The following is a 57671-nucleotide window of genomic DNA, read 5'->3' on the forward strand; positions in this document are numbered from 1 at the left end:
GGGTCGCATGGCTCGCCTTTTCTTTTATGATGATACACAACATCGGTCTATCACAGGATTGCGATAGCCTGATCTACCATACCCACCCGATTCCCTTTAAGCCCAGAATTTATAATGCCTCTTACATTTCTGAACCACCAATTATCGATGGCGTCATCGACGACGAAGTTTGGTTCGACGCTGACCTTTCAAGTGATTTTATAGATATAGAAGGAGAACTAAGGCCCTTACCTGACCTGAAAACCAACGTCAAAATGCTTTGGGATTCTACTTTTCTTTACGTCGCAGCCATCCTGGAAGAATCACATGTATGGGCTACGCTTCAAAATAAGGATGACATTATTTTTCATGACGATGACTTTGAGGTTTTCATTGATGCTGATGGTGACGGACACAATTATCACGAGATTGAAATCAATGCCTTCAATACAGTGTGGGATTTATGGATGCTTTACCCTTACTACATTGATCGAAGAAAGAACTATATTATGGAATGGGAAGCCAAACAAATGCAGACGGCTGTTCATGTGCAGGGAAGCATCAATGATGCATCTGATCTAGATGATTATTGGTCTGTGGAAATGGCCATTCCTATTGAACTGATAGGTACGCTCACAGATTATTGGAGAATAAATTTCTCAAGAGTAGATTGGGTCATGAACGTAGAAGATGGCCAGTATGTCAAGCAGAAGAATCATCGCGAAAGAAATTGGGTTTGGTCACCCACTGGTGTTATAAACATGCATAAACCGGAAACCTGGGGCTATCTGTTTTTTACTGATGCTGAGAAGCTACCTGAAGTGGAGCACTTTAAATGGCAAATGTGGCAAATGTATCATGCGATTAAGAATTTTAAAAAAAGAACCGGTGATTACCCAGGTACACTGCAATGCTTTCAAGGAGGAGAGCAATTTGAATATATGGCTTCACCTGTAGGCTTTGATTTGCTAGGGAAACATAAAAAAGAAACATGGTTACTCAACGAAATGGGAAGGATTTCTCAAGTAAAATGATATGAAGAAAAGAGACTTTTTAAAATCGGTTTCGACCATATTAGGTGGAATGAGCTTTGGTTTGCACTTTCGGTTTATTGAAAAAAAATTACCAAAGTATTGGATTTGGTTGAGGCCTGATTTCAAAACAAAGGAGGATGAATGGCATACCATCTTTGCAAAACTTAAAGCTGCTGGTATTGAAGCGGTACTTCCGCAGATTTATTCAAGCCATGAGGCCCTTTTTGAAATTGAAGGGTATACCGTAAAAGAACGATGGCTGGAGAAGATTATTCCGATTGCCCACGATCATGGCATACAGATTCACGCATGGATGTGGACAATGCCTTGCAACGATCCTCAGATTATTGAAAAACATCCGGAATGGTATGTGGTGAATCGGAAGGGTGAGCCAGCCTATAATCAACCGGCTTATGTGCCCTACTATAAGTTCTTGTGCCCAAGAAGGAATGAGGTAAGACAGTTTGTACAGCATCGAGTGAAAACATTGGCACAAATTCCAGAACTGGATGGCATCCACCTCGATTACGTCCGGATGCCTGATGTGATATTGGCAAAAGGTCTTCAACCTAAATACAACATTATCCAAGATCAGGAGTATCCTGAATATGATTATTGCTATTGTGACTATTGTAGGTCTGAATACCAAAAGCTCAGTGGGGTAGACCCTATGGACTTAGATGATCCTCAAAATGACAAAGATTGGTATGAGTTTAGATATAAAGCGGTTAATGATATGGTGAACCAATATCTGGTACCTGCTGCCAAGTCTGGAAATAAAGCGATCACAGCTGCAGTATTTCCTAATTGGCAAAGTGTTCGTCAACAATGGCATCAATGGAATTTAGACGGATTCCTACCGATGCTGTACCAGGGATTCTATAATGAGGATATTCTATGGATCGGTGAAGAAGTAGCAAAAGCCAAGCAAAGACTGGGAAATGATAAGCCTGTTTTTGCCGGAATATTTCTTCCACACATGAAAGATGACGACTTGCTCCAAGCATACCAGCATGCTGTTGAAAAAGGAGCAAATGGATTTTCAATTTTTGCCTATGGTAATTTGAATCCAAAGGACTATGAACTGATAAAGAAGATGACTAAATGAACAGGTTTATAAAACGATGGGTATCTCCTCAATCTTTCGATCTGAATAATAAGTGGCATTTTCTTTCATCACCACATCCAAGGGCAAAAACTGATGTGACACAGGGCTGATTTTTCTGATCAGGAAATTGAAAATATTAATAATTGCTAAATATCCTTGTTTGTAAGGATTTTGATTGATCAAAAAATCAATTTTTTCGTCAATAAGCAGCTGCACATTTTCATCAATGAGGTCAAAACCTACGACTTTTAGGTCCTGTCTCTTAATTTCATCCAATGCTTTAACAACTCTAAATCCTCGAGATGTAGTTACAAATATGCCCTTGATTTCAGGGTGTTCTTCCAATTGTGCCTTAAAAAATTGACGGAGTCCGCTTTGATGATAAGGATTGGCAAAGTGGCTTGTTACTACTTCTATACTTTTAGAGGGTAAGGCACTGAAAAAATCTTTAAAACCTTGCTCTTTGTCAATCAAGTGTTGAGAATTATAGACCAATTCTTCCAGATGGGTAATCATAACTTTTTGTCCATCCTCCACTCCGAATGCAAGGAGTTTGGCCCCTAATTTTCCCGAGTGGTAGGAATCCTGACCGATGTAGCAAATTTGATGCTCGAATTCTGTATTAAGTAAGGTATTGATTTGAACGAAGGGTGTATTATTGAGCTCCAGACATTCCAAGAAAGACAAACTTTGCTCCGTAAATATTGGAGTAATAATAACCGCCTCGTATTGACCTTCCAGAATCAAATTGCATTGATGGTGGAAATCCTTTAAATCGTTTTCGTAAAATTGAAAAAAGTCCACAATGATGCCATAGTCTTTAACTGCTTTCAAAGCATTTAAGATCCCTTCTTTTGGTTGAGACCAAAATTGGTCATGATCATCTCTGGGCAGAAGTGCGGCTATTTTCCAATTCTTATTATAGGCTAGGATGCTTGCTAAAACATTTGGGCTATAGTCCAGAGATTGAAGCGCTTCTTTTACTTTGGCACGAGCTTTCGCTGAGACATTTCCCCTCTCATGCAAAACCCGATCAACCGTACCAGGAGAAACTCCAGCCTTTTGTGCAATGTCTTTTATTCTAATTCTCTGAGTCATAGCAAAGCTCAAATATAACTGGAAGTTACTAAAAATTTGTGTGCGCACACAGTATTTGGCAAATTATTCTTATTTTCGTACGGTAGCTTAATTTTACTATTTTTATGTGCGTGCAACCATGCACTGTGAAAATCAAAAAATGAAGTAATAAACGATGAAAATTCATAGGCACAATAACGTTTTTTCTCACACCACACTGTCTGAATATTGCTTCGGTACTTTGTTCATTACACTCATTTTTGCCCTATTATCAAGTTCTTGCAGTGAAGAGCGAAGTTTGAATAGAAAGGTATCTACATTTTCTGAGCGTATTCCAGACAAAATTGATTTTAATTTTCATGTGAGGCCGATATTATCTGATCGCTGTTATACCTGCCATGGACCTGATGAAGCTAAAAGGGAAGCAGGTTTGAGACTAGATACAGAGCAAGGTGCATTAACAGCCCTTGGCAAAGAACTGAACCGATTTGCCATCGTTCCGGGATCACCTGACAGTAGTACATTGGTCCACAGAATATATGCGGAGAGTACCGATGATATCATGCCACCCCCGGAATCTAATTTGACCTTGTCTCCCATTGAAAAAGAGATTTTGAAAAAATGGATTGAACAAGGTGCAGAGTGGAAGCAACATTGGGCATTTCTACCACCAGAGAATAAGGTGCCGGTGGTTAGTGATGAATTGAATTTTGTAAGAAATGACATTGATAAGTTTGTTCTGAAAAAACTGAAAGAAAATGGTTTGAGTCCAAGTCCTAGGGCTAAAGATCACTACTTACTAAGAAGAATCGCTTTTGATCTGACAGGTTTGCCTCCTACTCTTAAAGAAGTAGAAAAGTTTGAAGGTAAAGTGGATGAATATATCACGTACACGCTGAATAAGGATGCCTATGCTGAAAGAATGGCTGCAGAGTGGTTGGACCTGGCTCGGTATTCTGACACGCATGGGTACCAGGATGACCTGGAGCGTGTGATGTGGCCATGGCGAGATTGGGTCTTGCATGCTTATAAAAATAACATGCCTTATGATCAATTCGTTACCTGGCAGTTGGCCGGTGATCTCATGGAAAATCCGACACGCGAACAATTGGTTGCAACTGGTTTCAATCGCAACCATAAGATTACTCAGGAGGGTGGGGTAATTCCTGAGGAATATAGAGTAGAGTACGTTTCTGACAGAACGCAAACATTTGGTACTGCGTTTTTGGGATTATCCGTGGAGTGCGCGAAATGCCATGATCACAAATACGATCCCATATCTCAAAAGGACTACTACTCATTATATGCTTTCTTTAATTCTGTTCCTGAAAAAGGATTGATACAACCTTACGGTGCGACTCCAGAACCTTTCATTGAAATTACAGATGAAGAAATAGAGAAGACACTGACATTTATTAACAATAGAGATACAGCTACACTTATTCAGTTGATGGTCATGGAAGATATGGAGAAGCCGAGGGAAACTTATGTTTTAAATAGAGGCGAATATGATAACCCCACTGAAAGAGTGCACCCCCGTACCCCAGAAACAGTGATGGAATTTGGTGACCGTTTCCCTAAGAATAGGTTGGGTCTGGCTCAGTGGTTATTTGATCCAGCCAATCCAGTGACCGCCAGAGTAGCGGTCAATAGGTTATGGCAAATGGTTTTCGGCGAAGGAATCGTTTCTACTTCATATGATTTTGGAAATCAGGGGGCATTGCCTTCGCATCCTGAATTATTGGATCATCTGGCGATCAAATTTAAAGACTTCGGATGGGACCAAAAGAAATTGTTGACCTACATCTTGTCCTCCGGCACTTATCAACAATCTTCGAAATTAAATGAAGATTTATTGAGAATTGATCCTGAAAACCGTCTTTTAGCGCGATCACCACGAAAGAGAATGACAGCTGAAATGTTGAGAGATAATGCACTGGCAGTCTCTGGATTGTTAAATGAAGATTTAGGAGGACCAAGTGTTAAACCATATCAACCAGAAGGTTTATGGGCTGAAAAAACCGGCGGTGGAGGTGGATCAACAGCTAAGTATGTTCAGGATAAAGGCGAGGATGTGTATAGGAGGAGCATCTACACTTTTTGGAAGAGAACGGTGCCACCACCAAGTATGATGACTTTTGATGGAGCTTCTAGAGACTTTTGCGTTGTCAAGCGACAATCTACGACGACACCGTTGCAAGCCCTGGTCATGCTGAATGATCCTCAAATTATTGAAGCATCGAAAGTACTTGCCTTGAATTTGTATCATGAAACTAAAGAAGTGGAGACACAGATTACCAGTGCTTTTTATAAGATTACCAGCAGAAAACCCAGTAGCGATGAATTATCTCAACTGAAGGATTTGTACTTCGAAAATCAAGAGGACTTTAAGACTGGCAATAAGACCCAGGAACTACTTTCAGTGGGCCAATTTGATATCGCCGATGATCAAGCAACTCCTGAGTTAGCAAGTCTGACCTCTGTTATATTGACTATTTTTAATCTGGATGAATCAATTAGTCTATCATGAGTGAAAAGAAAATCATAAGTGAAAGAGCTTATTCCATGAATAGGCGCAATTTCTTGTCAAAGACGAGCATTGGGTTAGGAGTAGCATCTTTGTCCTCATTATTGGGTATGAGTTTTTTAAAAGCCGGGGAAAATGAGGTCATCAAATCGGCGATCAATAATGGTATTCCTCACTTTGCACCAAAAGCAAAGCGAGTTATCTACTTATTTCAAAGTGGTGGTCCATCTCAATATGAATTATTTGACCATAAGCCCTTATTACGAAAAATGCAGGGACAGGACTTACCTGAATCTGTCAGAAACGGTCAAAGACTGACGGGAATGACCGCATTTCAGGAAAGTTTTCCATTGGCAGGCTCCCAATTTGATTTCAAAAAATATGGCAAGGCGGGTATTGAAATGAGCAGTATCCTTCCCTACACTTCAAAAATTGCTGATGATATCTGTGTTATTCGATCAATGTACACAGAAGCCATCAATCATGATCCGGCCATAACCTTTTTTCAAACTGGATCTCAACAGCCGGGCCGACCCAGCATTGGATCTTGGTTGAGTTATGGCCTTGGAAGTGAAAATGAAAACCTGCCCAATTTTGTCGTGCTACTTTCCAGAGGAACAGGAAGAGTCGCAGGACAACCCTTGTATTCAAGGTTGTGGGGTAATGGTTTTTTACATTCTCTGCATCAAGGCGTTCAGTTCAGATCCGGTAAAGATCCTGTACTATATCTCAACGACCCTGATGGAATGTCTCGTGAGGGGAAAAGAAGAATTTTAGACAAGCTCGCAGAACTAAATCATCAGCAATACGAAGATTTTGGAGACCCGGAGATCACCAGCAGGATCGCGCAATATGAAATGGCTTACAAAATGCAAACCTCCGTTCCCGATGTGATGAATGTTGAGAACGAGAGTGATGCGACCTATAAGATGTATGGACCTAATTCTACTGTTCCCGGAACCTTTGCAGCCAATGCATTGCTGGCTCGAAGACTCATTGAAAAAGATGTGCGCTTCGTACAGCTCTATCATATGGGTTGGGATCAACATTTCAACTTACCTGAAGCCATAAAAAAGCAAGCTGAGGATGTGGATCAGGCTTCAGCAGCATTGGTCATGGATCTCAAGCAAAGGGGCCTTCTGGATGAAACGCTGGTCATCTGGGGTGGCGAATTTGGACGAACCAATTATTCGCAAGGTAAGATTACAGATAATTCGTATGGAAGGGATCATCATCCACGAAGTTTTTCTATTTGGATGGCAGGCGGAGGAATAAAACCAGGTATGGTTTACGGTGAGACAGATGAGTTCGGGTATAATATTATTAAAGATCCCGTTCATGTTCATGACTTTCAGGCCACCATGCTACATCTATTAGGGATAGATCATGAGAGACTGACTTACAAATATCAGGGAAGAAGATTTAGATTGACAGATGTTCATGGACATGTCGTCAATGATTTATTGGCATAGAAGTGAATAGAACGATAAGGTTTACGTTAACCACTTCACAATTAAATGATAAATGCAACGAAGAAATTTTATTAAGACTTCAGTGGCTTACAGCGCAGGTGCTTATACACTGATGAATTCAGGATTGTTAAATGGAAAATTAGGTATGTATAAGGACATGGTACTTGGCCACGGAGATTTTCAATATAAGATAGACATGCACTGGGGCGCACTGAATGCTCAACAGGTTCCGGTGAAAAATTGTCATGAAATGGTTCAGGACAGCCAGGGGCGCATTATTTTGCTGACGGATCACACTCAAAACAATGTCATCATATATGACAAGTCTGGTAAATTGATTGAGACCTGGGGTACGGAATATCCGGGAGCGCACGGACTTACGATCAATAATGAAGGAGGCGAGGACTTCTTATATATCTGTGATAACAATTTGCACTGCCTTATCAAAACTGATTTAAAAGGCAGGGAAATATTCAGGTTACCCTATCCGAAGGAAACGGGACTCTATGAAGACGAATCCAAATATGTTCCTACCGAATCAGCGATCGCTGCAAATGGAGATATCTATGTAACCGATGGTTATGGATCTCAGTACATTATTCAGTATGATGCGAAAGGAAATATCATCAGAACATTTGGTGGAAGAGGGGAAGGTGAAGAATATTTTGATAACTGTCATGGTATTGCTGTAGATACAAGGAATGGAAAAGAGGAGCTTATGATAACCGCTCGACAGCAAAATAAATTCAAACGATTCTCTATGGATGGAAAATTGTTGGAAGTAATTAATTTGCCGGGGGCCTTTGTTTGCAGGCCAGTCATTCATGGTGATGAACTTTATGTTGCAACCATATGGTCTGAAGACAAGCGTGCCAATTCAGGGTTCGTCAGTATACTCAATAAAGAGAATAAGTTGGTTTCTGCACCTTGTGGTTCTTTGCCTACTTACACTGACGGCAAGTTACAACCGATGAAACAGGAAAAACCGATTTTCCAGCATCCACATGATGTATGTGTAGATGATGATGAGAACATTTATGTAGCTCAATGGAATTCTGGCAACGTTTATCCCATAAAATTACTTAGGGTCTAGTAATGATTGAACTTTTAGGTAGACTTCATCCTCTTGTACTGCATTTACCTATTGGAATACTTGCACTGGCCTATATATTAGAAGTCTATGCACGTTTTTCGAAGGATTCAATCCATAAAGTACAGTCCGTCATCTTACTATTCTCAGGGATATCTGCAACTGTTGCCATCCTTACAGGATTATTATTGATTCGGAGTGGTGACTACAGTGGAGCATTAGTAAATAATCACAAGTGGGTAGCTATTGCCCTGGGAGTAGTGACCTGGACCCTATACTTTCTACAACTTTCATCTCTGAAACACACTTACCACTTCATGATGGTAAGTTCTGCTGTATTGCTTGGTGTGACTGGTCATCTGGGAGGAACAATCACCCATGGAGAAGATTTCTTGTTTAAAAAAAGTGGGCCCGAGGTAAGACCAGACATAGAAGCAGCAGTTTTATATAAAGATATCATTCACCCTATTTTTGAAGACAAATGTATTTCATGTCATAATCCGTCTAAACTAAAGGGAGAATTGGACATGAGTGAAGTGACTGCGCTATTAATGGGGGGTGAAGATGGAAAAGTTATTTTACCAGAGAACCCACTTGAAAGCCCGCTATGGAAACACATTAATTTACCGCTCTCTGACGATGAGCACATGCCTCCAGATGGTAAAGATCAATTAACGCAAGAAGACCTTGAACTGATTCATTGGTGGTTAAAATCAGGCGCTAAATTTGATCGTTTGGCCAAAGAAACAGAGGGTTTTGCAAACTATGAATCTCAATTAGAAAAGTATCTGGCACCACCAGAGGTCGATATTTTTGCAAAGGTAGAACAGCCGGACTCTAGTGCACTGCTAAAACTACAGAGTAAGGGGTACTCACTATACCCGACTCATAACGGAAGTTCCGCTGTTTATGTCAATTTATCAGGTAAAGATGACCTTACCAAAAGAGATATAAAGGCTTTTTACAAAATAAAACAGAATGTCGCTCACCTCAATCTTGCAAATTCGGGCATAAACAATGAAATGTTGAATTTGCTGAGTAAGTTTAAGCATATTCGTAAGCTTGAGTTACAAAATACATCGATCGGTACAGAAGGGCTGAAAAAATTAAAGGACTTTAAGTATCTGGAGATCCTTAATTTATATAATACGAAGGTTGATTCCGGAGCTATAGATAAGTTGACTCATTTTCCTCAACTTAGAACGGTTTATGTGGGAAAAACAGACATGAATCCAGAACAGCTGGACCAATTGTACCATTTGTTGCCCAGACTAGAAGTAATCGGGGATGTAGGCACAGACCTCTTTAAAGATGCCGCTCTTCGATCACCGGTGATCGAAGCTGATAGCGAAATATTTCAGGATAGCGTGGAAATTTCACTTGTACTTAATTTTAAGGATGTCGACATCAAGTATATCATCAATGACGGGGACACTGTGGATTATACGGGCCCCTTTGTTATTTATGAAACTTCTGAGATCAAAACATTGGCACAAAAAGAAGGCTGGAAAAGCAGCGAAGTCAATTCAAAGAATTTTATTAAAAAGGGTTTGGATATTGCGAATATCAACCTAAAAAATAGGCCACACGAACGATATAGTTCATTCGCAAAGAAGGTTTTAATTGATGAGAAAGTGGGAAGTGATTTATTTAGTGATGGGGCATGGGTCGGCTATGAAGGAGAACATGCCAGCATGGTTCTTGAACTGCAAGAAGCTACTGAGGTTTCCAATGTTACTGTAGGCGTATTGGAAGCAACCGGCAGTTATATTTTCTATCCCAAGGCCTATGAAATAAGCATTTCTGAGGATGGAAAGAATTTCAAGAAAATGGTCTCGCAAGATTATGCAATCGCGAAAGGACCTTCGCAAGCAGGGAGAAAAAATATGACCTTTAATTTTGCTCCTTCTAAGGCCAAAAGTATAAGGCTGGACATAAAATCACATTTGGTCAATCCCGAATGGCATGCTGCACCAGGAGCAAAGAACTGGATATTTATAGATGAAATAATAATAAACTAAACTTGATGAAAGTAAACGAAAAAATGCTCAAAAGGAATGAAAATATTCCGACCAGGATTTTTGATAGTGCTAGCGAGGCATCGCGAAAAGTCGCTGAAGAAATCGGTGAGCTGATCAAAGCAAAACAAGCTAAGAACGAAAATTGTGTTTTGGGGCTTGCAACCGGTTCTACGCCCGTCGGTGTGTATAATGAACTAATTAATTTACATCAGGAAGAGGGATTAAGTTTTAAAAACGTCATCACTTTTAACCTGGATGAATATTATCCCATGAATCCCGACGAGCTACAAAGTTACGTGCTTTTCATGGACGAGCACCTTTTTAACCATATTGACATCCCGCGTGACCAGATCAATGTACCAGATGGGACCATACCTCGAGAAGAGGTTTATGAGTATTGTGTTGCCTATGAAAAGAAAATACAAGATGCAGGTGGTTTAGATCTTCAGATTTTAGGGATCGGGCGAACAGGACATATAGGATTTAATGAGCCGGGATCAGGTGAAGAATCAGAGACCAGACTCATCACCCTGGACCATATGACGATCATGGATGCAGCGAGTGATTTCTTCGGTGAAGAAAATGTTCCTACTAAAGCCATCACGATGGGAGTTGGAACTATAATGAAGGCAGATAGGGTGGTACTTATGGCATGGGGTGAGGGTAAAGCGCCTATTATTAAAAAAGCTTTGGAGGGGCAGGTTACGGATAAGATTCCAGCCACTTATCTTCAGAACCATCCCAATGCGGAATTTATTTTAGATGAAGGTTCTAGTGCTGAACTAACCAGGGTGAAGACACCATGGTTGGTAAGTTTTATCGATTGGAATGATGAAGATGAAATCAAACGAGCGGTTTGCTGGCTGAGTCAGAAGTTGAAGAAACCCATCCTGAAATTGACCAACAGAGACTATTCAGACAATGGAATGGCAGATTTAATCACTACTTACGACTCCTCCTATAATATAAACATCAAAATTTTCAATGCACTTCAAAATACCATTACTGGTTGGCCGGGAGGTAAGCCAAATGCTGATGATTCCAGACGACCTGAGCGTCGAGAACCTGCTCGTAAAAGGGTGATTTTATTTAGTCCGCATCCTGATGATGATGTCATTTCTATGGGAGGAACCTTTTCAAGGCTTGCTGAACAAGGTCATGATGTTCACGTAGCCTACCAGACATCAGGGAACATAGCAGTTTTCGATGATGATGTGGTACGTTTTGCAGACTTCGTCAATGACTTCCACTCCTTTTTTGATATGCCACAACAAGAGGTACAGCAGTTGTTCGATGGTGTAAGAGAGGATATTCAAAATAAGAAGCCAGGTATACCTGATTCAGAGCGAGTAAAAAAGATCAAAGGTCTGATCAGAAGAGGAGAAGCTAAAGCTGGAGCGCGTTATGTGGGAATCCCGGATTCAAATATACATTTTCTGGACATGCCATTTTATGAAACCGGTACTGTCAAGAAGAAAGATCTGTCTAAAGAGGATATCGACATTATCAAGGAGTTGTTTAGGAATATTAGACCTCACCAGGTTTTTGCCGCTGGAGACTTATCAGATCCACATGGAACGCATCGAACTTGTCTGAATGCTATTTTACAAGCGGTTGATGAGTGCAAGGGGGAACCTTGTCTGAGCGATATGTATCTATGGCTGTACAGAGGCGCATGGCAGGAATGGGAGATTCACGATATAGATATGGCCGTACCATTAAGCCCTGATGAATTATTGAAAAAAAGAAGGGCTATTTTCAAACATCAGTCTCAGAAAGACAGAGCGATGTTTCCCGGAAATGATGCGAGAGAATTCTGGCAAAGGTCTGAAGATAGAAACAAGAATACGGCAAGAATTTACGACGAATTGGGTTTGGCAGAATACGAGGCTATCGAAGCCTTCAAAAGATATTATTATTGATCATTGAAGCCATTTGGTCTCGCTTTCTTTCCTGATGAGAAATATAGTAACCTATACCCAAGTGAAAACTTCGAAACATGTGCAGGGTATCGGCAAATAGTTTAGAATTCATCTGATCATTTAGTGGAATAGCTGGGTCTTCGTGAGTGGCATATATTTGATTGATGCTTAGCGCCTCAAATGGCATTTTGATGGTAGCGATAATCCTGTTATTAATGTTGTAGGTAAATCTAGGTATAATGTTCATGGCCATTTCATAACTGGTGAAGTAAGCCGGATGCCTGTCTATTTCAGTGGGAGTATAGCGGTTCCAGGTATATCTTGGATCCAGCGAACCAGCAATGCCCAATAATAATTTAGGATGGTTAGGGACCTTCCAGTCTCTTCCGTACTCTAACCTGAAATGGAAATCACCTTGTCTTAGTAGATATGGAACGGGCATTCGATCTACCAATCCTAAGTAAGTACTTCTGGGAATACCGTTAAAATGTTTAAAAGCTATCATGATCTCAAACGATTTCCCTTTTTCGTTTTCACTTCTATAGGTCAATCCTATCTGAGGCGATTTTGGAGCGATTAATTGTACGCTTGGATCTGTCGGAAGGTCAAAGATCTTGTGGAAGGCGTAATTATTATTGGATTCTGTTATATTAAAAAGGACTGCTTGATTTTTTTGAGCTTGGGTCGTCAAGATGCCCATTAGCAAACAAGTGATGAAATAGATTTTCTGCATGTTTTTCGTCGGATATAAAAATAAAACGCCTTGAAACTGTGGTTATTACACAACTGGTTTAATTATTGCTTTTTTTTAAAGAGATGAGAGGGAATAAACCATCCAAGAAGAAAGTTGCATTTCCGGTATCCAAACAGTTTGATACCTATCTTAAAAGTTACAATCGATTTTTAAAGTTGCCTATACAATATGATGATATGGATAGGTCTATAGGAGGCTTTGAACTTATGGATATGGATGGCAATGACACCCTATGGAAGACACTTATATATGATGAAGCAGAGCGCCAGGAATTACATGATCATCTGTGTGAAATATACGCTTTGCTCAAAACGGATGGGGACTTAAAAGTCATAGAACACCTCAAGGTCGATCGCATTGATTTTTGTATTTTCGGTAATACACATCCCTATAGAGTGCGTATAATCAACAGATTGAATGATAATTATGATCATTTTTATATCAAGAAAATAGACGCTTCCAGGATTTATGGATTAGAATTAGAGGACCTGCTATCACCCAATAGGATTAGTTTTTTATATGATCGAGATACCTTGATTGAGGAGCATATCGCGGGAATTCCGGGCGACGACTTTATGAAGCGGAATACCAAAGTGAGCAACTTTGATCAGATCAGAATTGCTAAGGAATTTATTAAGTTCAATGAACGATGCTTTGTCAGATTACTAGGAGACATGCGTTCCTATAACTATATTGTAGATATTACTCCGGATATTGATGGGAATCAATATCGGATCAGAGCCATTGATTTTGATCAACAATCATATGAAGGGAGAAAAAACTTCTACTTACCTCAATATTTCAAGGAGAATAATGCGATTATAAAACTGGGACTCAATCATTTAGGTACAGAAACGGTCACCCAATATCAGTTTGAAGAACGATCGCTTATTACAAGGAGGGCTAAAACCTCAAGTGTAAGACTGAATAAGCTATTAAAATGTATGATCGCTGACAAACTGTCTTTTGACTATAAAATAGACCAGCTCAAATTCGAGCTGGCCTCGCATCATAAGACGCATATTTTTGATCACTGCGATTCCATGGGGGAATTGGTTCTGGCAAACCTGAAGTTGGTCCTTCAGAAAGAATTCAAGCAGAGTATCTTAAAGTTGTGACTATCTTCTATTTTTTAGAAAACCACCAAGCATCTTCATGCCCATTCCCGCTACATCATCCATGACACTTCCGTCACCATCTGCATCCAGGACTTGTTGAAAAATACTTAATTCCTCTCTTTGTGGCTTTGCTTCCTGAACGGACCGATTTAAAAAGTCAAAAATATTGTTTTGATTAACCTCGTTTTGTGATCGCGCTTTTCCCAGACTTCCCATTACTATAGGTGCCAACATTTTCAATAGCGTAGCTGATTTTAAAAAGTCTAATCCAGATCCTTTGCTTAGTGCTGCCACGATTCCGTTCGTATTATTTCCGAGTAGGTGGTCTAAAATACCCAGGCCATTGACTGTTCTAGAATTTGTAGGTTGTGAACGACCTACCACCAATCCGAGGACATCGTTAAGAATACTTCCGTCATGATCCCTGTCAAGTGCTCCTAGCAAACTAGAGGCTTGAGATTCATTTTTAGTGTTTTTAGAGAGTGCTCCCACGATGGCTGATACAGCTCCTTGCGCTGCGGCGGCGGTAGTGTCTTCATCAGCCCTGATTTGCTTGCTAAGTGCAGAGATTACTTCAGGAGTCATTTGTTTCTGAATGATGTTAAAAAGATTATCCATGTTTGTAATTATTTGTTAAATGTACAGTTCATTTTGAAAAAACATATTGTCAAACTGTAATTTCGATATATTATTTGTTAAAATAGGTAGCGAAAAGTATAAAACTGATTTTTTTTACAAATTCAATGTTAACTTCTACATAAAAACATTGACATAAATAAAAAACAAAGAGCAATGAGATTTACTTACACACTAATTATGATTTTTTCAATTCAAATTTTAATGGGTCAAACAGACCCTGTGGGAAAAGTCATTCGCAAAGCAGAACGAAAAGTTGCGGACAGGATCGTAGAGAAGACCGCTGAAGGCATTTTTAATAAAATTTTTGGATCAGATAGCACAAAAACCACGAAAGACAAATCGGTCAAGACTGATTCTACGGTTACTGCTGATAGTGAACCCTTCGGTGGGCTGTTTTCGGCCAAGAAAGTGGATAGAGAATATCATTTTGACCTTACTTTGGATATGGTCATTAAAACAGAAGACAAAAAAGGAAAAGGAGATCCTATTAATATGAAGATGCATTATAGTCAGGACAGTGCCTATATAGGCACAGAAATGGAGTCTGCTATAAATATTATGGATTTTACGAACATGAAAAATTACACGATTGTGGGTGGAAATGTCACTTCACTTGATTTACAGAAGGTCATGGATAAGGCTAATCGACAACAAGACAAGAAAGAGGAGGAGGTAGATTACACTTTCGAAAAAACAGGAAGGAAGGAAAATATAGCAGGCTATCTTTGTGAGGAATACAAAGTGGAATCAGATGATATGATTGGTAATTATTGGTTAGCGAACGATGTTGGTATTGATGTGGAAACCTATCAAAAGTCTTTTGCAACGAACCCTAATATCAATTTCCCTAGTGACGCCAGGGGAGTCATTCTTAAAATGAGAATGGAGGATAAAAAAGACAAGACAGTAACTACCATGGAAACCAATGAAGTGATAAAACAGGAAATCATTTACGATTTAAGTAAGTATAAAGTCACTGACCTTTCGCGATTTGGATTTTAGTAGTAGTTGTCATGTGAAGAACGATTTAAGTTTACTTGTTTTTAGTATTTTCACAGAGAGAAACTAATTTTTAAATCTTAATAACTATTAAATATGAGATCAATAGGGACGATAGTAAGTTTGCTTATCGTACTGACCACTGCCTATGCACAGGACAGTAAATGGCCTAGTCTGGATGCCAGCACAATGGATGCAGAGTATTACCCGGCAGAAGTAGCCTGGAGAAACTACTTGTCTGAGGACAAACGAAACATTACACCGAAAATGAAGGTGGTCTATTCCAGGCCAATGATGAAGGATAGAAAGATCTTTGGGAACCTGGTTCCTTATGGGGAAGAATGGAGACTAGGTGCAAATGAAGCTACTATGATTACCTTTTACCAACCTGTCGATTTTGGTGGCCAAACGGTAAATCAGGGTACTTATTCTCTTTTTGTAGTTCCAGAAGCAGGTCAATGGACTTTTCATTTGAGTTCTGAAATGGGCATTTGGGGCAGCGCAAATCGTGACAAATCCAAAACTGTAGCTTCAGCCACTGTGAAAACGGAGGACGTTGAAGAGCCCAGGGAAGCGCTTGCCATGGCCTTTCAGGAAGTAGATGACCTCACTGCCAACCTTATTGTAGAATGGGAGAAAACCAGAGCTGTATTACCGATTGCGTTTAATCCGGTCATCCTGCAAGGAATAGATGCCAGTCCTATGGATATGGCACATTACCCAAGAAATAGTGCTTTTAACAACTATGCTGAGAGCGAAGATAAAAAGGCCGATCCGATCATTCAGGTCATCTACAGCAGACCACAGAAGAATGATCGGGATATATTTGGTGGTTTGTTGAAGGAAGGTGAAGTTTGGAGAATCGGTGCTAATGAGGCCACGGAAGTTGTTTTCTACAAAGATGTGAAGATAGGAGAAAAGGAACTGAGAAGGGGAAGATACGCTATGTTTGCTGAACTGAATGGTGACACATGGGATGTGATTTTTAGCAAAGACTATCCTATATGGGGAGCAGCAAACAGGGATGAAAGTAAAGATGTGGCATCCGTTACAGTACCGGTATATCAAGAAGATGAAGTGGTGGAAGCTTTAGCGATCATATTTGAAGAAAAAAGCGAAACTTCAGCTGATATGATTATTGGTTGGGATAAAACCAGGGCAACAGTACCTGTTTCCTGGGAGAAATAAGGAATTGAATTACTGTAAAGTAAGGTAGGCCTTGACATCTCGTGTGTTGAGGCTTATTTTTTTTAGCCTTTGATTCATTAAAGTTATTGTAACTGATTGGAATCTTTATTTTTGCATAAAAACTAGAACCAATGAGCGAGAAGTCAATATCAATGAAAGCGGCAGATAATATTAGAATTTTATCTGCGGCAATGGTGGAGCAGGCCGATTCCGGACATCCTGGTGGTCCCATGGGTGGTGCGGATTTTATGCATGTCTTGTTCAGTGAATTCTTGCAATTTGATCCGAGTGACATGACCTGGTTCGGCAGAGACAGATTCTATTTGGATGCCGGACACATGTCTGCAATGCTATACTCCACAATGGCCCTGTTTGGTAAGTACTCCATGGACGATTTGAAGGATTTTCGTCAATGGAAGAGCGTAACACCGGGACATCCTGAGGTAGATTTTGAAAGAGGTATTGAAAATACTTCCGGACCATTAGGCTTAGGTCATGCCTTCGGTATAGGTTCTGCAGTTGCTGAAAGGTTTTTAGCTGAACGTTTCGGTGAAATCGTAGAGCACAAAACCTACATATATATTTCTGATGGTGGTGTTCAGGAGGAAATATCTCAGGGTGCAGGTCGAATCGCAGGGTTTCTGGGATTGGGGAATATCATTATGTTTTACGATGCGAATGAGATCCAACTTTCCACTGAGGTTGATGAAGTGACTAAGGAAGATACTGCAAAGAAATATGAAGCATGGGGCTGGCACGTGCTGACGATAGACGGAAATGATCACGATCAAATCAGAAAAGCATTAAGGGAGTGTAACGATGAAACCGGCAAGCCCAGTTTAATCATTGGTCAGACCACCATGGGCAAGGGAGTGAGGTCAGAGGATGGAGAATTATACGAAGGCGAGGTAGAACTACATGGTAAGCCTTTAGGAAAATCAAAGGCTTCCTATCAAAAAACGATTGAGGGTTTAGGAGGAGATGTCAATGATCCATTTACCATTTTTGAAGATGTAGCAAATCATTATGATCAAGTATCTCAATCCCTGAAAGAGAAGGCTGACCAAAAAAAGAGAGCCAACAAGAACTGGGCTTCGGACAATCCGGATCTTTACCAGAAATTAGAACGATTTATTAATAGGAGTCTTCCTGATATAGATTGGCGTAATATTGAGCAGAAATCCAATATTGCGACTCGAAATGCTTCGTCTGCAGTCTTATCTTACTTTGCTGACCACATTGAAAATATGATCGTTGCTTCAGCAGATTTATCAAATAGTGATAAAACCGACGGATTTTTAAAGAAAACTACTGCTTTCAAGAAAGGCGATTTTTCCGGTGCTTTTCTTCAAGCAGGTGTTTCTGAATTATCCATGGCAGCACTTGCGACCGGCATGGCTTTGCATGGTGGTGTTATACCAGTATGTGCAACGTTTTTTGCTTTTTCAGACTATATGAAACCGGCCATTAGGGTTGCTGCTTTAATGGAACAACCGGTCCATTTTATTTGGACACACGATGCCTTTAGAGTGGGGGAAGATGGACCTACTCATCAGCCTATTGAACAAGAAGCACAAATAAGGCTATTGGAAAAATTAAAAAATCATTCAGGTAACAATGCATTTGTAGCATTGCGACCAGCTGATGCTGTGGAAACAACTGTGTGTTGGAAGATTGCTCTTGAGACAACGAATGCTCCTTCTGGGCTGATTCTTTCACGACAGGATATTCAGGATCTGCCAGGTGAAAATAGATTTGATGAAGCATTGGGTGCTGAAAAGGGGGCTTACATCGTGGAGGACTGTGAAGTTACGCCCGATGTAATTCTGTTGGCCAATGGTTCAGAGGTTTCTACTTTGTTTGAAGGTGCGCAGTTGCTCAGAGATAGAAAAGAACTGAACGTAAAAATCGTAAGTGTTCCAAGTGAAGGTATTTTTAGGAATCAGTCTAAGGAATACAGGGAAAAAGTCTTGAATCCAGGTGTTCCAAAATTTGGAATGACCGCCGGACTTGCTGTTAATCTTGAGGGTTTGGTAGGAGATTCTGGTAAAGTATGGGGGCTTGAGCACTTTGGGTATTCTGCGCCATATACCGTCCTTGATGAAAAGTTTGGATATACTGGAGAGAACGTTTTTAAATGCGTTACCGAGTTATTAGATATCTAGTATCACCTTTGCTGATTTGCTTTTGAGCTAGTCTTTTGCAATACAGAAGACATACAGTCACTATGTCTATTATTATCATTATTAATTTTGATAATAACTTTCACATATATGAATATTTCTTATATTACTTATCTATATTTGTAAATATAGAGCTCTCACGCTTTTAGGTACATGTCTTTGCACATACTTTATTGCAAAATAGCAAGAAAGTGTAAACAATTCGTGATACGTCTGTGATGGCTAATATTTACTTTTAATCAAAGCATTAACATTTAAATCAATAATATGAATAAACTATTACCAATTTATTTACTCTTGACCATGTTCTTTACGTTGCCACTAACACTGGTAGCGGATGATGCTTTTGATGGCGGAGTAATTTCACTCATGAACGGAACTACAGAAACAGAAATTTGCGTAGGAGATGGCATTGCAGACCCAATTATGGTGATGCTAATGGATGCAGAAGGGCCATATATGACGTGGGTTGTGACAGATACCACCGGCAAAATTGTTGCCATTCAAGAAAGCAATACATTTGATTTCGAAGGTGCCGGCGCAGGAACCTGTGTCATTTGGCATATGAGCTACAAAGACATCGTTGGAGATTTCAAGGTCGGCATGAACAAGGATAATGTCCAAGGATGGCTTGACTATTCAAATCCAATTACAGTTGTTAGACGGCCTATTGCAGCGGCAACGATATCAGTAAATGGAACTGATCAAATAGATATTTGCATAGATGGTATACCTGATCCATTTGAAGTTACTTACACCGGAGGAGTGGGTAGGTACAGTAAATATCTGGTTACCGATGAAGACTTAAACATTCTTGCCATCACCTCTGACAATGAATTTGACCTGGAAGGTGCTGGAGAAGGTGTGTGTCTGATATGGCGACTCACCTTCAATAATATCTTTGGAAATGTGGTAGGCCTCAATGCAGGAAACTTGGGTGGATGTTTTATGTTATCAAATCCCATAACCGTTACCCGTACTGCTGTAGAAGGTGGAACACTGGAATTGGAAGATGGTGGAACTGAATTGGCCATTTGTGCTGGAGACGGAGTTGAGAATCCGTTTACTCCAATACTTACTGAAGGAAGCGGTGACAGCAGTGCCTGGATCATCACGGATCAAAATTTGAATATATTAGGTGTCCCAGGTGGTCCTACCTTCGATCTTGAGGGAGCGGGAGATGGCGTTTGTCTTCTTTGGAATGTTTCTTACAATGGAGATATCGATGGCCTGACTGTGGGTGCCAATGCTGCTGATATTTCTGGTTGTTATGCCTTATCTAATGCCATTACTGTAACCAGAGATGGTGTTTCAGGAGGTACCATCTCTTTAATAGAAGGAGGAGATTCTTTGACCATTTGTACCGGAGATGGTACGGTGGACTTATTTACTTTGGAAATTTCGGATGCCACCGGAGAAAACCAGAGTTGGGTAATTACCGATGAAGATTTAAACATTTTGGGCTTACCAAATGGGCCGACATTTAACCTTGAAGATGCTGGTGCAGGCGTTTGTCTGGTATGGAATTTATCATTCAACGGTGATATTGAGGGAGCAGAGGTAGGCATGAATGCGGGAAATCTTCAGGGTTGTTTTAGTTTATCAAATCCCGTCACAGTGGTTAGAAATGCAGTTGCACCTGCAAGTATTCAGACCACATTGGGACTTACAGAGTTTTCCATTTGTGCAGGTGATGGAGCTGCAGATATCTTTACAGTAGAAATTTCGGGTGGTGAAGGAGAAAGTAGCGCATGGATCATCACAGATCAGGATTTAAATATATTGGGTACCCCTCAAGGTCCTACTTTTAACCTGGAGGATGCAGGAAATGGAACTTGCTTGCTATGGTATGCCACTTTTTCGGGTATGTTATCTGGTGTCGAGGTAGGATCCAATGCTGCAGATATTTCAGGATGTTATGTACTTTCTAACCCGATTACGATAGAAAGAGAAGGTGTGGAAGCTGGCACAATTTCCCTTGAAGATGGAGGAGATGAAATTGAGATCTGCGCAGGAGATGGCGTGTCAGATGCTTTCACTATTAGTTTAGAAGGAGCTACAGGTGAAAACAGTGCCTGGGTAATCACAGATGAAAATTTGAATATATTAGGAGTTCAGGACAGTGATACATTCGATTTGGAAGGTGCAGGAGAAGGCGTCTGTTTGATATGGAATGTCTCATTCAATGGAGATCTGGAGGGTGCAGAGACAGGTCAAAATGCAGGTGATCTTAGTGGTTGCCTGGCCTTATCCAATTCCATCCGGGTGGTAAGAAATGCAGTGTCATCAGCTTCAATATCACTTGAGGGTGGCGATACAGAATTAACCATTTGTGCAGGCGATGGGAATGCAGACCCTTTTACTCCAGTTGTTGAAGGAGGAAATGGTAATAAGGCGGCTTGGGTGATCACGGATGAAGAGTTAAATATTCTTGGCATACCGGATGGCCCAGCAATCGATCTGGAAGGAGCTGGTGCTGGTACTTGCCTGGTTTGGTATGTAACTTATAATGATACGATATCTGGATTGGAAATGGGTTCGAATGCTGCTGAACTTTCAGGATGTTTTGCACTTTCAAATGCCATAACTGTAGTCAGAAATGCTGTTGAGGGCTCAGTGATTGAAATAGAAGGAGGCGGTGACTCATTAACCATCTGTGCTGGTGATGGAATTTCAGATGCATTTTCTGCAACAGTTGAAGGAGGCTCAGGAGAATCCTCAGCATGGGTCATAACAGATGGGGACTTAAATATACTGGGATTGCCTGCTGGACCAACTTTTGATCTTGAAGATGCAGGTGATGGTGTATGTCTGTTATGGCATATTAATATCAATGGAGAATTGATCGGTGCTGAAGTCGGAATGAATGTAGCTAATTTAGAAGGTTGCTTTGCTCTTTCGAATCCTATTACAGTGATAAGAGAGGGAGTGGCACCGGCGAATATTATGATCGAAGGTGGCGGAGAAGAAATTTCTATCTGTGCCGGAGATGGCATCTCAGATATGTTTACCGCTGTTGTAGAGGGAGGAGAAGGTGAACTTACAGCGTGGATCATCACTGATGAGAACCTGGATATACTGGCACTTCCTGAAGGACCATCTTTTGATCTGGATGGAGCTGGAGAAGGTACTTGTCTGGTTTGGTATCTCAACTATAATGGAGAGATTAGTGGCCTAGAAGTAGATGGTAATGCCGCAAACCTCAGTGGTTGTTTTGCACTTTCCAATTCCATTACAGTTGATAGAAGTGGGGTTGAACCTGCTTCCATTTCACTTGAAGATGGTGGAACAGAACTGGAGATTTGTGCTGGTGATGGAAATTCAGATGAATTTACACCCATTTTAGAAGGAGCAACTGGTATGAACAGTCAATGGATCATCACGGATGCTGACCTTAATATATTAGCACTACCAGAAGGTCCAAGTTTTGACTTAGAAGGTGCAGGTTCTGGCGTCTGTGTGCTTTGGTACTTGAGCTTTAATGGTGAAGTAAGTGGTTTAGAGGTAGACAGTAATGCTGCAGATATTGCTGGTTGTTTTGCGCTTTCCAATGGAATAACGATCACAAGAAATACCGTGGAAGCTTCAACTATAAATTCAGATCTAGGGACAGACTTTTCGATCTGTGCTGGTGATGGCGTTGCCGATCCTTTTACCGTTACAGTAGAAGGTGGTGATGGTGCCTTTACCGGATGGATCATTACGGATACTTCAGGAAATATTCTTGGACTGCCTGAAGGTCCAACTTTCAATCTCGAAGGAGCAGGAAGTGGAGTTTGTCAGGTATGGTTTTATAATGCTGTTGATGAGTTTGACGATATAGAAACAGGGGATAATGTATCAGATATTGAAGTTTGCTTTTCACTTTCTAACCCCATTACGGTGACTCGACAGGGCGTTGAAGCGCCTATATTGACTCTGGACGACGGAGTTGATTCTACTGAAATCTGTGTGGGAGACGGAATTCCGGATTTAATAATCCCTAATGTGGATGGCGGTGAAGGCGAAAGCTTTACCTGGATCATTACTTCTTCGGATACCACAGTTTTAGGTATGCCTATGGCTCCTCCATTTAATTTGGAAGCAGCAGGCCCTGGAACATGTTTGGTATGGTATCTTGCCTACAACGGTGAAAGACCGACGATCACCATAGGTTCCAAAGTTGGAGCTTTGGAAGGATGTGCAGCACTTTCTAATCCAGTAAGGGTGATCAGAAAGGAAATTCAGGCCGGTACGATTGCTATCGCGTCGGATGGTACTGATTCTTTGACCATATGCGCTGGTGATGATGTTTCTGACGCTTTTGATGTAACTCTTGACGGAAATGTGGGTGAAAACAGTGCCTGGGTCATTACAGATCAAGATCTGAACATTCTTGGCCTCCCTGATGCGCCACCTTTCGATCTCGATGGAGCAGGAGCTGGTGTTTGCTTAGTCTGGCACTTATCCTTTAATGGCGAAATTGAAGGAGCTGTCGTAGATAGTAATGCAGCAAATTTAGTGGGTTGTTATGAATTGTCAAATCCGATTACGGTAACCAGAGTGACTGAAGGCGATCCATGTAATGATGGACAATTGGCACCAGAGGATGTAGACATTTTCCCTAACCCTTCTGCGGGTAGTATTACGATCAAATTGAACGTGGTCATGCACGAAGAGCTTAATGTCCAAGTATTTGATGCTTATGGTCAGTTGGTCATGAGTAAATTTGATATGAGAAAAGACGATATGTCAATGGACCTTCAAAACTTGGACGCGGGTGTTTACTACTTTAGAATTCAACACGGTGAAGATGCCATGGTAAAGGAGTTTATCAAATTATAAAGACGAATTTTTAACAACAATAATCAATAATGTAAAAAGCCTGTAGCTGTCTAGTTGCAGGCTTTTTACTTTCAGACCGATTGTATGTAGTTGGGATTGACAAGTAATCTTTTCTCGCTTTAAATCTGGTGTGAACAGATCTAGGCGGTTTTAGAAGAATGGCTTAGGAGTTGTCGAATTTTTTGTATTTCTGAACTGTTTAGTGCTCTCCATTTTCCAATCGGTAAGTTTCCGAGCTTTACATTCATAATCCTGATTCTTTTCAAACTTGCGACTTTATAGCCTAGAAACTCGCACATTCTTCGTATTTGTCTGTTTAGACCTTGCGTCAGAATGATCCTGAATGTATTATCATTAATGGCAGAAACCTTACATTTCTTTGTTTTCGTACCCAGAATGGGCAGTCCACCGGACATCCTACGAATAAAATCTGTGTCAATGGGCTTATTGACAGTGACAATATATTCTTTCTCATGTTCATTTCCGGCCCTTAATATCTTATTGACGATATCCCCATCATTGGTAAGGAATATGAGGCCTTGAGAAGCCTTATCCAATCTGCCAATGGGAAATAGTCTTTCTTTGTGCTTGATTTGGGATACTATATTATTGGGTTCTTTCTGATCTGTGGTGCAGACTATACCCACCGGTTTATTGTAGGCTATCAACAAGTTATTTTTCTTGCGCTCTACATAACCGCCATCAACAATGACCTCATCACCCGGCGATACTCGATTCCCTTTTCGTGCTTTTACTCCGTTCAGTAAAACCCTGCCTTGCTCTATTAATTTATCGGCCTCCCTTCTGGAACACCTACCTGTAGAACTAATATATTTATTAAGAGATATGGAATCATCACTAGGCATGTTCAGAAAGGTATCGATGAATGGACTCCTCGATCTCAGTCATCAGATTATCGCTTGAATGCTTAACAAAGGTTTGTCCAGTAATTTTTTCATAAAGTTCTATGTACCTGTCAGATACTGTTTGGACAAAGTCATCGGGCATATCTGGCATGTTTTGACCTTCAAGACCTTGAAATCCATGCTCCATTAACCATTCCCTCACAAATTCTTTAGAAAGCTGGGATTGCTTTTTTCCAGAACGTTGACGCTCTTCATATCCATCTTTAATGTAGTATCTGGAACTATCAGGTGTGTGTATTTCATCCATTAAAAGTACTTGGCCATTGTGTATTCCAAACTCGTATTTTGTATCTACTAAAATAAGTCCGCGCTGGGCAGCCATTTCAGTACCCAATTTGAAAAGCTTTTGGGTATAATCACAAAGCAAGTTCCAGGTTCCCTCGTCTACGATCCCCTGAGCTAAAATTTCATCTGCAGAGATGTCCTCATCATGGCCTTCTTCTGCTTTGGTTGCTGGAGTGATGATCGGTTGGGGAAAAGCATCACCTTCTTTTAGGCCCTCAGGCAAAAGAACACCACACAGCATTCTTCTCCCGCCACTATAAACCCTGGCAGCATGCCCGGCTAAATAGCCTCGGATAACCATTTCCAGCATGATCGGTTTGCAAGCTTTGCCTATCGCCACGTTAGGATGAGGAATGGCCTCCAGCCAATTTGGCACCAGATCCTTTGAGGCATGCAGAAAGTGAGCTGCTATGTTATTCAGTACCTGACCTTTAAAAGGAATGGGTTTAGGAAGGATGTGATCAAAAGCCGAAATTCGATCGGTGGCTACCATTGCAATCTTATCTTCAAATTTGTAAACCTCTCTGACCTTACCTCTATAGAAAGAAACCTGACCTGGAAAAACAAAATTTGTATTACCAACTGTGGACATGAGCAACTGATTTATGTAAAAATACGAAGAGAGCACCGAAACAGAGACAAGACCCATAAAAAAAAGTGATCGAAATCTGCTCGATCACTAAATTATAATCTTTGAATGAGTGCAAATTAGAGATTCCTAAGAATGTTTCTTTCCACTATAATATCTTTAAGTTCTTTGAGCGCAGAGTACTCATTGGGCAACACTTTCTTAAATGCTTCTTTGAGTGCAAAAAATGTCCCCTTTTCTGAATCGGGTAAGATTTCTTTCACTTTAGATTTTACCAATTTTATATCGTGCTTAATCATTCCTCGAATGGAGGGAATATCATGCCAGTCGCCTTCTATAGCATAGGCTCTTCTTACATTTCCGAATTCATCTTCAAAGGGATCCAGTTCTATAATGTTTTCGGAGCTAGCATTCATGTTTTTGCCTACTAAATCGCCTTTGGGAATGTTCCAAATGTCAGGATCATTTTCAAGATCAGAATTTACCAAGAAAATTTCCAGGCCTTTCTCGTGACATCTGTAGATGATAAATCTTACTTGGTCAAGTGTACTCATATCGTATGTATAAACCTCATGGCTAGCAAATTGTTTTGTAGCCTGTACAAATAAAAGGAAAATATATACAGCATCCCAAGAATTACTTTAGTTTCTTCTCTTCTTTAGTTCTATCTACGATGGTGTAAATAGCAAGAGCCAAAGTAATTAGAAAATCCGGATGGGACATTTTCGAAGATATATACTCAAATGCTCTGGGATTAAATTTATCGTGATCAAGTGGATCCAGTACAGCAGCTACTTCCTTGTCACCGATAATGATCGGTTTCACTATTCTGTTATAGTCGTTGATTCTGGCAATTAACCTTCTTTTGTTTTTACCATAAATCAGTCCATCATCATTCATTGTTCCCAGAAAGTGTTGATCTACAAAGATTTGCACCCCAGTATCTTTAATGATGTAGAAAAATTCATGATGGTTGGAAGCGGAGTAAATTACCGCTTTCTTTTTACGAGATGAAAAGCTACGATAGGCATAAGCAATCATGTGCTCATGGTAAATCGAATCTATAATACCCGAAACGCTATTAGAAAATCGTTTGGAAAAATTTCGTTCTACCTGATTAAGAGAAAGTAAATCCAATTCAGACTCTTCCCAGTTGATAATTTTTGCTCTCAGATCAGCAATTTCTGTTCTGAGTTCCAAAATTTCCTTTTTAGGATCGAAGCCTCCGTTTAAAATTAAATCAAGTAATCTTAACATCAACGAATTAAATTAAAGCACACAATGTAAGCATTAATGTATGAATCTTAAAAATGACATCTGTGAGATGTAAAAATAGGAAATCGACAAGTGGCAAGATATAATCAATATCCCACTGTATTATAATCGATTATGTTTTAGCCAAGATAAGACTTCAAGGCATTTTTGTTGACCGATTTTCTCAACCGTCTTAAGGCACGTTCTTTAATTTGTCGAACGCGTTCTCTGGTTAATCCATACATATCACCAATTTCCTCTAATGTTTTACCCTTTTCACTTTTCAAGCCGTAGTAAGCACACAAAACATCCACCTCCCTGGGTGAAAGAGTGGTCAATCCATGGTTAACTTCATCCTTGAGGGATTGTTCCATCAATTTGAGGTCGGGGCTGATATTATCGCCGTCTTCAAACAAATCCAGCATGGTTGATTCTCCTTCCTCACCACCCAATGGGGCATCAAAAGAAATATGTCTTCCCTTACCATTGAGCATAGTAGTGACTTCTTTGGTAGAGATGTCCAGAATCTCAGCCAACTCTTCGTGAGTAGGTTCTCTTTCGTATTTCTGAACAAAGTTGAGAAAGGCTTCATTTATCTTATTATAAGAACCCACTTTGTTGAGAGGAAGCCGTACAATTCTGGAGTATTCTACAATGGCTTGCAGTATTGATTGTCTGATCCACCAAACAGCGTATGAAATAAACTTAAACCCTTTGGTTTCGTCAAATCTTTTAGCAGCTTTCATCAGTCCTACATTTCCTTCATTGATAAGATCTGATAACGAAAGTCCTTGATTTTGGTACTGCTTGGCGACGGAAACGACGAATCTAAGATTGGCCTTGGTAAGTTCTTCTAATGCATCTTTATCACCAGCTCTGATTCGCTTGGCAAGTCTAGCTTCATCCTCTGCCGTCAAGAGTGAAATCTTACCAATATCATTCAGATATTTGTCAAGAGCAACACTCTCCCTCGCGGTGATTTTATTCGTAATTCTTAGTTGTCTCATTGATTATTGATGGGTTAAATCTCTAAATCCTGAACACGATTTCAAATGTCAATTAGTCAATCTATAACTAAACTTATTAACAGCTTGAGGAAAATAATTCTAGCTCAGATTAATATATCTGGGTCAATAATAGCTTTACAAAAAGTCTTCCCCATGCATTGAAACCAAAACTATCATCTTGTCTTCAATAGATTTACTACAATATAATCTTTAAAAAGGTTTCTTATAGAGAACTTTAAATAAAAAAACCTGAGTGATCCACGACCACCCAGGTTTATTCTTTAACGATTAGTATTTTCTAATCCTATTTCTACTGATTGTTATCCTTTCGCTCAGGTTTAGGCATCAGTGCTTTTCTGGATAATTTGATCTTGCCTGATCTTTTATCAATATCCAAAATCTTGACTTTTACTTTATCGCCTTCCTTGAAAACATCTTCCACTTTGTCAATTCTAGAATGAGATATTTCAGAAATGTGTAATAAGCCGCTCTTTCCTGCAAAATCCACAAAAACGCCATACGGCATCAATGATCTGGCCACACCTTCATAAACATTTCCAACTTCAGGAACATGAGAAATTCTCATGATGGCCTCTTTAGCCTCTTCAAGAGCCTTCTTGTCATTACTGGCAATGCTTACATGTCCTTTTCCATCAATTTCCTCAATATTGATAATGGCTCCAGTCTTAGCTTGTAACTCTTGAATAACTTTACCTCCAGGACCAATCACAGCACCGATAAAGTCTTTATCGATGATGATGTTTTCTATTCTAGGAGCATGTGGTTTGTAATCTTCTCTAGGCTCTGCAATACCATCCTTCATTTCATTTAGGATATGCAATCTGCCTTCTCTTGCTTGCATAAGTGCTTTCTCTAGCGTTTCATAAGGAAGACCGTCGATCTTGATATCCATCTGACATGCTGTGATCCCTTTTTCAGTTCCTGTTACTTTGAAATCCATATCACCTAATGCATCTTCATCACCCAATATATCAGAAAGCACGGCAGTTTTGCCCCCTTCTGCAACCATTCCCATAGCGATTCCAGAAACTGCAGCCTTTATAGGAACTCCAGCATCCATTAGAGCCATTGACCCGGCACATACTGTTGCCATTGATGAGGATCCATTTGACTCTAAAATATCAGAGACAATTCTGATCGTATAGGGACTATCTTCTGGTAAAACCTGTCTTAGAGACCGGCCTGCAAGGTTCGCATGTCCAACTTCACGTCGTCCGGGTCCCCTCATAGGTTTGATTTCTCCCACGGAAAGTGCGGGGAAATTATAATGCAATATGAAATTATCATATCCAGAATCCAGGGCAGTATCCACCATGATTTGGTCTGTCTTGCTACCCAGCGTCAACGATGTCAATGATTGCGTTTCACCTCTATTAAAGATTGCTGAACCATGTGCAGAAGGAAGATAATCTACTTCTACCCAGATTGGTCTGACTTCATCGAAAGCACGTCCGTCTAATCTGGTATTTTCGTCGAGCATCATGTCACGAATGGTCTGTTTCTTCAGTTTGTCAAAATACTCGGATACATAGTGCTCATTTTCCTCCATGTATTCTTCACCAAACTTCTCCAGCAAGTGTTCTTCAGTAGCTGTTTTAACTTCTTTAAAGCCTTCTTTTCTGGCAACCTTATCCAATTTGCCTCTGGCTACTTTTAGGATTCCTTCTTTTGCAAATGATTCGACCTCTGATTTGATTTCGTCATTCTCTTCTGCAGGTACCAATTCTCTTTTTACTGTTGCTTTTTCTCCTACCTTCTCTGCAAGTGCCAATTGTGCATCACATTGCACTCTTATGGCATCATGTGCGGCTTTGATGGCTTCAATGATCTCAGATTCTGAACACTCCTTCGCTTCTCCCTCTACCATCATCACATTCTCTTTGGTTGCCGCTACTATGAGTTCTAGCGTTGCTTTTTCTAAAGCGGTTCTTGATGGATTAATCACATAATTACCATCTATCTTTGCAACTCTGACTTCTGAAAGCGGTCCATCAAAATTGATATCAGAAACTGCAAGTGCCGCTGAAGCTGCTAATGCTGCATATGCATCCGGCAGTGTATCTTCATCAGCAGAAATCAAATTAATAATGACTTGAGTTTCATTCATATATCCATCCGGAAACAAAGGTCTGATCGCCCTGTCTACCAATCTTGAAGTTAGAATTTCATATTCTGAAAGTCTGGCCTCTCTTCTAAAGAAGTTACCTGGAATACGGCCTATTGAAGCAAATTTTTCCTGATAGTCTACTGACAGAGGAAAGAAACTTTGACCTGGTTTTGGTTCTGTTGCAGAAACTACTGAACAGAAAAGCATTGTCTTACCCACTTTTACAACCACAGATCCGTGTGCCTGAGTAGCTAACTTTCCTGTTTCTATGATCACTTCCTGTCCATCAGGAAGATTAAATGAGATTGTTGTTGGAATTTTATTTCCCATAAATTACTATTCGTTATACGTTAAAGAAAGGTAGTATTCTTCTTTAGAGAAGGAAGCCAAAAAAGCAAAGTACCATCGCGTGATGGCGATGGTACTTTAAATAAATTTATTTTCTGATGCCTAATTTATCAATTAGCTCTCTATACTTGAGGATATCTTTTTTCGCGATATACCTTAAGAGTTTTCTTCTTTTACCTACCAGCGAAAGAAGTGCCCGTCTGCAACTGTGGTCTTTTTTATTGACCTCAAGGTGTTCTGCCAGGCTTTTGATTCTGTACGTAAAAAGAGCAACTTGCCCTTCTGCGGAACCTGTATTGTTCTCGTCTCCACCGTACTCCTTAAAAATTTCTTTTTTCTTTTCTTCAGTTAAATATACTGCCATTTTATTTTAAATTTTTACCATTAGTGATTGCTAAAATCAGTTATAGCGCCGCAAAGATAAGCTTTTATGCTTAATAAAAAATAGATGGACAATTAAAGTTGTAAGAAGTCGTGTCTGTTTAAGTTTATTACAAGTAGAATCTTAGGATAACTTATAGAAAGGAAAGCGCATATTAGCAAATTGATTGACAACCCATAGCGTTAAGGTGAAAAAGCGGAGAGTTATCAAATGTAAGGCGGACATCAAATGTTTTCTGGCTCCGTTGAACATAGATCCGCCATTTTTTATTCGATAGCTGAATTCAGAAAAAATAGGTTTGGAAAAGCAACGAAGTAATGTTCCTGAAGAGGAAAAGCAACAAAGTAAGATACCGATTTATGTGACGATATTACTGATTGCGGCATTAATCGCTGGTTACTTTATTTGGGCTCCTTTTAAAAATTTTGTAAACGAGGCTTATCAAGTATTGACGAGCAATAATGAACAACGGATTTCAGAGTGGGTCGGCAGGTTTGACTTTTGGGGGCCATTTTTAATCATCTTTCTAATGATTGTGCAAATGTTTCTGTTTGTGATTCCCAGTGCTTTGGTGATGATTGTATGCATTCTTGCCTATGGTCCCATTTGGGGAAGTTTGCTCACCATACTGGGGGTATTTGTTGCTTCTTCCCTTGGGTATGCAATCGGAGCGTATTTGGGTCCGGTCACCGTTTATAAACTAATTGGCAAGAAAACCGAAGAGAAGATAGAAGATTACATAGATAGTTATGGCTTTTGGACGGTCATTATTGCCCGAATTTCTCCGATTCTTTCCAACGATGCCACTAGTTTTGTAGGAGGCTTACTAAGAATGGGTTATTGGAAGTTTATGGGTGCTACGTTGATTGGAATAATTCCGCTTACCCTTGCCATTGCTTATCTGGGAGAAAATTTTGAAAGATTAAAGTCGGGGTTGATATGGATTTCAGCCATCAGTTTTGCAATACTTATAGGATATATTATTTATGATAAAGTTTTAAAATCAGATGATCAATAACTTTGTTGGCTTTGAAAGTTGGTTTATGTCAATGGTATCGTTTACTTCTTAATGACTGATCTTAAACCTATCATCAAATTGAGAAGGAAGAGAAACTGACCGGAAATAAAAATTAATAATCCTATGATCGAAATTAACCTCTGCGGTTCCATTCTGGCAGAATAGAAGTCGATATATGAACTATTAGTATAATGGCACAGCCCGATCAGCAGTAGGGATAGAAGGGTTAAAACAAGATGCAGTTTGACCAAAATTTCATTCAATCTGATGTTTCGGGCAAACCAGTAGATTAAGCCAATCATCAAAAAAATCAATGCAACAAACAGCCCGATATGCGTGTACGCCATAACATAATAAGTATCGTGAAATTGAAGATCAAGGGCTTGATCATCAAAAAATAAAGAAATTAGAATAGCTGAAGGGCATAGGAGCCAAAAGAAAAGATAAGGTTTTGAAAAGATGCTATTCATGGACGGCAGGAACTTTAGTTTTAAATTGAATCATTGCAACGACAAATTGGACGTTATCCACATCAAGATTTTTTAGTTCAAAGTCGAAATCTTCCCTATACAACGTTTGAAGACGTTTGAAGTGTCCCCACAAAGTGGAACCGTTTTCTGTGATTTTCATATTCATAATTACAAAAATTATTTTATAATTACTCTCTGATGATATCGGGGGCTTTTACAAGCACTTATTATCTTATCTTTTGAAGGTGATGGCAAAAATTATTTAAGCACAATTAAAATTTATAAAAACTCACGTGGCTCTACTCTCGCCCACTTTACCACCCAGTTATTGTCCTTTTCAGTGGCAAAAAACAAATATTTATTGTTTGGTGTTACATAAGGATTACCTTGACCATTGGTATTAATTTTCTTATTCAATGCTTCTGCTTGAGTCCACTTATCATTATTATCTTTATAGGAAATCATTAAATTTAATGATTTATTGACGGAAGCATAAATAAGAAAGGAACCATCAGCAGACACATACGGTGTCGTTCTACCCAAGTTCGCTGAATCTAATAAGGCTACTTTCTGAGCAGGTTGAAATTTCCCATCCACTTGCTTTGAATAGTAAATATCCATCTCAGAATAATCTAAATTACTGGAATGATAATAAAGCGTTCCATCCTTTGTAATACTTGGATGCGAAGTCAATTTTTGACGCAGATTGGGAATATCGACATAACTGGGCTTTATCCAGGTTCCGTTTTGTTTTTCCGTCTTCCAAAGGTGCCAGGTTTGTTCAACATTAGTATTCTCAACTGGTCGAGTTGAACTAAAATAAATAGTATTTCCGTCGGGTGAAAAACTCATTCCGTGGTCATTGTAATCGCTATTAAATGAAGCTTTTTGAGGCTCTGACCATTTACTCTCTACTCTCTCAATAAAGTAAATATCAAAATGACTGAAATCTCTGCTGGAAAGTGTAAAATAATAAGCATCCAACTCTGGGGTCACTATCCCACGATGTATGAGTTTCCCTTTAGGTACCAGTTCACTCTTAAAAGGAATAGGTTCCTCATTTGGCAGAGAATTAACGCCTAAAAGCGACCTATAATTTGAGGTTTCATAGGAACATTGAATAAGTAAAATTAAAGCTATGAACAAAGACCATTTTAGTTTCATTAAAAAGTAGGGAAGTAAATTTTTCCACAAAAAAAGAAAAGTTTTGTGATTTTTTCAAGTCATATTGCTCTAACAAGGTGGAAAATAATATATGCCAGACGAAAACCAATTCATAAAGGCGATTAAAGACAACGAAGCCGTCCTATATAAAGCAACGAGGCTTTATACGGATAACCCGACCGACCAAAAAGACCTGTACCAAGAAATTGTCTTTAATCTCTGGAAAGGTTTTGATTCGTTCCGTGGCGATGCCCAACTGAGTACTTGGATATATCGCATTGCCCTGAATACGGCCATCCTTTTTCTTAAAAACAAAAAGCGAAGAGGGCACATTGTACCATTGGACACTATTGTTCTTGTCGAAGAAAAATATGACCCTGTCCTTGAAGAACGGTTAAAAATCCTCTATGATAAAATCAAGGAATTGAAGGAGGTGGACAAAGCAATCATTTTCTCTATTTAGAAGGAAAGAAATATGAAGGAATCGGTGAAATCACAGGGCTATCAACAAGCAATGTGGGTACCCGAATGGCTAGAATAAAAGAAAAACTGAACAAAAGGATTATCAAAAAATAAGATTATGGAACTACAAGAAATGCAAGCCACTTGGACGCAGATGAGCCAAGAACTTGAAAAACAAAAGACACTTACAAACGAACTAATTATTGAAATGACACACCAACGTTATCGAAACAAAATAGGAATACTTTCAAATTATGAAGGCCTGTGCGCAATTATATGTTTTATTGACGCGCTTTTGCTGATACCGCAATTACAAAAAATGGATACTTGGTACTTATTGGCCTCTGGAATTTTTACTGTGGGCTATCTGGTCATTTTACCTGCTATTGTTTTGTATTCTATCTATAAGCTAAAAACGATTGACGTGCTAAAGAACTCGTACCGTGAACTTTTAGTTGTTTACGCGAAAAGAAAGAAACGGTTTTTGCAGATTCAGCAAATAGGTATCGGTATCAATTTTATATTTCTTGCCGTTAGTTTGCCAGTAGTACTCAAAGTCTTCAAAGACAAAGATTTGTTTATGGACGACAGCAACATTCTACTTTGGTATGTGCCAATTATGGCTATTTTTCTATTTCTTTTTTCAAGATGGGGCTACGGAAAGTATAAGAACGTAGTTGCTTCGGCCAATTCCATATTGGAAGAGCTGGAAGAGAAGGAAAGGTTTTAACACCAGCTTAAACTCAAATTTCAAACTCAAACCCATTCTAGCAAGAGATGCCTTGCTCAATATTAAAACTAAAAAATAATGAAAAAATATATTATAACTCTAACATTCTTATTGTCCGGTCTTTTATCAATAGCACAAGATATAAGTGGAAATTGGGGTGGTCACATTACGCTTCCTAACGAGAAGAAAATCCAGTTCATTTTCAACATAGAAGAAAATCAAGGTAATTACAAAACGGTAGTTGACATCCGCACACAACGCGTGAACAACATTACGGCAATGAAGACGACTTTGAAAAACGATAGCCTTATCGTTGACTTTTCCAACGTCGGTATGAAATATTTTGGAAAGTTGAATGTTTCCCTTTCTGAAATCAACGGAAAGGTTGTTGAAGGTATCAATGCTTTTCCGCTAACGCTAAGCAGGAAGAGCATTGAAAAATCATCTGGAAAGGCGAGACCACAAGAGCCTAAAAAACCCTATCCCTACTTGGCTGAACCCGTAAGTTTTCAGAATAAAGACGATGGGATTACACTTGCTGGAACTTTCACTCGTCCTAAAGCCAAAGGGAAATATCCTGTTGCCATATTAATTAGTGGTAGCGGACCACAGGACAGAGATGAAACCTTATCGGGGCATAAACCGTTTTTGGTTTTGGCAGACCATCTCACCCGAAAGGGCATTGCCGTATTACGCTATGATGATAGAGGATTTGGTGAATCAACTGGCGTACATTCCGAAGCAACAACATACGATTTCGCCACTGATGCCATCAGTGCATTAGAATATCTAAAGACCAGAAAAGATGTAGATAAAAGAAATATAGGTATTATCGGCCATAGCGAGGGCGGGATTATTGCCCCATTGGTAGCCAACAGAACCAAAGAGGTGGACTTCTTCGTTTCTTTGGCAGGCACGGGTATTTCAGGCACTGAACTTTCCGTGATGCAATCCAAAGAAATGCGTCCTTTTCCCGTGCCAGATGAAGCTGCTTATGAGAAAGCCATTCGTACCGCTATAAAAATTGCCCAACAGGACAAGGATGTTTTTGAAATAAAAACAGAGCTTACCGAGGATTACAATACTACCATCGCACCCATACTCAAAAACTTGGGTGTGGCAGAAACCAAAATCAAGGAAGTTGTAACTGGTTTGGTAGATATGCGCACCACAAAATGGATACGGTATTTCTATGGTTACAATCCCGCAACGGAATATGAAAAAGTATCCTGCCCTGTACTTTCTTTAAATGGCAATTTGGACACCCAGGTAGAAGCTAAAATCAATCAGGATGGTCTGTGTGATGCATTGACAAAAGGAAACAATAACGACTTTAAGATAATTGAACTGGAAGGAATCAACCATGTGTTCCAAAATGCAAAAAACAGGGAAAATGGATGAATATCAAAACATCAAAGAAACGTTTTCACCAAAAGCGCTTGAGATTATTTCAGATTGGATTTTAGAGCGTATCTAATATTTTTAATCAACATTCTAAGATTGATAAATGAAGATTTGATATAATTTACAAAACGAAATGTCTAATATTTTATACAAAATGTAAAATATTTTATACATTTGGCGCAAATATACTGCTATGAAATTATTATTTAATCACAAATACAAAACGATTTCCGGATGGATTTTTTATTTGACTATACCCATCGCTTTGTATGCGTTCATTACTAGCAAGTTTGACGACTTTCTTGTAGTTAAAGTCTATCCCCTGTTTTCATTTAGGAAAACAATTAGCACTGCGGGAACAGAGAATGTAATAGGTTCTGACGGATTTCAATGGATAGGAAACGGATTGGTCAATGAGATTTTAATTTCGGTCATTATCATTGCCGGTATAATCAACTCATTTTCCAAAGAGCGCTATGAAGATGAACTTATTGGCAAACTAAGCACGGAAAGTTTGACACTTTCCCTCTATGTAAACTATGGGATATTATTGCTTGCCAATTTTTTGATTTATGAACTCACATTTATCTATGTTCTGGTTTTCAACCTGATTGGTATCCTCTTGTTTTTCAATTTGATATTCAAATACAGATTATATAAACACTATAAAGGATAATCGTGAAGAACAATCTAAAACTCTATCGGGTAAAATTTGGCTATACACAAGATGATATTGCCAAAAAACTGGAAGCTTCTAGGCAAACGATTAATGCCATCGAAAACAACAAATATTTCCCCTCATTAGAATTAGGTTTAAAACTGGCCAAAATTTTTGAATGTAAAGTGGATGACCTTTTTAGTCTTGATTAATTTATAAAATGTAAAAAATGAAATTATTGAAAAATACACTAATCGTATTTGTAGTTCTGTTTGGACTTTTCGCTTGTAAGGACAACAAGACTAAGGGTGCAAACGAAATAAATAATGACTCATATACGATTGAAAATATAGAAATGGCTTATGTGCCAGATTCGACCTATACAGTTACCACAAAAAATGACAGCAGCATATATTTTGAAAAATCATCAAATAGTTCAAGGACAACAATAAGTGTCCGAACATTCGAAGGCCAAAACTTTAATGATGATGAGAAATTTTTTCTTTATGCAGAAAACTACGTTCAAGATAAAATGAAACCTTTTGAAATGAAGAGTCTTCACTTGGACGCTTTGGGATTTAAAAGAACCCCTTGTTTAAAGTTTGGCGGAACGTTTAGGGACGCAATTGCCCGAGACAAAAACAGAGCTTTTATAGCCCAAGACGGGCATTTATGCCGGGTGCCAAATACTAAATCAGAAATTGCTGAAATCAAGGTGATGCACTATTCGGCTGAACAGCTAATGCCTAAAGACGTGATATACGAATATCAATCCTTCATTGAACGATTGAAGTTCGTTAAAAATTAATCAATAGTACAAATGAAAGTTTATGGCTTTCTCCATTTGGATTAAAATAATAGAATACTTCTAAAATGAATATAAAAAAAATACTATACACCTTGATCTTACTTATCGTACTGCAAGTTTGCAAGAACAATATAGATTCTTTGGTCCTTGCTGAGCAAGAGGCAAAAATGACTACGGTTGCACAAAATATTGACAACTATCTGAAGTATATGGAATCTTTGGGATTTTCAGGGGCCATTGTGGTTGGTCACAATAATGAGCAAATTTTAAGTAAAGGTTTTGGGTTTGCAGACCGAGAAGGTGGAATAGCATTCACACCCCAAACGGTACAATCGAACGGGTCAAACACAAAGCAATTTACAGGCGCGGCCATTTTATTATTAGAAAGCCAAAACAAACTTTACTTGAAAGATAGCTTACCAATCTATTTTGACAATGTGCCAAAGGATAAAGAACAAATTACCATTCATCATTTGTTAACACACTCATCAGGATTGATTCAGGGTGTAGGCCGTGATGACGAACCTACTGGTTTTGAGCTATTCTTTGAGAAATTAATGTCAGAGCCTTTACGTTTCGAATCTGGCACTACCTATAATTATTCAAATGCTGGATATTCCATCTTGGGTAGAATTGTCGAGAAAGTTTCTGGTAAAAACTACGAAACCTTTTTACGTGACAACCTCCTTGAACCATCGGGTATGATGAACACCGGCTACGTCCTTCCGAATTGGGAATCGGAAGATTTGGCCGTCGGGTATAGCAAGGGTGAAAAATGGGGCAAGGTGTACAAAAGGGGTTGGATAGATGACGGCCCAAACTGGCATCTGCGAGCCAATGGCGGGCTGCATACCACGACCGAAGATATGTACAAATGGTTCAAAAATGTACAAGGAAAAGGCGTGCTGAATGAAGATGCTGTTAACAAGTGGACGACAGGTTATATGACCGAAAATAACGGCCATTCCAAGTACGGCTATGGCTTGGTGACCTATGAAGATAAAAAATGGGGCAAAGTAATAAGCCATAGCGGCAGTAACACGTATTTTACTTCACATTTTTTCTGGTTGCCAGAAAGAAATTTCTTTTTCTACATCCACGGGAATAACTACAATTTCCCAACCTATAATCTAGAAACGAAAATTTTAGAAGCTGCTTTTGATAAAGACTTCAATTTTCCGCCACAAATTAAGGCCGCTATTTCAAATAACATGAATGAGGTGAAAGAAAAAGAAGGAACTTATTTTTCTGAGGAAGACAAAATTGAATTGATGGCTGATGGACCCAGATTTATTGCCAAATTCTCTGGTCAAGAGGCCTTAAATCTAATTTACAACCCTAGCGAGACTGAAAAGAGAACACTATCAGATTTAACCAGTGCCACAAAAATGATTATGGACAAGATTGAAAATGGCGAAAAAGATGCCTTTAGGAATTATGTGCGGGGGGATAAAGACTCAAAAGAAGTAACCCAAGCATTCCATAAAGGTATTAAACAAGTGAGAAGACCTTTGGAATCAATTAACGTTATTGGAACGTTTGAAAACGCACCAGATTCTCGATTATATGCGCAAGGTGTCTATACCACGTTTGTGCACGCAAGGTTTGAAAACTGGAACCGATACTGGAATGTCGTATGGGATGAGGATGGCAAATATGTGGGCAATTTTAGTGGTCCTTGGCCCGAAATTACTCTAATGCCTTTGAGTAATGACCAATATAAAGGCTTAAGGGCAACGCCACCGTGGATTACGGTAGATGTAAACTTTGATAAGGGCCGTCTGATAGTTGAAAACGAAGTATTTGCAATAAATCAATAAAAATGATTTCTAGCCTAAGCTTTGGAAAGCGAATAAATGTTGTTTAAAGCTATTTAAGGGTCGTTTAATGATAATAGTGAAACGTTCATCAATTAAAATTTTCGCGCATTATTAATTTGATAATATTTGAAAATCAAGATGTATACAATGAGAGCACTTACTTATCTAAATTTAATACTTATATCAGTCCTCTTTTTAAACTCTTGCAACTCTAAAAAAGAGAAACCAGAAGATAGTGATTCACCAGTAAAAAAAAACACTTATCTCGGTCAGATTCTACCTGGTTTAACACCTCAGCCTTTCGCCCCTGGTGTGGTGACCACTGACGGATGGGAATATGGGAGCACGTTCTCACCCGACCTCAAAGAATTTTATTTTATTCGGGAAAGTGAGGATAAGGAAACACAACAATTTGTCGTCTTTCAAAAGAAAGATAGTATATGGCTCAATTCTGTCATTTCCCAAAGAGTGGGTCAACCCATCATTTCACCAGATGGTAAAAGGATGCATTTAGGTAGGCGTTATAAGAAACGAACTAAAGATGGATGGTCAGAGGTGAAAATGCTTGATGCGCCCTTCGGTGATTTGCTAATAATGCGCCTGTCAGCTTCTGCCAACGGCACCTATTACTTTGACACTTATGATGAAAACAGAGAAGATTTTCCTATTCGATATTCTCGACTAGTTGATGGACAATATGAAGAACCGGAAGCATTGCCCAAAGAAATCAATACGGGAACTTTTCTCAACCACCCGTTTATTGCTCCAGATGAGTCGTATCTGATTTGGGATGCCGTTAGGGAAGGTGGCTATGGTGACTCAGACCTTTATATCAGCTTCAAACAAAAAGATGAATCTTGGGGTGAGGCTATCAATTTAGGTGAAAAAATAAATACAGAAGCAGAGGAAATCGCAGCCAGTGTAACACCAGATGGAAAATACCTTTTCTTCAATCGGAATGTAGGTTCAGACGAATATGAAAATATAGATATTTTCTGGGTAGATGCTCAGATTATTGAAAAACTGAGACCTAAGCGTAATGAATAATTCATCTTCCATCATATTGATTTTTATATGCATAGCTTTTCTGAATGCCTGTAATACCCAAAAAGAGAAAAACAAGGCTATTGACAAGCAAATTAAAGAAGAAACCTTCCTTGGTCAAAAGCCACAAGGTCTGACACCTGAATTATTTGCGCCAGGCATCGTATCTACAGATAACCTCGAAATCGCAGGGACATACGACCCGACCAGCAACGAATTCTATTTTTTAAGGCAAGTGAAAGGTCAACCCCCAAAAACCTATGTCATTCAAAATAAAACTGGGCAATGGCAAGAGCCCATAATTGAGGGCCGTATGGACGGATTTATATCCAAAGATGGCAAAACACTATATGAGGCAAACATTTTTAGAACGAGAACGGACTCAGGCTGGTCAGATGAAAAAAGCTTAGGGACAGACTACGAAAACTTACCCATTATGCGGCTTACCGTTTCTAATGAAGGAAAATACGTTTTTGATGAAAGGGATATCATTGGTACCATTAGGTATTCAAAGGTAATTGACGGCCAACGTGAAGCACCAAAAGCATTCGGGCAAAACATCAATACGGGAAAATGGACCGCCCATCCCTTTATCGCAGCCGATGAAAGCTATCTCATTTGGGACAGTGAGCGTGAAGGCGGTTTTGGTGAAACAGATTTGTACATCAGTTTTCGTCAGAAAGATGGATCTTGGGGACCTGCCATTAATATGGGAAAAGATATCAACACTCCCTTTGAAGATAGTGGTGGTCGTGTTATCGGGGATGGGAAGTATTTCTTCTACAACACTATACACTTAGGCCAAAGTTTTGAGGAAAGTGATGCCAATATTTATTGGGTGGATGCTAGGTTCATTGAAAGTCCGAGGAAAAAAGAATAAATGTAATGGACAGAAAAACAATTGTTTTGAAAATTCAACAAATCTCATAAAACATATTGGAAGATTAAAAACTCTAACTATGACAGATATTACTAAAATAAAAGACCCTATTCGAGTTTTACGGTTTTTTGATGTGTTTTTTAACTACGTGAAACTACTCGTGGACATCCCAGAAAAGGATAAAGAATATTGCAGACAGATTTTCAATTGCTATAGTATAAAAAAAGGAACAATGCTGGAATCGGAAGGAACTCTGCACGAATACCATAATTTCATTGTTTCTGGTCATATGCGAAATTTTTACCGTGATGATGAGGGTCAAGAAGTGACAACCGATATTAATGCCGGACCGCGATTTTTTACTTCATATTATCACTTTATAAATGGAACAATTGCGAATGAAAATTTGCAATGTATTACAGATTGTGAAATTCTTCGTATACATCGTAAAGACGTTGAAAATGCAAAAGAGATTGGTTTAACGTCTCAAGAGTATACAGAAAAAGTACTTCAGTTCTATCTAGAATCTGCCAAGCAGCGTGTAAATGATTTTGCGACGCTCACGGGTAAAGAGCGATATCTTAAACTAATCAACCATCAACCTTCCATTGTGAAAAATGTACCATTGATTTATGTGGCTTCGTACATAGGTATAAATGCTGGTAGTTTGAGTAGGATACGACAAGAATTGCAGAGGTCATAATTTCTTCACATATGTGAAGTGAAAATTTCTTCTAAAAGTTGCATTTTGAAATCAAAAATAGATTGTACATGAATCAAATAAAAAAGTTATTCTTGCCCTCTGCAAAATATAAAGGCATTTGGCCTATAAAAGTGTATGTGCTTAAACTTTTCTTTTTGCTAATGTTTCTTTTCGTAGCGAAAGACGCATGGGCAAAGTTGTTCGAACATCATGGTAGTTGGAATCCAGAAGTCGCAATTGCTTGGTGTGCAATGGCTGCGTATACTACACTTTCTGGTTTTGGGGTTTTTCACACTCTCAGATGGCTACCAATAATGCTTTTTATGCTGTTGTACAAAGGGTTTTGGTTGGCTTTTGTTGCCTATCCTTTATGGCGAGCTGGGACACTGACGGGGAGTGAAGCGGAAGGTTGGTCTCAGATTTTTGTTTTGATTATAATTCCATTGGTCTTTATGCCTTGGAAATACTTCTTTAAAACATTTGTGTTAGGAAGGGATTATACCACTGTTCAAAATCAACGTAATAATTAGTATCAGCTTTTAAAATGACAAGTAATACAAACATTATCCGTAAAGTCAATAAGAAAGCTCATAGACTATTATTTATGTTTGCAGTGATTTCGTTCAATACCGTTTTCACCCAAAGCAGCACCTCACACAATAGCATTTCAGCTGCAAAAAACTCAAACTTGGAATTACCTAACATACAGGTCATTCCAATAACAGATTCAAATACAAATAGAAAATACGAACTCTATATAAAAGTTCCTGAAGAATACTCAGATAGTACAAAAACCAAATACCCTGTGCTTTATTTTACAGATGCCCTATGGCACATCGAAATCTTATCGGGTTCAACGGAGTATCTCTTGGATAACTTGATTTTGGTCGGGATTTCATGGCAAAAAGGTGAAAATCCAGGTATTAGCCGCTATCGTGATTTTACACTTCTAAAGAACATAAACCCCAAATATCAAAGTGGTGATGCGGAAAATCATCTGAAATTTATCCAAAATGATGTCTTTAAATATGTAGAAGAGAACTACAGAACACAACCTGAAAACCGGTCCTATTTTGGGTATTCTTTAGGTGGAACTTTTGGCACATATATTTTGCTGACACAACCTAAAACCTTCAATAATTACATTCTTGGCAGCCCCGAGACCTTATTGGACGACTCATTCATTCATCAACACTATTCCAGCTCCAACGATATACTGAAATATAAAAACGCCAATGTTTTTATCTCAACAGGCGAATTAGAACGAAGCGATTTAATGGAACAATCAAAAGGGATTCGTACAATGTTGAAAAGCTATGACAATCTATAATTGAAGTTTTTGACCATTCAATCCGCTGACCATAGCAGTGCGTTTCCAATGGCAACGGTAAAAAGTATGTACTGGCTATCAGACTTGATAAGAGATAACGATAGAAAATATTAAATGGTTTCAATCTCTTTGGACACAAGCAGAAAACAATAAAAATACAATAAGAATGAAGAATATTTTCTCAGTGATAGCAATAGGAATTTTAATGATTTCTTGTAATAACAAAGCCAAACAAATTAGCGACCAGATAAAGGTTGGTACCACCATTGATTTATCGGACTACGATTTACTAAGCGTGAACGGCAAACAAATACAAGGCGATAAATTGATACTCATTGACTTCTGGGCAACGTGGTGCGGCCCTTGTATAGCTTCCTTTCCCCATTTAGAGAAAGTTCAAGATAGCTACGGAAACACTTTGCAAATCATTGCTGTGAGTGATGAAAAGGTAGAAACAGTAGAAGGTTTTCTGAAAAAACGCGATTTTGATTTGACGTTTATGAGCGATCCTGAAAAAAGCCTGCACAAGAAATTTGATATAAAAAGCATACCTATAAGTTGCCTACTCTCTGAAAATGGAAAATTTCTATGGGCTGGTAGTTCTGAAAACCTAGAGTACGTCTTAAAAAAATACTGGGAATCAGGTAACATATCGGATTTTGATCTTACAGAATTAAATCGACCTTATTACGATGCGAAAACCATTGAAAAAATAGAAAAAGCGAGTAATCATAAATTCTTGATACAGGAAGCAGAAAATCCTGAACGCTATATTGTTAGAAACCAAAAACTGGATAGTGAGCCAGTCAATATCGAATATATATCAGCAACCCTAACTGAAATAATTGTTGATTTCTTTAATGTCGACCGCAAGTATATTGTTAATAATCGCCCGGAATTAGACACTTTGTTATTGGATATAAAAGCTAAGAATGAAAATATATCCTATGGCCAGGCGAAAGAGAATATTTTGAATACGATTATGAAAAGCTATGATTTTGAAATACAAGAAAAAACTAAGCAGGCGGATATCTATGTTCTACAGGTAATTGATGAAGCAAAACTAAAAAAGTACATTGAGACCGTGGAAGGCGGTGGACAAGCTCAAGTAAAGGATGAAACTATTGAAATCACCAGGCTCAGCTTAGAGCAATTGGCAAGTTATTTTCAGAAGAAGTTAGACCCCTATATTCAATACAAGGGGACTGATAATTCAAAATTTAACTTTACAATACAGTATTTTGAAACCATAAGTGACTTAGAATCAAGCTTAAAAGAGATTGGTCTTTCTTTGGAAAAAACAGAAGGTGTAGTAGAAATTATAACGATTAAATAACCACGGCGAAACAACTATTAATTTGAAAATATAAAGTATGAACGCCGAGTGTTTCAAAAGATCTCAGCTTTCGTCGAAAAACAAAATCAACATCAAATGAATTTAAAAGAAACAACCAACCGCAGAAAAATGATTTTATCCACACTTTGGATATTCGTTACACTCAATTACCTCTATTGTGATGTGTTATCGTTGATGTCGGCTGAACTATTAAATGCACTCTTAACTGGTACAGTTGGTAGCATTGAATGAATGAAGTGACACTGTTAGTTGTAAGCATCATAATGGAAATTTCCATTGCAATGGTATTGTTTTCAAGAGTGCTAAAATACAAGGCAAACCGTGTAGCCAACATCATCGCGGGTTCTATTAAAACCCTTATTATGGTCGGAACACTGCTCATGGGTGCTAGCTATCACTACATATTTTTCGCCATTATTGAAATTTCAACAACATTATTCATTGTTTGGTATGCCTGGACGTGGAAAAGCTCATCTTTAGTACAAACAACCTAAAATTGGTTTTATATAAATACTCTGACGTTTAATGAAAGAACTTAAAATTAGAAAAGCTACAAGAGATGATGTTCTAGTACTGTTCGACTTAATTATGGCTATTGCCATACATCACAATCAAGAAAAATTTGTCCTAACAGATAAAAAAGAACTTTTAAAGGCTGCCTTCGGCAAAGATCCAAAATTTGAAGTACTCTTAGCTGAATTCAAAGAAGAAATCGCCGGTTACCTATCCTATACCTGGAACTATTCCATCTGGAAGGGTAAAAACTATATGAACTTAGATGACTTGTTTGTCAAAGAAAAGTTCAGGGGATTAAAAATCGGACTCGAGTTAATGCAAAAAGCAAAATCCATCAGCGAGAATGAAAGTAGCGGATTGATCCGTTGGGAAGTAGAAAAGAATAATCACAAAGCCATTGAATTTTACGAACGCTTAGGTACAAAAATGGTTGAGAAAGGAATTTTTAAATGGGTGTAGGTCTATGCTAGGATTAGAAACTGAAAGACTAATATTTAGACAATGGGATATTTCGGACTTCGAACCGTTCTCTAAATTCTTTTCTGATGAAAAAAATGCCAGATTTGTAGGCGGTGTTAAAAATATGGAAGAAGCTTATCGACTAATGGCTACGTACATTGGTCACTATAAACTGAATGGCTATTCCTATTTGGCAGTGACCGAAAAGGCTACAAAAAATCTTATAGGAACTGTTGGGCTTTGGAATTCACAGCCTTGGCCGGAACCAGAATTAGGTTATTGGATACTACCTGAGCACCAAGGCAAAGGTTTTGCCACTGAAGCTGGACTTGCAGTCAAAAAGTTTGCTTTAGAAACTCTAAAATTGGAATCATTGGTAAGTTATATTGCCCCGTCTAATATTGCCTCCATAAAACTTGCATCAAGATTGGGAGCTTATTACACTTCAAACATCAATTTACTTAATTTTGGACTGCATTTTGTTTACAGGTACAAATAAATAAAGCGTCCACAATTTCTCAATTGTAAAGCTACTTAAAAATTTAGTTTTGATAAATAAAGAGTATGTAGAGCTTATTGAAACATGCAGTAACCTATTGATTCATATAACCTCTGTTCTATTGTGATAGCAACAATAATTAAAAAGGCTTTCGAGAAATCGAAAGCCTTCCTTTAGTAGCGGGGGCTGGACTTGAACCAACGACCTTCGGGTTATGAGCCCGACGAGCTACCAACTGCTCCACCCCGCGATATTTCTTTTCCTTACTTATTAAGGGATGGCAAATATAAAACTATTAAATGAATCTGCAAGAATTCCTAAGGATATTTATCAATTCCTCAAACATTGATATTTCTCTCTCGTAATCTACCAAAATTGTTTTAAATTGCTCGAATGGATATTGAAGGTAAATTGAATGTCGATCAATTAAAGCAAGCTATTGAAAAAGGCCAAATCGAAACAGTCATTTTTGGATTTATCGATCATTATGGACGTTTACTGGGAAAAAGGTTTGATGCTGATTTTTTTATTGAAAGTGGACTTGAAGAGGGAACCCATTGCTGTGATTACTTATTGACCACTGATATGGAAATGGAACCTGTTCAAGGTTTCGAATCTGCGAATTGGGAATTGGGATATGGAGATTTTCATTTGCATCCTGATTTAAACACCATAAGAGTAGCTACATGGCTAGAGAAAACAGTAATTGTGATCGGCGATTTAGACGAAGCCATCGCACCAAGGACAATATTGAAAAGACAAGTGGAAACAGCAGGTGATTTGGGTTTTAGGTCAATGGGAGCATCAGAATTAGAACATTATTTGTACCTCAATTCGTATTCTGATTTTGATTCATTGAAGTTTGATCAAATGACAGCAGCGTCTCAATACCTGGAGGACTACCATATATTGCAAGGTAGTCGTCGAGAATCCTATACAGGAACGGTAAGAAAACATCTGAAAAAGTCCGGAATACCTGTCGAAAATTCCAAGGGAGAGTGGGGTAGAGGTCAACACGAAATCAATGTAAGGTACGCTGAAATTTTAGAGATGGCTGACCGGCATGTAGTCTTCAAACAATGTCTTAAGGAGATAGCTGATCAAATGGGTTGCGCTGTGACCTTTATGGCAAAGGTCGATGAAAATCAAGCGGGATCAAGTTGCCATATTCATCTAAGCCTTTGGAAGGATGGCAAGAATGCTTTCGTAGGTGATAAAGAATTGGGCCCTGTCAAGTGTTCAAATATATTCAAATGGTTTTTAGGAGGCTGGATCAAATATGTTCCAGACGTGATGCCTTTTTATGCACCTACGGTCAATTCGTATAAGCGTTACCGTGATGGGTCCTGGGCCCCAACGAGATTGGCATGGAGTTATGATAATCGTACTGCAGGTTTCAGAGTTGTGGGCGAAGGTGAAAGTCTGCGAATCGAATGTAGAATTCCGGGTGCAGATTGTAATCCGTATCTTGCTTTTGCAGCATCATTAGCATGTGGGCTTCATGGGGTTCAGGAAGAGATAGCACCACCAGATATTTTTGAAGGCGACATTTACGCGGCCAACGAATTGCCTAGAGTACCTTACACACTAAAAGAGGCGAATGAGAGCTTTAGGAAAAGTGACTTTGCCCAATCAGTATTTGGAAAGGATGTAGTTGCTCACTATGCACATCATTTTGACATGGAAGTAAAGGCATTTGAAAAAGCTGTGACGGATTGGGAGAGAAGACGATATTTTGAGAGAATTTGAGAACGAAGAAATTTTATGACCATGGAACTTTCAAATTCCATTTACCAAAAGGAATTTGCTGCTTTACTAACAATAATAATAAAACGACAACCAAAGCATAATGAGACTTAAAAACAAGGTGGCGCTAATCACTGGCGGAGCTAGCGGAATTGGAAAAGAAAGTGCAATCTTATTTGCACAAGAAGGTGCACGGGTGACGGTGGTAGATGTCAATGAAGATGGTGGTAAGGAAACAGTTGAAATGATTAGATCCATTGATGGGAAGGCCATTTTTCATAAAGCAGATGTATCACAAGAGAATGAGTGCAAACGTATGATTGAAATAATGGATAAAGAATACGGGGCACTTCATATTTTATTCAACAATGCTGGCATCATGCACTCCGAAGATGGTGATAGCCAATCCACTGATGAACAGGTTTGGGATCTCACCATGAATGTCAATGTCAAAAGTGTATTTTTCGGATGTAAGTACGGTATCCCTTTGATACAAAAATCAGGTGGTGGATCTATAGTCAATACCGCTTCATTTGTTGCTCATTTGGGAGCTGCTACTCCACAAATTGCTTATACCGCGAGTAAAGGTGCCGTATTGGCAATGACACGCGAATTGGCAATCATCCACGCTCGTGAAAACATTAGGGTCAATGCGCTTTGTCCCGGGCCTTTGCGAACTGACTTACTAATGAATTTCCTAAATACAGAAGAGAAGAAGAATAGAAGATTAGTACATGTTCCTATGGGTCGATTTGGAGAGGCAAAAGAAATGGCAAAAGCTGCCTTATTTTTGGCCTCTGACGATTCTTCTTACATGACAGGAACAGAATTTCTTGTAGATGGAGGAATCACTGCAGCATATGTGACTCCGGAGTAGATAGAATTTAGCAAAAAGTGTGAAAAGTCTTACGCTCAATGAATAATAGTTTTAAAGTGATCAGTCCCATTGACTTAACGATCTATCTTGAAAGAGCTTACGCTGGACCAAAGCAGATAGAAAATGTGCTATCTGCTGCTGCAAATGCTCAAAAAGAATGGCAAAAGAAATCCATAACAGATCGTGCTCTATTGTGCCAGAAAGCCGTAGACCTACTTGTTGCCAGGGCTGACCAAATTGGTGAAGAAATCACAATGCAAATGGGCCGTCCCATTCGATATACTCCCAATGAAATAAGATCGGGTCTCAAAGAAAGAGCTGAATACATGATTCATATTGCTGAATCTGCTCTATCACCCATTGACATAGACAGCAAAAGAAAGATAAAAAGAGAGCCTATGGGTACAGTCATGGTGCTAGCTCCGTGGAATTATCCTTATCTAACCTCTATTAATGCGATCATTCCTGCTTTAATGGCAGGAAATACGGTCATTCTTAAGCATTCAGACCAAACGCCCCTCACTTCGGAAAGATACCAGGAAGCCTTTGACGAAGTCGGTCTGCCTGAGGGTGTTTTTCAATTTTTACACCTGAACCATGATCAAGTTGCGCAAGTCATCCAGGATTTTAGAATTAATCACGTGGCCTTCACAGGTTCAGTTGAGGGTGGACATGCCATACAGAAGGCCCTGTCCGGAAAGTTTATCACTTCCGGCCTGGAACTCGGAGGAAAGGATGCCGCCTACGTGACGGCTGATGCTGATGTTCAGAAGTCTGTAGAAAATCTGGTAGATGGTGCTTTTTTTAATTCAGGTCAGTCTTGTTGTGGCATTGAGAGAATTTATGTCCACGAATCTATTTATGAGTCATTTGTTCAATCATACGTATCATTGACTAAAAAATACGTAATGGGTAATCCTCTCCTGTCAGAAACAGAAATTGGGCCAATGGTTAAACCAGCAGCAGCCAGGTATGTGATGGATGAGATCGACAAAGCTGTGGATCAAGGTGCACAAAAGCAAATTAAACAAGACCATCTCCATTCAAATGCGTATCTCTATCCAGAGGTCTTGACAAAAGTCAATCATTCCATGTCCATAATGACAAAGGAAACTTTTGGGCCAGTAGTTGGAATAATGTCCGTCCATAGTGATGAAGAGGCGATCAGATTGGTAAACGATAGTCCATATGGATTGACGGCATCTATTTGGAGTCAAGACAAAGCGCTAGCCTGGCACATTGGTGATCAATTAGAGGTAGGGACTGTGTTTATGAATAGATGCGATTACCTCGATCCTGAACTTGCCTGGACCGGAGTGAAAAAAAGCGGTAAAGGATGTACCTTATCCAGCATTGGTTATGAACAGTTGACCAGACCCAAATCATTTCATTTCAGAACGCTATGAAAGTAGGACTCATTCTCTGCGACCATGTGCATCCTGATTACGTCAAGCAATTCGGGAATTATCCCACCATGTTCTCTGATCTTTTTCCAGATTACCATTTAAAAATTTACGATGTGACGAAGCTGGAATTTCCTAATGATATTGATGAGTGTGACGCCTATATGGGTACTGGGTCCAAATTCTCCGTGTATGACAGCCATGAATGGATTACTGAAACACTAAAATTTGTTCGTCAATTATACCAAGCTAAGAAATGCTTTGTAGGTGTATGTTTCAGTCACCAATTGATAGGTCAGGCTTTGGGTGGAGAGGTAACCAGAAATGAGCTGGGATGGAGTGTGGGCGTTCATAGATTTGATCCTTTAGGGTTTAATTTACTGATGATGTGCCAGGATCACATCAGTAGCTGTCCCCCTCAAACTAAAGTCATTGCCTCAACTCCTAAGTGTCCCAATGCAATGATTCAAGTAGGTGAGCATTTTTTAGGAGTTCAGGCACATCCGGAGTTTACGAAAGCATATGATCGGGTGCTGATGGAAAATAGAGTGGATAGGATGGGTCAACTTACGGTCGAACAGGGCATTCAAAGTCTTGATATACCTGTTCATCGCGAAGAAATAAAAGCATACATATCAGCATTTATCCTTAATAACCAGCGATGACGAACCAATTAAAGAAAACATTGGGGCCAGTAATGCTTTGGGGACTTGGTGTCGGATATGTCATTTCAGGAATGTATTTCGGGTGGAACTTAGGGTTGGAAAAGGGTGGTACCTTAGGCTTGGCGGTCGCTACAGGCTTTATTATTCTGATGTATCTCAGTTTTACATTTAGCTATACTGAATTGGCATGTGCCATTCCGAAAGCCGGAGGTGCATTTGATTACGCCATTCGCGCTCTCGGACCAAAGTGGGGTTTCATTGGAGGGATGGCACAAAATATTGAATTTATCTTTGCTCCGCCAGCCATTGCCTTTGCCATCGGCGCTTATATTAATCTATTCTTGCCTTCAATTCCCATCATATGGATTGCCATCGTAATCTATCTGATTTTCACCTTCATTAATATAAGGGGAGTCAAGTTTGCTGCTTCATTTGAGTTGATCATTACCATCATTGCAGTCATTGAATTACTGATCTTTGCCGGAGCCGCGGCACCCTCATTTGAATGGGAAAATATGACTCAGAATGCTTTACCTCATGGCTGGGGAGGAGCATTTGCAGCCATTCCATTTGCCATTTGGTTTTTCTTGGCCATAGAGGGCGTAGCCAATGTTGCAGAAGAAACCATCAATCCTCAACGTAACATATTGATAGGATTCGGTTCTGCAATACTCACTCTGGTCGTTTTATGTTTGTTGACTTTTTCTACTTCTGTGGGAGTGGCAGGGTGGGAAGCCATTGTGTACGAAACACCCGGGGCAGCTGCATCTGATTCACCTTTGCCACTGGCCTTGAAACGTATTTACGGGGAGAGTCATTTGCTTTTTAAACTGGTGACCTCCATTGGTATCTTTGGACTGGTTGCATCTTTTCATGGTATTATCCTTGCTGCAGGTCGGGCCACATTTGAATTTGGACGAGTAGGTTTTGCTCCTAAAGCGATCGGTCGTGTTCATTCAAAATATCGTACTCCGGCCAATGCATTAATGGTCAATACCCTGATTGGTATTATAGCTTTGTTTACTGGAAAAACAGGAGACATCATTACCATTGCTTGTTTCGGAGCATTGGGCCTATACATCATTTCTATGGTTTCTATGATCATCTTAAGAAGGAAAGAACCTCACTTAGAAAGGCCCTTCAAAGTGCCATTTTATCCATGGACACCGATACTTGCGCTTGTTATTGCCAGCATTTCGTTAATTGCGATTACCATATATAATCCTTATCATGCGCTTGTTTTCGCAGGCATTATGATTGCTGGATATCTCGTATTTATGGGAACAAAAAGAGGTTCGATTTAATTAATATACTGTAGAAATTAAATGATGATGAATAGGAATATAGTATGGGTTCTTTTCTTTGCTTTTGGTTTGATGTCAACGAGCTTTGCACAAGATGCCCTTTCAGCAAAGGATTACGAACAGGCAGAAAGTATGTTGAGCTGGAATGTTAGAAAGCTCGTAGATTGCATGAATGTTGATCCCAATTGGGTCGATGATGAAACATTTTGGTACAAGAATCTCATTCCCAATGGTGTTGAGTACGTAATGTATCACATTGGCCAGGAAAGAAAGCAGGTATTGAAAGATAATAGTGAGTTGCCAGATGGAAAACCGCAGCCCATTTACGATAGGAGAAAGGAGGTGGTCTCACCGGACGGTAAGAAAGTGGTGTACATAGATGATTGGAATTTATGGATGCGCCACCTGGAAACCGGTCAAGAAACCCAACTAACTACCGACGGGTTTGAAAACTTTGGTTACGCGACTGATAATGCCGGATGGAGACAAGGTCCCGGACCCATTGTACTTTGGTCTCCCGATTCAAAAAAAATTGCCACTTACAGACAAGATCAAAGGCACGTTTCCGATATGTACTTGGTCAAAACGACCGTTGGGGCTCCAGAATTAATGCAATGGAAATATCCTCTTCCTATGGATGAAAAGATCATACAGATTCATAGGGTGATCATTGACACTGAATCTGGAGAAATTGTCAAACTGAATATAGATCCTGACCCAAGAAGAGGCACACTCTGCGATGATATTTCGTGTAGTGGTGCATTCGATGACAATGAATGGAGTCCCGATAGCAAAAAACTGGCTTTCGTTTCATCTTCCCGAGATCATAAAGTGGCACAACTACGCATCGCGGATGCAGCCACCGGTGAGGTAAGGGATGTTTACAAAGAAGTTTCTCCGACGCAATATGAATCAGGTCGTAGGGCTATCAACTGGCGGTATTTGCCTTTAACTGAGGAGTTTATCTGGTACTCAGAGAAGGATAATTGGGGTCATTTATATTTACATGATTTGCAAACAGGAAAGGTTAAGAATCAAATCACAGAAGGAGAGTGGATCGTCAATAAAATAAGACATATTGATAGAGAAGCTAGGAAAATCTATTTTGAAGCTCAAGGGCGTGAAGAAGGAAGAGACCCTTACTTCAATCATTTTTATTCTATTGATTTTTCTGGAGAGAATCTCAAACTCTTAACACCGGAAAATGGAAATCATAGTATAGAATTATCTCCCAATCATCAGTACTTTATTGACAACTATTCTCAACCTGATGTTCCGCCGGTTTCCGTTTTGAGATCAATCAATGGAGATCTGCTAGATACACTTGAGGAAGCCAATATTTCCAGATTGTTGGCATCAGGTTGGCAACCACCTAAACCGATCAAGGTTAAATCGGATGATGGAAAATATGATTTATACGGATTGATGTATACCCCCACTGATCTGGATCAAAACAAGAAATATCCGATCGTCAATTACGTTTATCCGGGACCTCAGGGAGGCGGGGTCGGAACGAGATCTTTTAGTCCGGGTAGACGTGATCATCAGGCGTTGGCAGAACTGGGATTTGTAGTAGTAGTGGTAGACGGTACTTGTAATCCGGGAAGGTCGAAGGCCTTTCATGATGAATGTTATGGTGATATGTCAGTCAACACGCTTCCTGACCAGATTTCGGCTTTAAGGCAATTGGCGAAAGATCATCCCTATATGGATCTGGAAAGGGTAGGAATATGGGGGCACTCAGGAGGTGGATTTGCTACGGCAGCTGCGCTTTTTGATTATCCCGATTTTTATGATGTTGGGATTTCTGAATCTGGTAATCACGATAACAGGAACTATGAAGATGATTGGGGTGAGCGATATGTCGGGTTGGAAGTTGGAGACAACTATGAAAAACAGGCCAATCAATTGAAGGCGAAAAATCTGAAGGGAAAGCTATTGCTTGCTCATGGCATGATGGATGACAATGTGCCTCACTATAATACGAACCTGGTGGTGGATGCATTGATAAAAGCCAACAAGGATTTTGACCTCATCATGTTTCCGAATGCTAGACATGGTTATGGCGCGGACACCTTTTACATGACCCGTAAGAGATGGGATTACTTCGTGAAACACCTACTAGGAAAGGAGCCTCCGAAAGAGTATAAGATAGAATATCAGCAGGATACAAGAGTCAGCAGAGCCTAAGTATTGGTCATTTCAAGACATTTGATAGCTGGTTATTTTGTTGCCAACAACGCAAAAAGTCATTAGGAAGTGTATGATCACGAAATTCAATCAATCCTCTTTACTTTTGATTTTGAGCGTGTATGGCAGCAATCCCAACCATGTCTACAATCTGTCTTACACTTGCCCCTAATTGCAGGACGTGAATCGATTTCTTGAGCCCCAATAATATCGGGCCTATAATGTCCGTGTCTGAGATGCTTCCCAACATGTTGTAGGCGATATTCGCAGAAGAAAGATTGGGGAATATCAATGTATTGGCTCTTAAGTCCTTTAATTTTGAAAACGGGTAGAAAGACTTTCTTATTTCCGGATTCAGTGCCATATGTGCCTGCATTTCACCGTCCAGCATCCAGTCCGGATGCTTTTCATGCAAAATACGAGTAGCCTCACGCATCAACACAGCAGACTCACCATTGGGCACTGACCCAAAATTAGAATAGGTGATTAAGGCGATTCTTGGTTCAATATCAAATCGTCTTACTTCTGCGGCAACCAATTCGGTAATATTGGAAATATCATGTGCGTTGAGGTGGTGATTAATCGTGGTATCTGCTATAAATACAGGACCATTTTTAGTCATCAGAATATGCATGCCTGCCACCTTCTTCACATCAGGTCGAGCTCCGACAATCTGTAATGCCGGCCTAACTGTAGTCGGAAATTTTTTGGTCAATCCACCAATCATCCCATCCGCATCACCATTTTCTATCATCAAAGCCCCGTAATGACTGCGATATCTGACATGATCCAAACATTCCTCATGGGTCAGTCCTTTTCTCATTCGTTTACGATACAAGATTTTACCGTATTCTTCTATTTTAGCTTCCTCCTTTTTGCCATCTGGCTGTTTGGGATCAATGATAGGAACACCGGGGAGGTTGATGTTATAGTCCTTCATCATCTGTTGGATGATTGGCTTTTTGCCCAGCAAAATGGGAAGCGCTATTTTTTCCTCTACGATGACCTGAACCGCTTTTAGTAATGACACATTTTCAGCATCGGCAAATACAATTCTTTTCAAGTCCTGCTTGGCCTTGTTTTCGATCACTTTTGACAGAGAATGCCCTGTTCCAAGTCTCATATCCAGCTCGGCAGTATATTGATCCCAATCTTTAATAGGATTTTTGGCTACTCCAGAATCCATTGCAGCTTTGGCGACGGCGGGAGCCAGTGTGGTAATCAGACGTGGGTCGACTGGCTTGGGTATGAAATAGTCTCTTCCAAATCTAAGGTCAATATCATTATATGCCATATTGACCAGATCAGGAACAGGCTTTTTAGCCAGTTCTGCCAGTGCATAGGCCGCGCCCAATTTCATTTCTTCATTGATTTCAGTGGCGCGGACATCCAATGCGCCCCGGAAAATATAAGGGAAGCCTAAAACATTGTTAACCTGGTTCGGGTAGTCTGAACGACCAGTGGCCACAAGGCAGTCAGGCCTCGCAGAACGTGCATCGTTGTAACTGATTTCTGGGGTTGGATTAGCAAGTGCAAAAACGATTGGATCTTTGGCCATCGACCGTACCATATCTTTAGAAATGATATTTCCGGCAGAAAGTCCCAGGAAAACATCTGCACCTGTCATAGCTTCACTGATGTTGCTATACATAGGTTGATTGGCAAATTCTTTTTGATAGGGACTCAGGTCATTCCGATCTGTGGAGATCTGGCCTGCAATATCAAACATGATGATATTTTCTTTTCTGACTCCTATTTTTAGCCACATACGAATACATGAAATGGCCGCTGCTCCGGCACCGGAAACGATCACCCGGACATCAGAGATTTCTTTCTTTACGATTTCCAGAGCATTCAATAGTGCAGCAGCAGAGATAATGGCCGTTCCATGCTGATCATCGTGCATGACCGGAATATTTAATTCTTGCTTCAATCGTTCTTCGATCGTAAAACAATGTGGGGCTGCGATATCTTCCAGATTGACTCCTCCGAATGTAGGCTCTAAAAGCTTGACAGTTCTGACGAACTCGTCCACATCCGTCGTATTCAGTTCCAGATCGAAGCAATCAATGTCCGCATAGATCTTGAACAGCAAGCCTTTTCCTTCCATGACAGGTTTGCTTGCAGCCGGTCCGATATTGCCCAGGCCTAATACAGCTGTTCCATTGGTAATAACTGCTACCAGATTGCCTTTGGTCGTGTACCTATAGGCGTCCTCAATATTTTTTGCGATTTGTAAGCAAGGCTCTGCAACCCCTGGAGAATATGCCAACGAGAGGTCCCTTTGATTGGCAGTTTCTTTCGTGGGGATAACTTCTATCTTACCGGGTCTGCCAGCTTCATGGTACTCTAAAGCTGCCTTTTTCAAGGAGTTTTGTTTCGTTTCTTTCATATCAATTTGCTCAATTCACTAAACGGATTCCGTCTTTTTCGATGGTAATTTGTCGATTTTTATACAAACCTCCGATGGCCTTTTTAAATAACTTTTTGCTGATACCAAATTCTTTTCTGATGGCTGTAGCGTCGGATTTATCATTGTAAGGTAAGAATCCATCCGGAGTTGACTTTAGGATAGACCATATTTTTTCTGCATTGGGTTCTATACTTTTGTGTCCAATGGGAAGCAAGCTAATGTCAATTTTGCCGTCTTCTCGGATAGGTTTAATATAACCTTTTAATGCTTCACCGTGCCTGAGAATCCTACCATGTGTTTCACTTTCGTATATCAATCCATCATATTTTTGGTTAATCACTGCCATGTATCCCAGTTGGGTTTCGCTATAGATCAGCAAATCAACCTTTTGTCCAAATTTTATGTCCTCGTCTGCTGTGGCTTGAAGAAATGGCTTAAGTTTGGCGGTACCAACCAATCTATTGGTAAGTTCATCCAAGTACATGTGTACCACGTATTTTCGGTTGGGAATCATATCCTTCGTCTGGTTGCGATAGGGAATGAACAAATCCTTTTCAATACCCATATCACAAAAAGCACCGATCATGTTAATTTCAGTCACCGTTAAAGTTTCAAATTTCCCTTTAGTGATGTAAGGTTTCTTAAGCGTCCCCTCGATTTCGTCTCCATCATTATAAACGAAAACTTCGAGTTCATCGCCAGTATTAACTTCAGTCCCTTCTAATTCTATTCCGTGTTCCAGTTTGATTGTGTTTCCATCGACACTAAGAACTTTCAATTTTTGTATTTCTCCGACTTTCAGCATTTTGCAAAATTACTATATTCCGATATGAAAAATAATTCCTATAACCTTTATCATGACTTTGTTATTAAGTCCTCTCCATCTAAAGTATTCGA

General features: G+C 39.5%; 51 protein-coding genes and 1 tRNA gene (1 of these 52 only partly in view). 38 read left to right on the forward strand and 14 right to left on the reverse strand.

All coding sequences use genetic code 11. The annotated features are described in order from the left end of the window. Window positions 1-29: 29 nt before the first annotated feature. Complete coding sequence (locus L2567_RS07255; protein WP_235297085.1) at window positions 30-1013, forward strand: carbohydrate-binding family 9-like protein; 984 nt, start codon at window positions 30-32, stop codon at window positions 1011-1013. Between the two features lies 1 nt (window position 1014). Next, on the forward strand, window positions 1015-2121 hold the full coding sequence (locus tag L2567_RS07260; protein ID WP_235297086.1) for a family 10 glycosylhydrolase: 1107 nt from the start codon (window positions 1015-1017) through the stop codon (window positions 2119-2121). A 6-nt stretch (window positions 2122-2127) separates the two neighbouring features. Here L2567_RS07260 and L2567_RS07265 read toward each other — a convergent pair whose 3' ends face one another. Further along, a complete protein-coding gene (locus L2567_RS07265) occupies window positions 2128-3219 on the reverse strand; it encodes a substrate-binding domain-containing protein (RefSeq protein ID WP_235297087.1) in 1092 nt (363 codons plus the stop codon). 154 nt (window positions 3220-3373) lie between these two features. Between L2567_RS07265 and L2567_RS07270 the strand changes: the two genes are divergently transcribed. The 5 genes from L2567_RS07270 to nagB are packed head-to-tail and all read left to right on the forward strand — an operon-like array spanning window position 3374 to window position 12230. Beyond that, entirely contained in the window at window positions 3374-5728 is a 2355-nt protein-coding gene (locus L2567_RS07270) for a PSD1 and planctomycete cytochrome C domain-containing protein (RefSeq protein ID WP_235297088.1), read from the forward strand. Beyond that, on the forward strand, window positions 5725-7197 hold the full coding sequence (locus L2567_RS07275) for a DUF1501 domain-containing protein (protein WP_235297089.1): 1473 nt from the start codon (window positions 5725-5727) through the stop codon (window positions 7195-7197). The genes L2567_RS07270 and L2567_RS07275 overlap by 4 nt, the downstream gene beginning before the upstream one ends. A 52-nt stretch (window positions 7198-7249) precedes the next feature. Next, window positions 7250-8290, forward strand: a complete 1041-nt coding sequence (locus L2567_RS07280; RefSeq protein WP_235297090.1) for a 6-bladed beta-propeller — start codon at window positions 7250-7252, stop codon at window positions 8288-8290. A gap of 2 nt (window positions 8291-8292) precedes the next feature. Continuing rightward, window positions 8293-10308 (forward strand): c-type cytochrome domain-containing protein, encoded by a 2016-nt coding sequence (locus tag L2567_RS07285; RefSeq protein ID WP_235297091.1) that lies wholly within the window; start codon window positions 8293-8295, stop codon window positions 10306-10308. A gap of 5 nt (window positions 10309-10313) precedes the next feature. Further along, a complete protein-coding gene (nagB, locus tag L2567_RS07290) occupies window positions 10314-12230 on the forward strand; it encodes a glucosamine-6-phosphate deaminase (protein WP_235297092.1) in 1917 nt (638 codons plus the stop codon). Here the strand turns inward: nagB and L2567_RS07295 are convergent. Beyond that, entirely contained in the window at window positions 12211-12963 is a 753-nt protein-coding gene (locus L2567_RS07295) for a hypothetical protein (RefSeq protein ID WP_235297093.1), read from the reverse strand. The two genes, nagB and L2567_RS07295, sit on opposite strands and share 20 nt — an antisense overlap. An 83-nt stretch (window positions 12964-13046) precedes the next feature. On the opposite strand from L2567_RS07295, the gene L2567_RS07300 reads away from it, so the two are divergent. Beyond that, a complete protein-coding gene (locus L2567_RS07300) occupies window positions 13047-14102 on the forward strand; it encodes a hypothetical protein (protein WP_235297094.1) in 1056 nt (351 codons plus the stop codon). On the opposite strand, the gene L2567_RS07305 is transcribed toward L2567_RS07300, so the two are convergent. Continuing rightward, window positions 14103-14720 carry a DUF937 domain-containing protein gene (locus L2567_RS07305; protein WP_235297095.1) on the reverse strand — a complete coding sequence of 206 codons (618 nt, stop codon included), beginning with the start codon at window positions 14718-14720 and terminating at the stop codon, window positions 14103-14105. Window positions 14721-14942: 222 nt separating this feature from the next. On the opposite strand from L2567_RS07305, the gene L2567_RS07310 reads away from it, so the two are divergent. From L2567_RS07310 to L2567_RS07325, 4 genes are all read left to right on the forward strand, one after another. After that, window positions 14943-15743, forward strand: coding sequence for a DUF4412 domain-containing protein (locus tag L2567_RS07310; RefSeq protein WP_235297096.1), 801 nt, complete (start codon window positions 14943-14945; stop codon window positions 15741-15743). 93 nt (window positions 15744-15836) lie between these two features. Further along, on the forward strand, window positions 15837-16928 hold the full coding sequence (locus tag L2567_RS07315; RefSeq protein WP_235297097.1) for a DUF2911 domain-containing protein: 1092 nt from the start codon (window positions 15837-15839) through the stop codon (window positions 16926-16928). A 131-nt stretch (window positions 16929-17059) separates the two neighbouring features. Beyond that, window positions 17060-19093, forward strand: a complete 2034-nt coding sequence (locus L2567_RS07320; protein ID WP_235297098.1) for a transketolase family protein — start codon at window positions 17060-17062, stop codon at window positions 19091-19093. 285 nt (window positions 19094-19378) lie between these two features. Further along, window positions 19379-23935: a T9SS type A sorting domain-containing protein gene (locus L2567_RS07325; protein WP_235297099.1), complete on the forward strand. Its 4557-nt coding sequence runs from the start codon at window positions 19379-19381 to the stop codon at window positions 23933-23935. A 140-nt stretch (window positions 23936-24075) separates the two neighbouring features. On the opposite strand, the gene rluF is transcribed toward L2567_RS07325, so the two are convergent. The 7 genes from rluF to rpsO form a co-directional block, all read right to left on the reverse strand. Further along, window positions 24076-24801, reverse strand: a complete 726-nt coding sequence (rluF, locus tag L2567_RS07330) for a 23S rRNA pseudouridine(2604) synthase RluF (protein WP_235297100.1) — start codon at window positions 24799-24801, stop codon at window positions 24076-24078. Further along, entirely contained in the window at window positions 24794-25738 is a 945-nt protein-coding gene (locus L2567_RS07335; RefSeq protein WP_235297101.1) for a phosphoribosylaminoimidazolesuccinocarboxamide synthase, read from the reverse strand. The genes rluF and L2567_RS07335 overlap by 8 nt, the downstream gene beginning before the upstream one ends. Before the next feature lie 116 nt (window positions 25739-25854). Then, on the reverse strand, window positions 25855-26289 hold the full coding sequence (locus tag L2567_RS07340; protein ID WP_235297102.1) for a hypothetical protein: 435 nt from the start codon (window positions 26287-26289) through the stop codon (window positions 25855-25857). Between the two features lie 82 nt (window positions 26290-26371). Then, on the reverse strand, window positions 26372-26992 hold the full coding sequence (locus L2567_RS07345; RefSeq protein ID WP_235297103.1) for a hypothetical protein: 621 nt from the start codon (window positions 26990-26992) through the stop codon (window positions 26372-26374). Between the two features lie 137 nt (window positions 26993-27129). Beyond that, window positions 27130-27996 (reverse strand): sigma-70 family RNA polymerase sigma factor, encoded by an 867-nt coding sequence (locus L2567_RS07350; RefSeq protein WP_235297104.1) that lies wholly within the window; start codon window positions 27994-27996, stop codon window positions 27130-27132. A 310-nt stretch (window positions 27997-28306) separates the two neighbouring features. Then, window positions 28307-30454: a polyribonucleotide nucleotidyltransferase gene (pnp, locus tag L2567_RS07355; protein ID WP_235297105.1), complete on the reverse strand. Its 2148-nt coding sequence runs from the start codon at window positions 30452-30454 to the stop codon at window positions 28307-28309. Window positions 30455-30560: 106 nt separating this feature from the next. Next, the gene (rpsO, locus tag L2567_RS07360) at window positions 30561-30836 is read right to left on the reverse strand and encodes a 30S ribosomal protein S15 (protein ID WP_235297106.1); all 276 of its coding nucleotides are present in this window, start codon (window positions 30834-30836) and stop codon (window positions 30561-30563) included. 316 nt (window positions 30837-31152) lie between these two features. On the opposite strand from rpsO, the gene L2567_RS07365 reads away from it, so the two are divergent. Continuing rightward, window positions 31153-31872 (forward strand): TVP38/TMEM64 family protein, encoded by a 720-nt coding sequence (locus L2567_RS07365; protein WP_235297107.1) that lies wholly within the window; start codon window positions 31153-31155, stop codon window positions 31870-31872. A gap of 749 nt (window positions 31873-32621) precedes the next feature. Here L2567_RS07365 and L2567_RS07370 read toward each other — a convergent pair. Beyond that, window positions 32622-33536, reverse strand: a complete 915-nt coding sequence (locus L2567_RS07370; RefSeq protein ID WP_235297108.1) for a TolB family protein — start codon at window positions 33534-33536, stop codon at window positions 32622-32624. Window positions 33537-33597: 61 nt separating this feature from the next. On the opposite strand from L2567_RS07370, the gene L2567_RS07375 reads away from it, so the two are divergent. The 18 genes from L2567_RS07375 to L2567_RS07445 all read left to right on the forward strand — a co-directional run bounded on the left by L2567_RS07375 (window position 33598) and on the right by L2567_RS07445 (window position 46176). Further along, window positions 33598-33969 (forward strand): RNA polymerase sigma factor, encoded by a 372-nt coding sequence (locus L2567_RS07375; RefSeq protein WP_235297109.1) that lies wholly within the window; start codon window positions 33598-33600, stop codon window positions 33967-33969. 29 nt (window positions 33970-33998) lie between these two features. Then, the gene (locus L2567_RS21265; RefSeq protein ID WP_406626665.1) at window positions 33999-34082 is read left to right on the forward strand and encodes a hypothetical protein; all 84 of its coding nucleotides are present in this window, start codon (window positions 33999-34001) and stop codon (window positions 34080-34082) included. 4 nt (window positions 34083-34086) lie between these two features. Further along, entirely contained in the window at window positions 34087-34698 is a 612-nt protein-coding gene (locus L2567_RS07380; protein WP_235297110.1) for a hypothetical protein, read from the forward strand. A gap of 78 nt (window positions 34699-34776) precedes the next feature. After that, window positions 34777-36099: an alpha/beta hydrolase gene (locus L2567_RS07385; RefSeq protein WP_235297111.1), complete on the forward strand. Its 1323-nt coding sequence runs from the start codon at window positions 34777-34779 to the stop codon at window positions 36097-36099. A gap of 196 nt (window positions 36100-36295) precedes the next feature. Continuing rightward, window positions 36296-36778 (forward strand): hypothetical protein, encoded by a 483-nt coding sequence (locus L2567_RS07390; protein WP_235297112.1) that lies wholly within the window; start codon window positions 36296-36298, stop codon window positions 36776-36778. A 2-nt stretch (window positions 36779-36780) separates the two neighbouring features. After that, window positions 36781-36972: a helix-turn-helix transcriptional regulator gene (locus L2567_RS07395; protein ID WP_235297113.1), complete on the forward strand. Its 192-nt coding sequence runs from the start codon at window positions 36781-36783 to the stop codon at window positions 36970-36972. Window positions 36973-36989: 17 nt separating this feature from the next. Continuing rightward, window positions 36990-37568, forward strand: coding sequence for a hypothetical protein (locus tag L2567_RS07400; protein WP_235297114.1), 579 nt, complete (start codon window positions 36990-36992; stop codon window positions 37566-37568). A gap of 65 nt (window positions 37569-37633) precedes the next feature. Further along, on the forward strand, window positions 37634-39388 hold the full coding sequence (locus L2567_RS07405) for a serine hydrolase domain-containing protein (protein ID WP_235297115.1): 1755 nt from the start codon (window positions 37634-37636) through the stop codon (window positions 39386-39388). A 147-nt stretch (window positions 39389-39535) separates the two neighbouring features. Next, a complete protein-coding gene (locus tag L2567_RS07410; RefSeq protein ID WP_235297116.1) occupies window positions 39536-40435 on the forward strand; it encodes a TolB-like translocation protein in 900 nt (299 codons plus the stop codon). Beyond that, complete coding sequence (locus L2567_RS07415; protein ID WP_235297117.1) at window positions 40428-41312, forward strand: hypothetical protein; 885 nt, start codon at window positions 40428-40430, stop codon at window positions 41310-41312. Before L2567_RS07410 ends, L2567_RS07415 begins: the two co-directional genes overlap by 8 nt. Before the next feature lie 79 nt (window positions 41313-41391). Then, window positions 41392-42015: a Crp/Fnr family transcriptional regulator gene (locus L2567_RS07420; protein WP_235297118.1), complete on the forward strand. Its 624-nt coding sequence runs from the start codon at window positions 41392-41394 to the stop codon at window positions 42013-42015. Window positions 42016-42083: 68 nt separating this feature from the next. Then, window positions 42084-42545, forward strand: a complete 462-nt coding sequence (locus L2567_RS07425) for a hypothetical protein (RefSeq protein WP_235297119.1) — start codon at window positions 42084-42086, stop codon at window positions 42543-42545. 14 nt (window positions 42546-42559) lie between these two features. Beyond that, window positions 42560-43345 carry an alpha/beta hydrolase gene (locus tag L2567_RS07430; RefSeq protein ID WP_235297120.1) on the forward strand — a complete coding sequence of 262 codons (786 nt, stop codon included), beginning with the start codon at window positions 42560-42562 and terminating at the stop codon, window positions 43343-43345. A gap of 166 nt (window positions 43346-43511) precedes the next feature. After that, window positions 43512-44681 (forward strand): TlpA family protein disulfide reductase, encoded by a 1170-nt coding sequence (locus tag L2567_RS07435; RefSeq protein WP_235297121.1) that lies wholly within the window; start codon window positions 43512-43514, stop codon window positions 44679-44681. Between the two features lie 129 nt (window positions 44682-44810). Next, a complete protein-coding gene (locus tag L2567_RS21270; RefSeq protein ID WP_406626666.1) occupies window positions 44811-44933 on the forward strand; it encodes a DUF6326 family protein in 123 nt (40 codons plus the stop codon). A 50-nt stretch (window positions 44934-44983) separates the two neighbouring features. Continuing rightward, window positions 44984-45196: a DUF6326 family protein gene (locus tag L2567_RS21275; protein WP_406626667.1), complete on the forward strand. Its 213-nt coding sequence runs from the start codon at window positions 44984-44986 to the stop codon at window positions 45194-45196. A 31-nt stretch (window positions 45197-45227) separates the two neighbouring features. Then, window positions 45228-45677 carry a GNAT family N-acetyltransferase gene (locus tag L2567_RS07440; RefSeq protein ID WP_235297122.1) on the forward strand — a complete coding sequence of 150 codons (450 nt, stop codon included), beginning with the start codon at window positions 45228-45230 and terminating at the stop codon, window positions 45675-45677. Between the two features lie 4 nt (window positions 45678-45681). Next, window positions 45682-46176 carry a GNAT family N-acetyltransferase gene (locus L2567_RS07445; protein WP_235297123.1) on the forward strand — a complete coding sequence of 165 codons (495 nt, stop codon included), beginning with the start codon at window positions 45682-45684 and terminating at the stop codon, window positions 46174-46176. Between the two features lie 177 nt (window positions 46177-46353). Here L2567_RS07445 and L2567_RS07450 read toward each other — a convergent pair. Continuing rightward, window positions 46354-46426: transfer RNA gene (locus L2567_RS07450), tRNA-Met, on the reverse strand. Window positions 46427-46569: 143 nt separating this feature from the next. Between L2567_RS07450 and L2567_RS07455 the strand changes: the two genes are divergently transcribed. From L2567_RS07455 to L2567_RS07480, 6 genes are all read left to right on the forward strand, one after another. Continuing rightward, complete coding sequence (locus L2567_RS07455) at window positions 46570-47925, forward strand: glutamine synthetase family protein (RefSeq protein ID WP_235297124.1); 1356 nt, start codon at window positions 46570-46572, stop codon at window positions 47923-47925. A 100-nt stretch (window positions 47926-48025) separates the two neighbouring features. After that, on the forward strand, window positions 48026-48799 hold the full coding sequence (locus L2567_RS07460) for a glucose 1-dehydrogenase (protein ID WP_235297125.1): 774 nt from the start codon (window positions 48026-48028) through the stop codon (window positions 48797-48799). A gap of 38 nt (window positions 48800-48837) precedes the next feature. Further along, window positions 48838-50205, forward strand: a complete 1368-nt coding sequence (locus L2567_RS07465) for an aldehyde dehydrogenase family protein (protein ID WP_235297126.1) — start codon at window positions 48838-48840, stop codon at window positions 50203-50205. Then, window positions 50202-50867, forward strand: a complete 666-nt coding sequence (locus L2567_RS07470) for a type 1 glutamine amidotransferase (protein WP_235297127.1) — start codon at window positions 50202-50204, stop codon at window positions 50865-50867. The genes L2567_RS07465 and L2567_RS07470 overlap by 4 nt, the downstream gene beginning before the upstream one ends. Then, window positions 50864-52171 (forward strand): ethanolamine permease, encoded by a 1308-nt coding sequence (eat, locus tag L2567_RS07475; RefSeq protein ID WP_235297128.1) that lies wholly within the window; start codon window positions 50864-50866, stop codon window positions 52169-52171. Before L2567_RS07470 ends, eat begins: the two co-directional genes overlap by 4 nt. Before the next feature lie 27 nt (window positions 52172-52198). Continuing rightward, window positions 52199-54361, forward strand: coding sequence for a S9 family peptidase (locus tag L2567_RS07480; RefSeq protein WP_235297129.1), 2163 nt, complete (start codon window positions 52199-52201; stop codon window positions 54359-54361). A 100-nt stretch (window positions 54362-54461) separates the two neighbouring features. Here the strand turns inward: L2567_RS07480 and L2567_RS21135 are convergent, their stop codons facing one another. Together L2567_RS21135 and L2567_RS07495 are read right to left on the reverse strand one after the other, a co-directional pair. Beyond that, entirely contained in the window at window positions 54462-56753 is a 2292-nt protein-coding gene (locus tag L2567_RS21135; protein ID WP_319942126.1) for an NADP-dependent malic enzyme, read from the reverse strand. Window positions 56754-56763: 10 nt separating this feature from the next. Then, complete coding sequence (locus L2567_RS07495; protein ID WP_235297130.1) at window positions 56764-57579, reverse strand: CvfB family protein; 816 nt, start codon at window positions 57577-57579, stop codon at window positions 56764-56766. Window positions 57580-57603: 24 nt separating this feature from the next. On the opposite strand from L2567_RS07495, the gene L2567_RS07500 reads away from it, so the two are divergent. Further along, window positions 57604-57671 carry the beginning of an SRPBCC family protein gene (locus tag L2567_RS07500; protein WP_235297131.1) on the forward strand. The gene runs 370 nt beyond the window's last position, so the window shows 68 of its 438 coding nt (coding positions 1-68); its start codon is at window positions 57604-57606; the stop codon falls past the right edge of the window.

This window comes from Portibacter marinus, from assembly GCF_021533195.1.
Taxonomy (GTDB): domain Bacteria; phylum Bacteroidota; class Bacteroidia; order Chitinophagales; family Saprospiraceae; genus Portibacter; species Portibacter marinus.

Excerpts from the sequence above, each read along its gene's own strand:
- L2567_RS07255 (WP_235297085.1), top strand. The coding sequence starts at position 30 with ATGATACACAACATCGGTCTATCACAGGATTGCGATAGCCTGATCTAC.
- L2567_RS07260 (WP_235297086.1), top strand. The coding sequence starts at position 1,015 with ATGAAGAAAAGAGACTTTTTAAAATCGGTTTCGACCATATTAGGTGGA.
- L2567_RS07265 (WP_235297087.1), bottom strand. The coding sequence starts at position 3,219 with ATGACTCAGAGAATTAGAATAAAAGACATTGCACAAAAGGCTGGAGTT.
- L2567_RS07270 (WP_235297088.1), top strand. The coding sequence starts at position 3,374 with ATGAAAATTCATAGGCACAATAACGTTTTTTCTCACACCACACTGTCT.
- L2567_RS07275 (WP_235297089.1), top strand. The coding sequence starts at position 5,725 with ATGAGTGAAAAGAAAATCATAAGTGAAAGAGCTTATTCCATGAATAGG.
- L2567_RS07280 (WP_235297090.1), top strand. The coding sequence starts at position 7,250 with ATGCAACGAAGAAATTTTATTAAGACTTCAGTGGCTTACAGCGCAGGT.
- L2567_RS07285 (WP_235297091.1), top strand. The coding sequence starts at position 8,293 with ATGATTGAACTTTTAGGTAGACTTCATCCTCTTGTACTGCATTTACCT.
- nagB (WP_235297092.1), top strand. The coding sequence starts at position 10,314 with ATGAAAGTAAACGAAAAAATGCTCAAAAGGAATGAAAATATTCCGACC.
- L2567_RS07295 (WP_235297093.1), bottom strand. The coding sequence starts at position 12,963 with ATGCAGAAAATCTATTTCATCACTTGTTTGCTAATGGGCATCTTGACG.
- L2567_RS07300 (WP_235297094.1), top strand. The coding sequence starts at position 13,047 with ATGAGAGGGAATAAACCATCCAAGAAGAAAGTTGCATTTCCGGTATCC.
- L2567_RS07305 (WP_235297095.1), bottom strand. The coding sequence starts at position 14,720 with ATGGATAATCTTTTTAACATCATTCAGAAACAAATGACTCCTGAAGTA.
- L2567_RS07310 (WP_235297096.1), top strand. The coding sequence starts at position 14,943 with ATGGGTCAAACAGACCCTGTGGGAAAAGTCATTCGCAAAGCAGAACGA.
- L2567_RS07315 (WP_235297097.1), top strand. The coding sequence starts at position 15,837 with ATGAGATCAATAGGGACGATAGTAAGTTTGCTTATCGTACTGACCACT.
- L2567_RS07320 (WP_235297098.1), top strand. The coding sequence starts at position 17,060 with ATGAGCGAGAAGTCAATATCAATGAAAGCGGCAGATAATATTAGAATT.
- L2567_RS07325 (WP_235297099.1), top strand. The coding sequence starts at position 19,379 with ATGAATAAACTATTACCAATTTATTTACTCTTGACCATGTTCTTTACG.
- rluF (WP_235297100.1), bottom strand. The coding sequence starts at position 24,801 with ATGCCTAGTGATGATTCCATATCTCTTAATAAATATATTAGTTCTACA.
- L2567_RS07335 (WP_235297101.1), bottom strand. The coding sequence starts at position 25,738 with ATGTCCACAGTTGGTAATACAAATTTTGTTTTTCCAGGTCAGGTTTCT.
- L2567_RS07340 (WP_235297102.1), bottom strand. The coding sequence starts at position 26,289 with ATGAGTACACTTGACCAAGTAAGATTTATCATCTACAGATGTCACGAG.
- L2567_RS07345 (WP_235297103.1), bottom strand. The coding sequence starts at position 26,992 with ATGTTAAGATTACTTGATTTAATTTTAAACGGAGGCTTCGATCCTAAA.
- L2567_RS07350 (WP_235297104.1), bottom strand. The coding sequence starts at position 27,996 with ATGAGACAACTAAGAATTACGAATAAAATCACCGCGAGGGAGAGTGTT.
- pnp (WP_235297105.1), bottom strand. The coding sequence starts at position 30,454 with ATGGGAAATAAAATTCCAACAACAATCTCATTTAATCTTCCTGATGGA.
- rpsO (WP_235297106.1), bottom strand. The coding sequence starts at position 30,836 with ATGGCAGTATATTTAACTGAAGAAAAGAAAAAAGAAATTTTTAAGGAG.
- L2567_RS07375 (WP_235297109.1), top strand. The coding sequence starts at position 33,598 with ATGCCAGACGAAAACCAATTCATAAAGGCGATTAAAGACAACGAAGCC.
- L2567_RS07380 (WP_235297110.1), top strand. The coding sequence starts at position 34,087 with ATGGAACTACAAGAAATGCAAGCCACTTGGACGCAGATGAGCCAAGAA.
- L2567_RS07385 (WP_235297111.1), top strand. The coding sequence starts at position 34,777 with ATGAAAAAATATATTATAACTCTAACATTCTTATTGTCCGGTCTTTTA.
- L2567_RS07390 (WP_235297112.1), top strand. The coding sequence starts at position 36,296 with ATGAAATTATTATTTAATCACAAATACAAAACGATTTCCGGATGGATT.
- L2567_RS07400 (WP_235297114.1), top strand. The coding sequence starts at position 36,990 with ATGAAATTATTGAAAAATACACTAATCGTATTTGTAGTTCTGTTTGGA.
- L2567_RS07405 (WP_235297115.1), top strand. The coding sequence starts at position 37,634 with ATGAATATAAAAAAAATACTATACACCTTGATCTTACTTATCGTACTG.
- L2567_RS07410 (WP_235297116.1), top strand. The coding sequence starts at position 39,536 with ATGAGAGCACTTACTTATCTAAATTTAATACTTATATCAGTCCTCTTT.
- L2567_RS07415 (WP_235297117.1), top strand. The coding sequence starts at position 40,428 with ATGAATAATTCATCTTCCATCATATTGATTTTTATATGCATAGCTTTT.
- L2567_RS07420 (WP_235297118.1), top strand. The coding sequence starts at position 41,392 with ATGACAGATATTACTAAAATAAAAGACCCTATTCGAGTTTTACGGTTT.
- L2567_RS07425 (WP_235297119.1), top strand. The coding sequence starts at position 42,084 with ATGAATCAAATAAAAAAGTTATTCTTGCCCTCTGCAAAATATAAAGGC.
- L2567_RS07430 (WP_235297120.1), top strand. The coding sequence starts at position 42,560 with ATGACAAGTAATACAAACATTATCCGTAAAGTCAATAAGAAAGCTCAT.
- L2567_RS07435 (WP_235297121.1), top strand. The coding sequence starts at position 43,512 with ATGAAGAATATTTTCTCAGTGATAGCAATAGGAATTTTAATGATTTCT.
- L2567_RS21270 (WP_406626666.1), top strand. The coding sequence starts at position 44,811 with ATGATTTTATCCACACTTTGGATATTCGTTACACTCAATTACCTCTAT.
- L2567_RS21275 (WP_406626667.1), top strand. The coding sequence starts at position 44,984 with ATGGTATTGTTTTCAAGAGTGCTAAAATACAAGGCAAACCGTGTAGCC.
- L2567_RS07440 (WP_235297122.1), top strand. The coding sequence starts at position 45,228 with ATGAAAGAACTTAAAATTAGAAAAGCTACAAGAGATGATGTTCTAGTA.
- L2567_RS07445 (WP_235297123.1), top strand. The coding sequence starts at position 45,682 with ATGCTAGGATTAGAAACTGAAAGACTAATATTTAGACAATGGGATATT.
- L2567_RS07455 (WP_235297124.1), top strand. The coding sequence starts at position 46,570 with ATGGATATTGAAGGTAAATTGAATGTCGATCAATTAAAGCAAGCTATT.
- L2567_RS07460 (WP_235297125.1), top strand. The coding sequence starts at position 48,026 with ATGAGACTTAAAAACAAGGTGGCGCTAATCACTGGCGGAGCTAGCGGA.
- L2567_RS07465 (WP_235297126.1), top strand. The coding sequence starts at position 48,838 with ATGAATAATAGTTTTAAAGTGATCAGTCCCATTGACTTAACGATCTAT.
- L2567_RS07470 (WP_235297127.1), top strand. The coding sequence starts at position 50,202 with ATGAAAGTAGGACTCATTCTCTGCGACCATGTGCATCCTGATTACGTC.
- eat (WP_235297128.1), top strand. The coding sequence starts at position 50,864 with ATGACGAACCAATTAAAGAAAACATTGGGGCCAGTAATGCTTTGGGGA.
- L2567_RS07480 (WP_235297129.1), top strand. The coding sequence starts at position 52,199 with ATGAATAGGAATATAGTATGGGTTCTTTTCTTTGCTTTTGGTTTGATG.
- L2567_RS21135 (WP_319942126.1), bottom strand. The coding sequence starts at position 56,753 with ATGAAAGAAACGAAACAAAACTCCTTGAAAAAGGCAGCTTTAGAGTAC.
- L2567_RS07495 (WP_235297130.1), bottom strand. The coding sequence starts at position 57,579 with ATGCTGAAAGTCGGAGAAATACAAAAATTGAAAGTTCTTAGTGTCGAT.